General features: G+C 50.6%; 44 protein-coding genes and 3 tRNA genes (2 of these 47 only partly in view). 25 read left to right on the top strand and 22 right to left on the bottom strand.

Annotated elements, in window-relative coordinates; translation table 11 throughout:
• On the bottom strand, positions 1-274 hold the beginning of the coding sequence (locus N9C89_RS11285) for a hypothetical protein (protein ID WP_263953965.1). Its footprint begins 791 nt before the window's first position; the window shows 274 of its 1,065 coding nt (coding positions 1-274); the start codon lies at positions 272-274; the stop codon falls past the left edge of the window.
• Positions 275-1,919: 1,645 nt separating this feature from the next.
• Here N9C89_RS11285 and N9C89_RS11290 point away from each other — a divergent pair.
• Complete coding sequence (locus N9C89_RS11290) at positions 1,920-3,338, top strand: DUF6538 domain-containing protein (RefSeq protein WP_263953966.1); 1,419 nt, start codon at positions 1,920-1,922, stop codon at positions 3,336-3,338.
• 288 nt (positions 3,339-3,626) lie between these two features.
• On the opposite strand, the gene N9C89_RS11295 is transcribed toward N9C89_RS11290, so the two are convergent.
• Positions 3,627-3,815, bottom strand: coding sequence for a hypothetical protein (locus N9C89_RS11295; RefSeq protein WP_263953967.1), 189 nt, complete (start codon positions 3,813-3,815; stop codon positions 3,627-3,629).
• Between the two features lie 332 nt (positions 3,816-4,147).
• Here N9C89_RS11295 and N9C89_RS11300 point away from each other — a divergent pair, with 332 nt between their 5' ends.
• The 8 genes from N9C89_RS11300 to N9C89_RS11335 all read left to right on the top strand — a co-directional run bounded on the left by N9C89_RS11300 (position 4,148) and on the right by N9C89_RS11335 (position 10,801).
• Positions 4,148-5,821, top strand: coding sequence for a hypothetical protein (locus tag N9C89_RS11300; protein WP_263953969.1), 1,674 nt, complete (start codon positions 4,148-4,150; stop codon positions 5,819-5,821).
• A gap of 76 nt (positions 5,822-5,897) precedes the next feature.
• Entirely contained in the window at positions 5,898-6,062 is a 165-nt protein-coding gene (locus N9C89_RS11305; protein ID WP_263953971.1) for a hypothetical protein, read from the top strand.
• The gene (locus tag N9C89_RS11310) at positions 6,055-6,237 is read left to right on the top strand and encodes a hypothetical protein (protein WP_263953972.1); all 183 of its coding nucleotides are present in this window, start codon (positions 6,055-6,057) and stop codon (positions 6,235-6,237) included. Before N9C89_RS11305 ends, N9C89_RS11310 begins: the two co-directional genes overlap by 8 nt.
• A 365-nt stretch (positions 6,238-6,602) precedes the next feature.
• Complete coding sequence (locus N9C89_RS11315) at positions 6,603-6,962, top strand: hypothetical protein (protein WP_263953975.1); 360 nt, start codon at positions 6,603-6,605, stop codon at positions 6,960-6,962.
• Positions 6,955-8,217: a hypothetical protein gene (locus N9C89_RS11320; protein WP_263953976.1), complete on the top strand. Its 1,263-nt coding sequence runs from the start codon at positions 6,955-6,957 to the stop codon at positions 8,215-8,217. The genes N9C89_RS11315 and N9C89_RS11320 overlap by 8 nt, the downstream gene beginning before the upstream one ends.
• Positions 8,218-8,751: 534 nt before the next feature.
• Complete coding sequence (locus N9C89_RS11325) at positions 8,752-9,234, top strand: helix-turn-helix domain-containing protein (RefSeq protein ID WP_263953977.1); 483 nt, start codon at positions 8,752-8,754, stop codon at positions 9,232-9,234.
• 76 nt (positions 9,235-9,310) lie between these two features.
• The gene (locus tag N9C89_RS11330) at positions 9,311-9,787 is read left to right on the top strand and encodes an NYN domain-containing protein (RefSeq protein ID WP_263953979.1); all 477 of its coding nucleotides are present in this window, start codon (positions 9,311-9,313) and stop codon (positions 9,785-9,787) included.
• 537 nt (positions 9,788-10,324) lie between these two features.
• Positions 10,325-10,801: a recombinase family protein gene (locus N9C89_RS11335; protein ID WP_263954444.1), complete on the top strand. Its 477-nt coding sequence runs from the start codon at positions 10,325-10,327 to the stop codon at positions 10,799-10,801.
• A gap of 184 nt (positions 10,802-10,985) precedes the next feature.
• Here the strand turns inward: N9C89_RS11335 and N9C89_RS11340 are convergent, their stop codons facing one another.
• From N9C89_RS11340 to N9C89_RS11350, 3 genes are all read right to left on the bottom strand, one after another.
• A complete protein-coding gene (locus N9C89_RS11340) occupies positions 10,986-12,668 on the bottom strand; it encodes a DUF262 domain-containing protein (RefSeq protein ID WP_263953980.1) in 1,683 nt (560 codons plus the stop codon).
• A gap of 697 nt (positions 12,669-13,365) precedes the next feature.
• Positions 13,366-14,259 (bottom strand): hypothetical protein, encoded by an 894-nt coding sequence (locus N9C89_RS11345; RefSeq protein ID WP_263953981.1) that lies wholly within the window; start codon positions 14,257-14,259, stop codon positions 13,366-13,368.
• A gap of 25 nt (positions 14,260-14,284) precedes the next feature.
• Positions 14,285-16,486: a retron system putative HNH endonuclease gene (locus tag N9C89_RS11350; RefSeq protein ID WP_263953983.1), complete on the bottom strand. Its 2,202-nt coding sequence runs from the start codon at positions 16,484-16,486 to the stop codon at positions 14,285-14,287.
• Between the two features lie 124 nt (positions 16,487-16,610).
• Here N9C89_RS11350 and N9C89_RS11355 point away from each other — a divergent pair, with 124 nt between their 5' ends.
• From N9C89_RS11355 to N9C89_RS11375, 5 genes are all read left to right on the top strand, one after another.
• Complete coding sequence (locus N9C89_RS11355) at positions 16,611-17,873, top strand: tyrosine-type recombinase/integrase (protein WP_263953984.1); 1,263 nt, start codon at positions 16,611-16,613, stop codon at positions 17,871-17,873.
• On the top strand, positions 17,812-18,513 hold the full coding sequence (locus N9C89_RS11360; RefSeq protein WP_263953985.1) for a hypothetical protein: 702 nt from the start codon (positions 17,812-17,814) through the stop codon (positions 18,511-18,513). Before N9C89_RS11355 ends, N9C89_RS11360 begins: the two co-directional genes overlap by 62 nt.
• A 116-nt stretch (positions 18,514-18,629) precedes the next feature.
• Entirely contained in the window at positions 18,630-18,854 is a 225-nt protein-coding gene (locus tag N9C89_RS11365; RefSeq protein ID WP_263953986.1) for a helix-turn-helix transcriptional regulator, read from the top strand.
• A gap of 22 nt (positions 18,855-18,876) precedes the next feature.
• Entirely contained in the window at positions 18,877-20,649 is a 1,773-nt protein-coding gene (locus N9C89_RS11370) for a bifunctional DNA primase/polymerase (protein WP_263953987.1), read from the top strand.
• Between the two features lie 140 nt (positions 20,650-20,789).
• A complete protein-coding gene (locus tag N9C89_RS11375; protein ID WP_263953988.1) occupies positions 20,790-21,086 on the top strand; it encodes a hypothetical protein in 297 nt (98 codons plus the stop codon).
• A gap of 311 nt (positions 21,087-21,397) precedes the next feature.
• Here the strand turns inward: N9C89_RS11375 and N9C89_RS11380 are convergent, their stop codons facing one another.
• A complete protein-coding gene (locus N9C89_RS11380) occupies positions 21,398-21,628 on the bottom strand; it encodes a hypothetical protein (RefSeq protein ID WP_263953989.1) in 231 nt (76 codons plus the stop codon).
• Between the two features lie 772 nt (positions 21,629-22,400).
• On the opposite strand from N9C89_RS11380, the gene N9C89_RS11385 reads away from it, so the two are divergent.
• The 4 genes from N9C89_RS11385 (at position 22,401) to N9C89_RS11400 (ending at position 27,661) form a co-directional block, all read left to right on the top strand.
• Positions 22,401-22,601, top strand: a complete 201-nt coding sequence (locus N9C89_RS11385; RefSeq protein WP_263953991.1) for a hypothetical protein — start codon at positions 22,401-22,403, stop codon at positions 22,599-22,601.
• Positions 22,602-22,914: 313 nt separating this feature from the next.
• On the top strand, positions 22,915-24,756 hold the full coding sequence (locus N9C89_RS11390) for an SIR2 family protein (protein ID WP_263953992.1): 1,842 nt from the start codon (positions 22,915-22,917) through the stop codon (positions 24,754-24,756).
• A 2-nt stretch (positions 24,757-24,758) separates the two neighbouring features.
• Positions 24,759-26,207 (top strand): argonaute/piwi family protein, encoded by a 1,449-nt coding sequence (locus tag N9C89_RS11395; RefSeq protein WP_263953993.1) that lies wholly within the window; start codon positions 24,759-24,761, stop codon positions 26,205-26,207.
• A 44-nt stretch (positions 26,208-26,251) separates the two neighbouring features.
• Positions 26,252-27,661, top strand: a complete 1,410-nt coding sequence (locus tag N9C89_RS11400; RefSeq protein ID WP_263953994.1) for an FRG domain-containing protein — start codon at positions 26,252-26,254, stop codon at positions 27,659-27,661.
• Between the two features lie 117 nt (positions 27,662-27,778).
• Here N9C89_RS11400 and N9C89_RS11405 read toward each other — a convergent pair.
• The 11 genes from N9C89_RS11405 to N9C89_RS11455 form a co-directional block, all read right to left on the bottom strand.
• Positions 27,779-27,853, bottom strand: a tRNA-Phe gene (locus N9C89_RS11405).
• Between the two features lie 78 nt (positions 27,854-27,931).
• A complete protein-coding gene (locus tag N9C89_RS11410) occupies positions 27,932-28,114 on the bottom strand; it encodes a DNA gyrase inhibitor YacG (RefSeq protein ID WP_263953996.1) in 183 nt (60 codons plus the stop codon).
• A complete protein-coding gene (locus N9C89_RS11415; protein WP_263953998.1) occupies positions 28,111-29,142 on the bottom strand; it encodes a ribonuclease E/G in 1,032 nt (343 codons plus the stop codon). Before N9C89_RS11415 ends, N9C89_RS11410 begins: the two co-directional genes overlap by 4 nt.
• Positions 29,139-29,711 (bottom strand): Maf family protein, encoded by a 573-nt coding sequence (locus N9C89_RS11420; RefSeq protein ID WP_263953999.1) that lies wholly within the window; start codon positions 29,709-29,711, stop codon positions 29,139-29,141. The genes N9C89_RS11415 and N9C89_RS11420 overlap by 4 nt, the downstream gene beginning before the upstream one ends.
• Before the next feature lie 3 nt (positions 29,712-29,714).
• Positions 29,715-29,933 (bottom strand): translation initiation factor IF-1, encoded by a 219-nt coding sequence (gene infA / locus N9C89_RS11425; RefSeq protein ID WP_039004513.1) that lies wholly within the window; start codon positions 29,931-29,933, stop codon positions 29,715-29,717.
• A gap of 113 nt (positions 29,934-30,046) precedes the next feature.
• Positions 30,047-30,508: a low molecular weight phosphatase family protein gene (locus N9C89_RS11430; protein WP_263954002.1), complete on the bottom strand. Its 462-nt coding sequence runs from the start codon at positions 30,506-30,508 to the stop codon at positions 30,047-30,049.
• Positions 30,509-30,994 carry a UPF0262 family protein gene (locus tag N9C89_RS11435; RefSeq protein ID WP_263954003.1) on the bottom strand — a complete coding sequence of 162 codons (486 nt, stop codon included), beginning with the start codon at positions 30,992-30,994 and terminating at the stop codon, positions 30,509-30,511.
• 4 nt (positions 30,995-30,998) lie between these two features.
• Complete coding sequence (gene hisD, locus N9C89_RS11440; RefSeq protein ID WP_263954005.1) at positions 30,999-32,303, bottom strand: histidinol dehydrogenase; 1,305 nt, start codon at positions 32,301-32,303, stop codon at positions 30,999-31,001.
• A 3-nt stretch (positions 32,304-32,306) separates the two neighbouring features.
• Positions 32,307-32,786 carry a DUF2948 family protein gene (locus tag N9C89_RS11445; RefSeq protein ID WP_263954007.1) on the bottom strand — a complete coding sequence of 160 codons (480 nt, stop codon included), beginning with the start codon at positions 32,784-32,786 and terminating at the stop codon, positions 32,307-32,309.
• Positions 32,783-34,048 carry a UDP-N-acetylglucosamine 1-carboxyvinyltransferase gene (gene murA / locus N9C89_RS11450; RefSeq protein WP_263954008.1) on the bottom strand — a complete coding sequence of 422 codons (1,266 nt, stop codon included), beginning with the start codon at positions 34,046-34,048 and terminating at the stop codon, positions 32,783-32,785. Before murA ends, N9C89_RS11445 begins: the two co-directional genes overlap by 4 nt.
• A gap of 8 nt (positions 34,049-34,056) precedes the next feature.
• Positions 34,057-34,212 carry a hypothetical protein gene (locus N9C89_RS11455; protein WP_263954009.1) on the bottom strand — a complete coding sequence of 52 codons (156 nt, stop codon included), beginning with the start codon at positions 34,210-34,212 and terminating at the stop codon, positions 34,057-34,059.
• A 187-nt stretch (positions 34,213-34,399) separates the two neighbouring features.
• Between N9C89_RS11455 and N9C89_RS11460 the strand changes: the two genes are divergently transcribed.
• A tRNA-Thr gene (locus N9C89_RS11460) sits at positions 34,400-34,474 on the top strand.
• Between the two features lie 129 nt (positions 34,475-34,603).
• On the opposite strand, the gene N9C89_RS11465 is transcribed toward N9C89_RS11460, so the two are convergent.
• The 4 genes from N9C89_RS11465 to N9C89_RS11480 form a co-directional block, all read right to left on the bottom strand.
• On the bottom strand, positions 34,604-45,415 hold the full coding sequence (locus tag N9C89_RS11465) for an Ig-like domain-containing protein (RefSeq protein ID WP_263954010.1): 10,812 nt from the start codon (positions 45,413-45,415) through the stop codon (positions 34,604-34,606).
• Positions 45,416-45,499: 84 nt separating this feature from the next.
• Positions 45,500-46,819: an HlyD family type I secretion periplasmic adaptor subunit gene (locus tag N9C89_RS11470; protein WP_263954012.1), complete on the bottom strand. Its 1,320-nt coding sequence runs from the start codon at positions 46,817-46,819 to the stop codon at positions 45,500-45,502.
• Entirely contained in the window at positions 46,816-49,047 is a 2,232-nt protein-coding gene (locus N9C89_RS11475) for a type I secretion system permease/ATPase (RefSeq protein ID WP_263954013.1), read from the bottom strand. Before N9C89_RS11475 ends, N9C89_RS11470 begins: the two co-directional genes overlap by 4 nt.
• A 12-nt stretch (positions 49,048-49,059) precedes the next feature.
• Complete coding sequence (locus N9C89_RS11480) at positions 49,060-50,475, bottom strand: TolC family outer membrane protein (protein ID WP_263954014.1); 1,416 nt, start codon at positions 50,473-50,475, stop codon at positions 49,060-49,062.
• Positions 50,476-50,643: 168 nt separating this feature from the next.
• On the opposite strand from N9C89_RS11480, the gene N9C89_RS11485 reads away from it, so the two are divergent.
• Both N9C89_RS11485 and N9C89_RS11490 read left to right on the top strand, forming a co-directional pair.
• Entirely contained in the window at positions 50,644-51,330 is a 687-nt protein-coding gene (locus N9C89_RS11485; RefSeq protein WP_263954015.1) for an OmpA family protein, read from the top strand.
• A 639-nt stretch (positions 51,331-51,969) separates the two neighbouring features.
• Positions 51,970-53,331 (top strand): efflux transporter outer membrane subunit, encoded by a 1,362-nt coding sequence (locus N9C89_RS11490; RefSeq protein ID WP_263954016.1) that lies wholly within the window; start codon positions 51,970-51,972, stop codon positions 53,329-53,331.
• An 80-nt stretch (positions 53,332-53,411) separates the two neighbouring features.
• On the opposite strand, the gene N9C89_RS11495 is transcribed toward N9C89_RS11490, so the two are convergent.
• Positions 53,412-53,693 carry a DUF1330 domain-containing protein gene (locus N9C89_RS11495; protein WP_263954017.1) on the bottom strand — a complete coding sequence of 94 codons (282 nt, stop codon included), beginning with the start codon at positions 53,691-53,693 and terminating at the stop codon, positions 53,412-53,414.
• Positions 53,694-53,786: 93 nt separating this feature from the next.
• On the opposite strand from N9C89_RS11495, the gene N9C89_RS11500 reads away from it, so the two are divergent.
• From N9C89_RS11500 to N9C89_RS11515, 4 genes are all read left to right on the top strand, one after another.
• Complete coding sequence (locus tag N9C89_RS11500; RefSeq protein ID WP_263954018.1) at positions 53,787-54,659, top strand: LysR family transcriptional regulator; 873 nt, start codon at positions 53,787-53,789, stop codon at positions 54,657-54,659.
• A gap of 318 nt (positions 54,660-54,977) precedes the next feature.
• On the top strand, positions 54,978-56,744 hold the full coding sequence (locus N9C89_RS11505; RefSeq protein ID WP_263954019.1) for an SLC13 family permease: 1,767 nt from the start codon (positions 54,978-54,980) through the stop codon (positions 56,742-56,744).
• A 140-nt stretch (positions 56,745-56,884) separates the two neighbouring features.
• Positions 56,885-56,958: transfer RNA gene (locus N9C89_RS11510), tRNA-Gly, on the top strand.
• 167 nt (positions 56,959-57,125) lie between these two features.
• Positions 57,126-57,671, top strand: the 5' portion of a protein-coding gene (locus N9C89_RS11515; RefSeq protein ID WP_263954020.1) for an ABC transporter transmembrane domain-containing protein. It continues 1,236 nt past the right edge of the window; only the first 546 of its 1,782 coding nucleotides appear in the window; it begins with the start codon at positions 57,126-57,128; its stop codon lies beyond the right edge, outside the window.

The raw sequence follows: 57,671 nt of genomic DNA on the forward strand, positions 1-57,671 counted from the left end.
GCCCGATTGTGTATTCCGTCATTAACTTTTTTGGGGGTTCTCCCTTTCGGTGTGCTAACCCGTCAAGTTTCATGAAATTTTCAAGGTATTGCTCAGAGCCCTTGGGACGCGCTTTAACGAGAGAATAGTACGCTAGCTTTTCGGACCCAGAGATCATTGAAAGCGGCCAAATAATTGCATCAGAGCGCGGCCATACAACGGCATCAGAACTAAGGGCTGGTGCAGCAAATAGGCCTAAAGTAAGCACACAAAAAAGGAAGTTTTTGGGATTCAATTTCTTTCCGCCTATTAGAGGTAAACCATTAGAATTGCACCGGTTCGCCTCAGCACAATCTCGCTTGATTTCTAATCCCTACATTTAAACTCTGTTGCAACCTTAGTTGATAATTTCAAGCGTTGGCGAACACAAGTTTCACCGACCCAATAACCTGTTCGAAATTGGCTAGAATTTCGCCGCAACGACTAGTCTACTGCTGCGACCTTGAATATCTTTAGCGTTCACCCGATTTCGAAATACTTTCTAAACCTTTTCGGAAAAATTCTTGTTTCACTAGACCAATTCCTTTTCTTCATCAATTTCAGTGCTTAATTGCGCTATCGACCCGTCCAATCAGGACGCATTTCTCAGCTCAGCCAATTGGTTCACCGAGGTGGTAAACGGTTTCCTGAAGTCCAAATGTACAACCACAAAGACAAGCTTTTCATAAATGTCAAATTGTCTGACCATAGCGCCTACCGGACAAGGCTGAGGATTTGAATAAGGCGGTATTTCTGATTCATCTTAACGATTAGGAAATCTCGAAGACGAAGTAGCTAAGTACATTGAACGGCGCTTTGGACACGGTTGTCTAAAACATCTGTCACAAAGCCAACTAGATTATTTATCTGAAGAGTATACCCTCATTGTCTTGTCTGACGTGTTTATGTCCGCATTCCGCAGAGCGCCGAACTATTATGCCAACATTGGGCTGGCAACCATCACAACCGCCTGCATCCCAACCGGCAGTTAAGCCCAGCGTAGCTAGCGTTAGCACAATTTGCAGCGAATGCCGGCGAACCGGATGTGACAACGGACGCCTGCTAATGCTCGTTGGTTCTCGTCAAGTCCCCGGTCTCAAAAACACATGCAACAATTCTAAATGGGACCACAAATGGGGCTGTCGCGCTCAATGCCAACACAAATTCTTGATAAATAACAGTTAACTAAATTTAAATGGTGCCCCGGGGCGGCACTTTAGAATTGGCGTTACAAATGCTCGCGGTCTAACGAGCCGCGGTCCATACGATGGAGGAGCGCAGGAGCGGCGATTGGCAGAAAGATACCGAGAACTCGCAACGAGGTCCGGAAACGCTCACCCTCGGGTTTCAGATATGCTTGTTGCCATATCCGAGAAATACGAGGACGACGCGCGACGAGAAGATGACCAAGCCGCAGTTGGCGAACGGTGGCACCCTTGATGGGGGCAGCGATGCCTGAAGGTGGTTTTCTGGCTCATCCAGCGTTGTGAAGGCCCGAGCATTAGCTTAGCGCGTCGGTTTCGCGCCTTGTGCGGGCAATTGCTTGCACAAACAGCGAGCGTCAGCTTAGCAACTACTCGTGGCTTCTGTTTCTTCGACGGGGCGACGCGGGCAAGGTTTGGGAAGCAGAAAAGCGCGTCCCGCCCCGGAACACCATCGCGGCGCATAGGGTGGGCATTAAGGTGGATAGAAATGGACACGCCCAAAGCATGCTGCAGATTTATATAGACAATTTTAGATTTAATGGTGCCCGGGGGCGGAACGCTAGAATTCGTTAACGAGTCCTTAACGATCCGCCAAAGCATTGATGATATTCACAAATCCAACAGCTGAAGATTTCCGGAACACGGTGGTCTTTAGCTCAATGTGATACAAATTGTGATACATCTGAAGGCTATTAAATGAAGAATATTGTAAAGCGCGGAAACATCTTTTGGTTTCGAATGAGATGCCCAAAGAAATACTTAGAGGTCTTCGGAAAACCATTCATTACTTGCTCATTGCGAACCGACAGTAGGATCAAAGCGGAGGCAGAAGCGACGCAAATCAAGTACAAAACCCTTCAAGATTTAGAAGTTTGCCTCCGTAGAGAAACCGATCCAGGTGACCATAACACCTTCAAGGAAACTATTGGCCTCGCAAGAGATAGCAACATAATGCCAGTGACAGCACGAGATCTCTCCGAAGGGCCTTTAGAGGAATTAGTAAGCAGGGTTGGCTCCCTTCTTAGCAGCGATCCAAGCGCTACTTCGGCGCTTTTTGCGGCTCAATTGGGTGGTTTCAACATTCCCGATACTACTATGACCGAACTAGCAAACAAAATGCGTATGCTTCAGTCAGATAAGCTGGAAGCAAAAAATGACCGCCAAATTAGGACATGGCACAATCGTTATTTGCGAGCAGCGAACGTCCTCGCGGAGGCAATAGGCACAGCAAAACCAATCAAGGATCTAACCCAAGAAGATGTAGGAAAGTTTAGAGCCCATTGGAAAAATCGTGTAAAGAACCGCCAATGTACAACCGCTTATGCTAATAAACACTTTGGCTATATTCGAACAATGATCGACGCGTTCTACAGTGACCTCGAAATAGAAACATATAGGAATCCATTCGCGGATGTGAGGTTAGAAGGTCTTTCAACTTGGGAACACAATCAAAAGCCGAACCGAAAACTAGAGTTTAGCCCCGAATGGATCAAAAAGAACATTATTGCTGAGGGCCCGCTGAAAGGTACAAATTCTGAAGCACGAGACATTCTGATTATTGCTGCTGAAACTGGCTGTAGACATACCGAGATTTATGACCTCCCTGCATCAGCAATTAATCTGTCCGCTCCAATCCCGCATTTCTTTGTTCGAGTGGAGGATGAAGGCGAAGATCGCCGTGAAATCAAGACAAAAGTTTCCCATCGTGCAGTCCCATTGGTTGGAGCCGCGCTGGATGCCTTCAGACGGCACCCTAGCGGTTTTCCCCGGTATCGGGGAAAAGGGAACTATAGCGCTACAATTAATAGCTATCTAAGAGAAAATGACTTGCTTCCAAGTGATGCTCATTGCGCAAGCTGTTTACGGCATAGCTATGAAACCCGAATGCGAAGAGCTGGCATTAGCAACGAAGAAAGAGCTTTTATGATGGGGCATTCTCAAAAATCGGTTCGTGGGCGAGAGTTTTACGGTGATGCAACATCACTTCAAATTCGCCATATCTATGCAGAAATGGTGGCGTTTCCGACGTCGTATTGGTCTCCGCGACCTAAACAAGAACTAAAGGATTTAGTGAATAGTATTTTGCAAGACGAAGGTTTTGTTGGGGAATACTAGCCTCAAGGAACTTTTGTGGCCAAGCGTAAAAGCGATCTCTCTACATAAATGGAAGGAGTTTGTATTATTTGAAGCTGGTCCAGCTGAGCAGAAAAACGCATTTATTTAATAAACGCGTTCGTTCTAGACATGCGCCATGATCCGACGCTTAGTTTGCAGGACTTTGCCGGCAATCTGCATAACGATGTCGGGGCGATTGCGCAGACAATTATCGATTTGTGCTACAAACAAGCCGAAAAAGCGATAAAATAGTTGATCCAAAAAAACTAGCGTTCATGACCATCTAAATCAGCATGAACTACGCTGGGCGGCAATACGGCTAACTTCTGCTCGAATCGAGTTTTTTGCCTTCAAACACGCAATCTCTTTTTTTATGCGTTCAAATATCGGTAGATAATGGTCGCCATCAGATCGGCTTTCAATCGCCTGCGCTATATAAATCAATAGAGTTTCCAAGCTTTGTTCCGTGATTTTCATTTCCTCAACCTCGTTTTTTTCACCTTTCTGCCATCGGTAGGTTTCGCTGAAATTAAAATTAAGACATGTTTAGAAAACTCGGCCGCTCATAGCCCCATAAGATAATTGTGCCGCAGAAAGACGGGTGGTGAAAACTGTCAATGTCAGCAAATCACTCTCGATTGAAATCTACTTGGACAATGTTCGTACTCTTCGAAGCGTCAGTGCTTTTTTGAAGCGCCCGCCCGTGTTGTGCGCTGCATTTAAATCTCAGTTTAACCGCCGTGATGGATCTCATTAGCAAGAAGGGAACCTGGAGCGACCAGTTCCCAGAAATGAACTGGTAAGAGATTTTGAGTGAATTTGAGGATTTAAGTGAGGCCCCTGAGGCGTCAGAAAGCGCTGCAAATCATGCTTCACAGAGGGCAGGTGAGCATGAAGAAGACGTAAGCCCGCTCGCTAAAGTTGGCGAAGTGGCCCACTTCAACGGAACAGTCAAATCGTTTCTCGGGCTTAATCAAAATCTCGAAGACAGTCTGAAAGTTGCAGCCTTCGCTGCAAGCCTTGGTATAGACCTTTATCGAAAAGATCGATCAACTATGAGCAGATTACTCGGTGGGTTGTCGAACAATGCTTGGATTGCGGCAACTTGGCCCGAACTTAAACATTCTAAGCATCTGCCCAGTGAATATTTCCAAGACAGCAGGCGAGTTGCAGGTGAACTTACCTACTATGCGAGCACCACACAGAAGCGCCGATTCGCGATGCTGACCTATCCAGCCCTGAACAAAGTGGCCCCAGCGGATGGTTTTGACGCCGCGCTTAAAGGCGCGAAAGCGAAAGCAAAGAAGGTTCGGCAGCTTATTGATAGTTTTGAAGGGAGTAATGCCTCGGTCATTTTTGAGCGCCTCGAGGGCGTTTACCGCCCCAAAGAACGGGCCATATTCTGGCACTTTCATGTGATTGTTGAGATCGACGATGATGAGGATGATGTCGAAAATCTACGCAGGTTCTTGGGAGAAAACTCAAAGATACTTTCGAGCAACTGGGCTGCGGTTAATCTAAAGCAGATAGATAAGCGCAAGTTCTCCAGGGTGGCATTTTACATTGCGAAGCCTTGTAGACTTGCCGTCGAAATCGCTGAGGCTGAGCATGGAAAAGAATTCGCTGACTTATTCACAACCATGAGAAACCGGCGGATGACAGGCCGCTGGAATGGCTTCCAGCAGATGTGTCGCAAGCACAAGGCCGAAGGAGTACGCGTTGCATTTGAGCGTGACGACGAGGGCCGCGAAATACCGCAGCTGGTGGAAAAGACGGAGGGTGCGAGCAGGAAACAAAAAGACGCTAAGGGGGGCAAGAGTACGGATGCCCCTAGTGGTGCCAAAGAAACTATTGCTGAACGTAATTCCGCAATTGAAGGGTCGCACGATAACTCTGACAACTGCCAACAGCATAATACTAAAGGAGGCGCAGGAAACGGGACTAATACCTCTGTAGCAAAAAACACAAAGAAAATTCCGGCCCCTGAGTATCTAGGATTGCATGGGCCAATTTCAGGCCCAGGAAACCGCCTATATGGATATATACGAGTTCGTGATTTCTCTGAAGCTGGAATGAAAACTGCTACAGCCGCACACTGCTGGTGGAATATTAAAGAAGATCAAGAAGCACTGGTTTACTGTTGGGAAGAAAACACAGGTGAGACTTATGATCTCCGAAAATTTCTGGAGCCATTTGCACAAGAACTGTGGGAATTACTAGGGGAAAACAAAAGTTCCCTAAGTAATATATACAGGCCCACGATAACTGCGTCTGCCGATGTTATACGAGCTCTTGAAGAAATCTTGTTTGGCCTGAAGCCGATAAAAAAATCCGGTAAAAGAACACCGAAACTTACCCTTCTGGAAGGAAACCAAGAGATTGGTTGTTGGCATTACCGGGGGAAAAACTGTTGTTCGGCTTGGCAACATGGGCTTATTCGCGCCAGCTATCCGATTGAAGCTCCAAAGATGGCTTGGATTTAAGTTTGGGCATTGAATTTGTTCTTTGCTTACTGCGCGTCATCTCGTCTCTAACAACAACAATCGGGAGCGAGAGATTATGTCTGACTTTGAAAAACAAATGCTGAGAAATCAGAAGGCATTCACATTAGAAATGCTGAAATACATGAAGCAACATGGCAAGCGACTGCAAAAAATTGAGCAGTATAATCTTCAGCTTGTTGCGATCTTTGATCAAGCAGCGGGGTGCATAAAAGATGTTTAAGCTCTCTAATCTCTTTGCTCTCGGTGCTGTGCTCGTCTCTGAATGCAAAGAAGCTGTCGGCACAGGTGTGCGATTTGGTCGGATGCGTCGGCCAAATAAATCGGCTCTGTTGCTGTTGCGGGCATATGCAATGCTCTATCAATCGCAAAAGCTTATCCGTTCATTAGATCGATAGAAGCATACCCTTTGTCGAATGCTATTTCTTCGGATCTTGTACGTGCTTTAAATGATACTTGGAGCGCAGCGCGGTCTGTTTATAGGGAGGCCCCGTAAACTGGAGCTTCCCTTTATTTGTTAATGGAAGTGTCACCAGATCACCCTTCATCATTATGCGAAGCAACGCTCAAAATCACCCATCGGCATTCGAGAATTAGGTTGGGTTTGTATTTTGCATGGGAAGAACAATTTGTAGGAAAGGATTGAAAACAGGGATCAGCAAGTGGGAGGAACCTGCCCTTAACGGGCATCTTCCACATTCCCAAGGGGAGTAACCTCCCCGTTGGATCCCCATTTAAACCTCAAATGAAGGGAGGTAGGAATATGCGAACACGACACTTTAAAATGATGCTGACGGAAGCTGAATACGCACAAATAAGAGCCTTGGCTGGGGACCAGAGGATCAATTCGTCTGATTTGGTTCGCCGCCTAGTCTTAGGGCCAAATGCCGCTCGCAGAATGCCATCTGGTGCTAATCTAAGGGATATTGCCTTTAAGCTGTCTAGCATTTCCTCAAATCTGAACCGGTGCATGAAAGAAATCCACTCAGCCAAAATTTCTGGCACGTTAAATGAGGCGCAGTTTGCGGCTATGTATGAAGCCATTAGGATCGGATTGAAAAACTGGCAAGAACCCAGAGAAACTCTGCGAAAAGAAATGCTTCGCTTCAAAGGCAATGGATGAGGTGATCATTAAGAACCATGGCATACGTTCAGGCACCGCCCAGCGCGTTACAGCCTATGTGTTGGCACATGGTGACAATGACACTGTTGAAGTGCTTGAAGGCGCTCCAGATGGTATTCTGGACGCGGATGCGTTCGCTCAGTCCGCAGGTCATAAGAATAGTATTCTACACATCACGATTAGCCCAGATCAAGAAATCACCGAAGACGAGTTGGGCCAGGTCGTAGCTGAGATCAACGAAGAGTTTGGGTTCGATTGTGAAGATCCAAACTTGCTGGTGCGCCATGTTTGCATTCGGAGCAACGGGGAAAAACTCGCGCACTATCATTTGTTAAGGCCCGCAGCAGATGCTGATGGGCGCGTCTATGATACATATCGCTCTAAGAAAAAAGATGAGACTGTCAGCAGGCTTATGGAAATCAAGCTCGGTCACAAGATTATTGCAGGCAAACATAGCGACTTCGTTCATGACCGTTTCATGGAGCGAGGGTTGACGAAATACGCCGAGCAACTTTCTGGATTGGTAAATCAAAAGCCCGTTGCTGCTATTGGGTCAAAACAGCACCAAAGATCTAAGCGAGTTGGTGTTGATGCAGCGGCGCTTGCGAGTGGCTTGAAGGAAGTAGCGACCTTGCCTAAGGGCGATCAGGCGAGGGCATTTTCCACTCTCTTAGCTCAGCACGATAACTGCACGATTGAGCAGGGCAGACGAAAATCCAGGTTGCTGGTCAAGAAAGAAGGCGAAGTTATCTGTAATGCAAACAGAATATTGAAAATACCAGCTACTGACGTTGGGAAGTTTATAGATCAAACAAAAGAGGAAATTGAAAGTGCGGGCTCCAAACAAACCACAAAAAACGACGACAACAGCGGAAAGCCAACCTCAAACAAACTACGAGGCCACGATACAGGATTTGCTGGAAACGATAATACTCAATCAACAAGCAATTATCGAGGACAATCAAATACTCAAGAACAACACGGACGCGATTGCGCGGATATTCGAAGACCTCAAGGCGGGTTAGTCATAGGTCAGCTTGCCAAAGCGGCAAGAAATGTTATCCCGATGGCGGATGATCTAAAAGCTGCCGCAAAAAACTACAATGAAGCGTCTGCCGAGCCGATACCAGATTTGGATGATCCATTTCTGATGATGAAACTATCAAGAGCGTTGAAGAAAAGCTTGGGCAATAAATTGGTATCTAAAGGATCAGAGTTGCCTTTTCCAACTGACCTTGGCCTTTTGTGCAGCTAACGGCAAAAACGAGCCCAAATCACCAATGCTGCAAGCTGCACCAAGGTCGGCTTTGGGTAAATCGTGATGTATCAAGTTAGCGGTCGTTTACCTGTTACACTTAGGGAAAATCTGGTGAAACCATATGAACTCCAGAGTAGGTTTTGGCATGGCTGAGCCAATGATCGCCCTCCTTTCTATTGAACGTGACGGAATGACCATTTGGTGCGCGAGCCGACGCCATGCCTGTCTTTTTTGACCTACAGGTAAGTACAGGGCTTTATCAGCGGTGATTTTAGAGTTTTTGACATTGATGGGGTGACAGTAGTGTCAGGGACCAAATTCGTATGTTCGTCATACTGAATTCATAGCTATTCGGTTCGTGTGATTATGATTGGTATACTTCGGGTGACACTTGTAACGGGGGCTGAATGACACTGATGTCATGGGGTGGATGGCAACAGTGTCATGCGAGGGCGCCATTAACGTCACCCCTCAAAGTCTTGTTATATTGATTAAAATTGCGATATCTAATTGTAACGAAGGGAACTGGTTATGGCTACATTTAAAGTTGGGAAAGCAGACGCAGAAAATCTGCATGTGAACGAAAAGAAATGGACGAAACCTCTAATGGAGGCGGGATGGAGTGCTGTCCCTAGCATTTTAATCGAGAAGCAACAGGCGCTTGGCCTAGATCCAGTGGATATGAATATCATTATCCACTTGATCCAGTACTGGTGGCATCCTGAAAACTTGCCGCATCCTTCGGTAGAGACGATTGCAGATGCAATCGGGCGTTCACCGAGAACGGTACAACGTCGGATTACGGCTCTTGCTGATCTTGGTTTTCTTGAGCGCACAGAGCGTAGGACATCGCGTAATGGTAGTGATACGAACCTGTATAGCTTCAGGGGATTGATTGCGAAGTTGCAACCGTATGCCGCTGAGAAGATCGAAGAGAAAAACACGGCAATAGCGGTGAAAAAAGCAAGGGTTGCGCGTAAGAAGCCAAAGTTAGTGGTGGATAACCCTAAATAGTTTTGAAAGTTTGTGGCCAGATATTTGGCCACCGGCTGGTGCAATGAATAATCGAGCAAGAATAAGAAGAACCAATATGACAACGTATGCATTTATAGACAGCCAGAATTTGAAAAAATCCGTCGAAGCAATCAGAAGTGACATTGACTACCGGCGTTTTCGCCTTTGGTTGAAGAACAAGAAGGGCGTTGATCGAGCGTTCATGTACTTTGGGTTCATGCGAAGCCATCAACGGCTTTACGACTACCTTGAACGGTGTGGTTTTGAGCTGGTGTTTCGTGATGTTGATTTTGCCCAAGGTCGGCACAAGGCAAATATTGATATCTGCCTGACAATCTCAGTTCTTGATCAGATCGACGACTTTGACGATGCCTACTTGATCACGTCCGATGGAGATTTCTTTGATCTGACCGAGCGGTTGAAGGCAGTAGATAAGTTAGGCGGGGTAATCAGTCCTCAATCTGCCAAACGATGCTCGCGGCTGCTCAAGAAGAGCTGTCAGGGTAAGATCAGCTTTATCCCGGAGCTTATCCAAAAATTTGAGAAGGTATGAAGACAAAAGCCACCTCGCAGTGTCGAAACAACTTTTGAGATGGCTTTTGCTGTGTGTTGAAGGAGCGCCGCAGCGTCGAAACAACTTTTGGCACGATCCCTTCGTTGGAATACATATTACACTTAGCGAACAGATTTGCAAGGTCCGTGTATGACAGTACGCAACGTGCGGTAAACAAGCCGTAAATTAGCACAGTTTTGCTTACGCCTTTCGTTTCAGGAGCAAAAGCGGACAACTACATAAATTCCGGCAACGGCAGGTTGGTCCCGCGTAGCGGCCCCCGGTTTATATGTAGTCAACGTCCACAATCGAAGTAGATTGCTGCGTAGATGCATTTGCGATGATCAATTGGCTATACCCTAGTGATCGACATAAAAAGTCTATCAGTTAAATCGGTTATAATAGCGATAGGTTAACTTATCAAAAAGGCTTAGACCCGCTTGAGAAAGGAACTCGATATATGAAATATGGTTATCGGCGCGTTAGTACCATGAGCAATCGTTCGCGAGACAAGAGCTGCCATCTGATTGCAACAAAATCTTCGAAGAGAAGGTTTCTGCGAAAAATACGGACAGACTACAATTGAGTATACTTCGGGATATAATCCAGCCAGGCGACGAAATAGTAGTTCATTCTCTCGACCGTCTTGCCCGCTCCTTGAAAGATCTCGAGACGATTGTGAAGGAGGTTGTTGATAAAGGGGCTGTCATTAGCTTTCTCAAGGAGAACCTAACTTTCGGGCCCACAACAAATCTGCTGTCGGTTATGATGTTGCAAGTCTTGGGGGCAATTGGTCAGTTTGAGCGAGCTCTCATTTTGGATCGGCAACGTGAAGGGATTGCAAAGGCCAAAGAGGCTGGAAAATACAAGGGGCGACCTACAACTATCAATCGGAGGGTAGCGGAAAAAATGTTTAGTTCTGGATCAACTCCAGCAGAGGTTGCCGATGTTATGAAGATAGGTATTGCTTCAGCATATCGATTGAGAAAGGAAATTGGCGCTCAGAATTGTTAGGTGCAATTGCAGGACGAGATCGATTTAATGGCATAAAGGGCGAGAACCGAACATTAGCCGCTGTTCGCACCAATGGCCGCAACTCACAGGATGCGGACTTAGCAAAAAATTGGTTGCTTTGAACAATAAGGGGAAATCAAACGTCCCCCACTGGGGTCGCTTCGAAGCATGATAGCAGCTCCAGTTATGACGAGGGCCAGGTTCTAAGTGCTAGTTTCGCCAGTTTTTTCTGACGATTTTCCACCTCAATTGGCTCCCAGCTTTCAGTTTTGCTCAATTCGTAGGTTAGTGTCAGACTACTCTTCTCAAAAAACGGTTTTTTGCCTTCAAAGCTTTCGTTTGACATTCCGTTGTTTTCGCTTCGTTTAAGCAAGCAAAGGTTCCCTAGGCGGTTCTTGAATTCTGAATGGGAATCTGCATTAAAGCTATCCCAACCTATGCCTCTAATACTTTTGGGCAATATGTGTTCAAGAGTGACTTGTTGAGGGTCAGAATTCACCCACTCCTTTTCCCCTTTGTTAGGCGAGCATGTGTGCTCCAATTCTCTCAGCAAGTACCGCGCCAATGCTGTCTTCGTAACACGAGCATTTGCAAAGATTTCCTCAAAATCCTTATCCGAAACTGAAATCTTCTTTAAGGCCTCAGTGAGCTCAATGTAGTTTGAAATGTCACCGCTAGTAACTTTGATGGCAGCGTCTGCAAAGGCCTGTTCATTTGCTCCGCTTCGTGTCCGAGCCGATACTACCAACCGCAAACTAAAAGACGTTAAAAATTTGATCGTTTTTTCGAACTCACTCTTCTCAAACTTAGTCGATGTAGCCAGTATAAGCGGCCTGATCGGCTTCAAATTGAAAAAATTGAAATCCTCAAGATACTTGCGGGTTATTGGAGAATAGTCATCCCAGAATTCGTTTTCTGCGTTAAAGGTCGCAGTGTAGATACGGGACGTGTCCGCCAAAGAGGTTAAGAAAGAAACCGCTGTTCCTTCGGTCTTGTACTTCGTCTGGATAGCATCATAAACACCATCGGCGCGCACGAAACCTGAGAAGGCGATCAGATAATGACGTAAGAAGGATACTTGCGGGTCATCGTCCCCAAGCTCCTGCAAGTTTTCAAGCATATTGGACCATTTAGATTGTGCCAGGCCCACTTGCCCATCAGAATGGCCGAATAAGTAGCTCTTAACCAGGTCAGCCTGAGAAGTCCGAAGCCCGCGGTCGTTCAAAGTTTCAAACATTTTGAAAGCGCGGGCTTGATCGTGTGCTCTAAGCAAAATCACTTGCGCCGAACGCTCAAGATAGTCGATCCAATTATTTAGAGTATCTGGCGCATCCACACCCGAAACTGAATTCGCAATCGCTTCAACACGCGCAACGGCGAGGAAATATGCTTCCCTCAGCAATTTGTGGGAAGTCCTGCTCTCGTTAGGCGGCCAATATTCCTCGGTGCTCTTTGAAGTGAGTTGCTTAAAGTAATGCCTGTCGTCTGTGTTGAGAGAGAGGCGTTGTTTGAAACCTTCTCGTCGGTCGCTATTAAAAAGATAAGTGTTTTGAAGCGATGTGGAGATTTCTTTTCCAGTGTCATTCTTTTGTAGAAAGTCTCTAATTGCAGTCAAAAGCAAATAGGTGGTCGTTAGCCTTTGCTGCCCATCTACAACACTGAGCTCTCCTGTCTTCTCATTCTCAATCGCAACAATAGTGCCAAGAAAATACTCGGAAGATTTACGATAAGCGGCTTCGAGATCTGAATACAGTTGAACAACTTCTTCCTCAGTCCATGCATAATCACGTTGGTGCGGTGGAATGGTCAAAGAATAGTCGGTGAAAATCTTCGCAATTCCAATATCGTCAAAACTGAAAGTTTTCATTGGTTCTCCAGATCAATTTTTCAACAACCTAAGCTTGGTAAAACTGTCGCACAAGTTGTGATTTTGATGGCTCCGGCACAAATTTCCAAAACTTTATAACTGCGCGCCCCACGTTTCTTGAAGCAACATTAGCAATCTCTATCGATGGCCGTTTTAGACAAAGAGCCGCCGTTAGACGCAGATTGCACCAATAGCAGGAATGGGCCGCAATACTAGGCAAAGCGAGACTGTTCGACAGAGGGTTTATTGACACCGCTGCTAGTACAAAATGAGCAAGATATTGAACAATGCTACAAAAGCCTTTTACGAACCACGCCTGAAAAAGTGAAAAAAGTCTTAAAGCCTAGTTCTTGCGAAAATAAAAAATGTGATACAGTTTGTGATACACAATCCCAAGCAATTATTGTACAAAGCAACTGGAAACTTGTGAATATTGACGTATTGAGTGCGAACTCAATCGTTAAATGGTGCCCGGGGGCGGAATCGAACCACCGACACGAGGATTTTCAATTAGCCTTTTGGTCGAAACACGCTGTTTCAGGATCACTCAACCCGCAACGTAGCAAGTTGATAAGCTTAAGTTTTGCGCTTGGCAGACCGTCTCAGCTCATCTCACATTAGAGCATTCAAGCCCATCGCTCCTGCTACCCCAGTGATACCCTAAGTTAGGTCTGTGGTGACATTCTTGACAAACCAACTAAGCAATTGGTTCAAGTCCTTCTTGAGCCAGCCACTGCTCTATCTCGGCTTGAAACGCCTCTATAAAAGCAGTGGCCATCCCGATATACGGTTGGTCAGGGTGAACAAAACTCTGAAGGCCCTGTATTTCTCGTGTTAGTGTTTCGAGAATGGATTCATCGCCTTCCCAACTCTCCAACATTTCTAATACTCGCGTGCGAATTGCTCGTAACTGCCTTCTTACCGAGATTCTGTCCAAAACTAGCTCAGCTCGATTTAAGGCACATGTCTGGATTGTATAAGCGCCATATGCGCTCGGGCCGTTTTCCTTTAGTCGTGGCAAAACGATTGGAAGTTCTGCTGATAGATCCCAGCAAAGCTCCAGTGCAGGATCCGTTTCACAAGGGTTGATAAGTAAAGGGTCTTCGTCTTCTAAGTTGCATGCTGGCGTGAGAGCTCTTGCACCAACGATGTCAAACTGGCTTGCCTTGCCAAAGCTCTGCTTTGGATACTGTGCAAGCAATTCCTCTACTTCTTCTCGCGTCATGTCCGCTGTGACAATATGTTGCCTGAGGCTCTTGTTGCAATCACGGCACGTTGGCAACAGATTATCCCACTCCGAGGCGAGCCACCAATAACCCGGATGATCTGCAATACCTTCGACACGTCCTTTGGGACGATAATGCTCGACTTCGCGCGCACCACTTCCGCCAATTCTACTTTCGCAGTACGCGCAATTGCCGCCAGCAAGTTGCCGCAAACCCAATTTGACATCGCGAGATCTGTAGATGGAAAATGTAAAAGAAGTGTGCGCCTCAGACCATGGCTCTCGGGCTGCATAGTATGTTGAGGCTTCATCTCTTTCATTTCGTACAGCTAGGTTAGGCCCAGCCAATGATGCCGGAACGCTCACGCCCCCTCGATTCAGCTTTCGCAACTTAAGTTTCTCCGAGTGTCGAGCGTAGCGCTTGAGAAACCGCCAAGACGGCCTCGGAGCGTGCATTGCGTGACAACCCTCCGATAGGCTTTTCCCTCTCAAGCAAGTACTTTTGAAGCGCTTCCTGAATGATTTGCGCGGTTGCGCTGTCACCAACTGTAAGCCGGGATATGAGCTCATCAGTCTCTTTCCCAAGCAAACGACTGGTTTCCGTGCCGTCAGGTTCAGAGATCCGGGCAATTTCTAAATGAACGTCAGCATCAAGGGTACTAGCCAATCCAAAATACTCCGATGTTAGCAATTGTTCGGCTTGCATTCCTGAGACGTCGGGCAGGTCCTCCATTTGTCTAACCCGGCCGTTTGGATCTCTATAAAGAACAACTACTTCTCCATCTTCCATTCCTCGCAGACATAGAGGGTCGTGGCTGGTTACGATGAACTGCACCTTTGGGAACGCTCTTCTAAGAGAAGACATTACTTGCATCTTCCAGCGAGGATGAAGGTGAGTATCAATCTCATCGATCAAAACTACACCCCGGGCATCTTCGAGGTTTGGTGAAGCCTCCAATAACGTCCGACAGATATCTGCGATCATCGCAAATACAGACCGGTAGCCTTCGCTCAACTTCGAAACAGGTGTCAGCTGACCGTCTGCACGAACACAGATACCAAATTCGGGATCGTTGACCAGATCATCGCTATCACCAATTGGTAGAATCGTTCGAATTGTGGCTGCGACGGCTCCGAACTCAGACCCACTAATTCTTTCGAGCCAATCTGTGGGATCCGGTAGTGGTCTTGCTGGGTCAATTAGACTTCTTAGCCTCTCAGCCGAACTGCGAAAACGTCTTTTTTTCGTGGGAGAAAAGTAGCGGTGAGGGCCATACCCCAAAACAATCTGTGATTGGCGTTGAGATCCTCCCAGTTTCCCAGAGACAGGATCGTATGAGAAAACTGCGGGCTCCGACTTGCCGTGAAACTCCACCGCAACCCTGATTTCGTTTTGGCCCCATTGGTCCCACGTTTCGCGTCCAACGCTCCTCGCCAAACTACTGTATGAGAGACCTAAAGCGTCAATCTCTTCGGAGCCCAAGAGGGCAAGCCCAATTCCCAATAGAAAAGATGATTTTCCAACAGCATTCTCACCCAACAATAGCAAGCAAGGTGCTCCTGCTCTTTCTTCGCGCTGAGAAGGTAGCTCCAACGAGAGTTCTTCAATCCCTTTAAAATTGGATATGCGAATTGATGAAATATTGCTTCGAGCAAAAAATGGGCCAATCAATCTATCTACGTCGCGAACAGGAGTTGGTGCGATCCCAACATAATACTGCTCTCTTACTCTATCAGGTCCACCTTCAAATGTATCCTTGAACTCCTCATTTTTCCTTAAGTCATCCGCCTTGAGCCCTTCTATGTCTTGAAGGATCCGGGAACGATCTTCCTCACTAGAAATTTCAAGAAACTTCCTAAGTTCGTTCTCAAGGTTTGGACCGGTTACTTTAGCTGTCGGGAGCTTTTTGTAATTCGCAATGGATTGAGCAATGCTCCATTGCTGGCAACCCAAAAAAGGTCCTCTTGTAAGAAAATCACTCGGCAGATCAGTTCGCTTTTCAAGTGCGTATGCCCATGTTTCCAGTGATTTCGAACAAGCGTTTTTACGCTCGTCAACAAGCTCACTCTCGTTAAGCTGAAATGCCAAAATTGTCTCTCGCCCCTTTCTTGAGTTATTGCGGGGAATGATAAGTCCGGTGGAAAGAAAACTAAGGTATTTGCCTGGATGCTCGAATGTGGGATCTATCAGTAGAGGTTTCTCCACCAATCGGACGTCATCAAATGTTGCCAAAAAGGGTGAAGGTCGCCCAGATAATGGAAAAGCATTAGATTTTGATTGGTTGCAACTACTGCAGGCGTACATGAAATTCAGCCACTCGAACGCAAGCCACGGATAAAGGCTTTTGGGTCGAAAATGGTCGATCTCACCAGCCATTTCCAAGGGCCGTTCGCAATATGCACATTTCTGCTCAAAATCGAATGCAACAAGCGACCGCAGTTCTTTTTGATGAAAGATATCTGAGTTAAACGGAGCACGCCTTTGCTCGCGTTCAGCTGCGGGTCTTCGAGCCCATTCGAAAAGGTCATCTTTAGAACGACCAACCAACTCAAAAAACTGCTTTGAAGGTTCATTACGATTAATTTTGAGCATCAGAATTGTTCCGTCGTGAAAATTGGGAATGGTACTTCGTCGGACTGCATAACTTCACCTGAGAACTAGTCCAATAACAATCCCTTCCTCGCAAACCTAGCACTTCTGCGACCGGTTCACATTGATGCAAGGCGTCACATGGGTTCTAGGGTTGTCCCTGACGGCGGGCCTCCATGTATCTTATTTTGACCTCATGATACAGAAACTGACCACTAAGTTCATCGAGACCAGAAAGCCAAACCCAGCCAAGCGGGAAGACTTCCGTGACACAGTGGTTCCGGGCTTAGTCCTTCGGGTGAACAAATCCGGCACCAAGACGTTTAGCTTTCACAAGCGCATAAACGGAAAAATGAAGCGCTTGACCATCGGCCATTTCGGACCATTTTCTCTTAACGACGCCCGGGAACGAGCACGGCAAATCCTCTATGAAGTGGAAACAGGCAAGTTCGAACAAAGTACCGGCATAGAGGTCGAAGTGAAACCGACGCTGGGCGACGTGATCCCTGACTATATTGAGAAGTATGCCAAGATTCACAACCGTGACCATGAACGCAAAGAAGCTCAGTTGGCTAAGTTCACGACCCTGCACGGAAAACGGATCAACGAGATCAAACGCGCAGATGTCGTGAAAGCATGCGACACAATTCAGAAATCTGCACCAATCGGCGTGAACCGCGCACTGGCTCATCTTAAGCATCTGATGAGCTGGAGTGTCGAGCGCGGCATTATCGACGCCTCCCCCATTGCCGGAATGAAACCTCGGGCCCAAGAAAAACCGCGTGAGCGTGTCCTGACCGGTAACGAACTGGGCGCGCTGTGGGAGGTCTGTGGCGACGAGGGCTATCCGTTTGGGGATTGCATGAAGCTGTTGATCCTAAGCGGCCAGAGACGCGCCGAAGTCGCCGAGATGCGCTGGTCAGAACTCGACATCGAAAATCGCCTTTGGACCCTACCTTCGCAGCGCGCCAAGAACGGCAGGCAGCACACCATACCGCTCACCGACGCAATGCTGGACGTGCTGCGCAGGGTGCCAAAGTTTATCGGTTCCGATTTCGTGTTCACTACGACGGGCACGACACCAATTTCTGGATTTGGTCGATTGAAAAAGCGTCTCGACAAATCGCTTCCCAAGGACGCCGAACCTTGGACTCCCCATGATCTGCGCCGCACGATGTCCACCAACATGGCCCAACTTGGCGTTCCACAACCAGTGACTGAAGCGCTGCTAAACCATAAGACGGGTGTAGTCTCTGGCGTTGCTGCTATCTACAATGTCTATTCATACGCGGATGAAAAGCGCGAAGCGCTTGAGCAATGGAATAGCCATGTCGGAAAACTCACCAAACCAGCGCTACTACCTGCAATACCTCGAATTGGGTTGGCTTGAACGGCAACTACCCGAAATGCCAGATTTCTTCTCTGAAAAACTCATAAAGCGAATTTGCCGAGAATCTGGCGCTGGCGACGAAACAGATCAAGAGGGTTTTGCGAAAGAGTTGAGGGAAATCGCGCAAGCATATTGGGTGGCGGCAATGTCATCGCCGCTAAAAATTGGCAATGGACCAGCTTTACAGAGTCCAGACGAACGGATTAGAAAATTGAACAGCACCATTCTGAACCCGGCGAAAAAGCTGATCGACGCTCTGGCTGACCACAATTTACCCTTGCTTTCCGAATGGCCCGACAAACTGCCTTCACAGTCGCCCGACCGGGAACACTTACTCAAAGAACTCAGTTTACTGATTGGTCGTGTTCGGGACCTCACCGAGGTGCTGGATGACCGAAAGCGTAAGGGCTCGCCTCTTTCACACGAATTCAAGATCGATTTGGCAAATGCATTGACCGATGTTTTAGAGCGCCACATTCCTTCGGTTGTAGCCGCACGCGGCGGTTATGACCGCACCAAGGACCCAAGCAGTGCATACAGACGATTTATGACTGAGTGCGGTTCAGAAATTTTCGGTTCTGATTTCTCTTTCTCAGGAAACGTCCTTGATGAAGTCGCTCTGTCACGAGGCAACTTGTAGAACCTACGCATACCCTGCGTAGCTTTGGCTACACCTCTGATATCAAACAGTTTCCCTCTGCCATATGCTGTCGTCACTTGGGGTCGACCCCTTCATTTAACAAATGGAGGCCCACTATGAATATCGAAAAGAAACATCCGCGACTTGCGACCCGTGATGACCTGAAGCGCATGGGCATTAAAGTCTCAAACACCACAAAATTGCGTTGGGAAGCCCAAGGTAGGTTCCCAAGACGGATCCGTATGGGTGGCACAACCGTTGCTTGGTTCATGTCCGAGATTGAGGACTGGCTAGCGGAGCGTGATGCTGAACGCGCTCGAACATTTTACGCAGACTATTGATCATCCAGAAAAGGAGACAGAAATGCAAAAGGCATTTCGCTTTGAGGATGGCATGAATTCGCCTTCAATCACCAAAGCTGCGCTCGCATGGGCGCGGCAGGGTGCAAAAATTATTGCACTACACGGTATCGATGAAAACGGAACATGCTCCTGCGGTAAGCGCCAGTGCGGTAGCCCCGGCAAGCATCCAATCGCCGAACTATTCCCAAAGGGCCAGCATAGCGCCACGAGCAAGGTCGCTAAGATTCGTCGCGCATTCAAAATTCACCCAGACGCAAATCTGGGTGTGATCCTTCCACAAGGGTTAGTGGCGCTTGATGTCGATGGGCCTGAAGGCGTTAAGACTTTCGAGGCTCTAAACCTTAAAGAGACTTTGGCGGTCCAAACTGGCAGAGGTGCGCATCACTACTTTCGGGTCTCTGAAGCGCTCCCCAAGAAAAAAATAACCCTTGATGGCATCGATATCAAAGATGCTGAGAGCGGGTACATAGTGGTGCCTCCGAGCAATCATCATAGCGGGAAATCGTATCGATGGCGCGGCAACAGAAGGCCCATCGCGAAACTGCCCTCGTCGTTTGTAGGTTCGCTTGAACGCAAAGGCAGACGAACGGCAAACTTTCAAAATGAAGGGACATTTAAAGCCGGAGGCCGGAACAACGAGCTAACCAAGATAGCTGGTTCATTGAGATATCGGGGATTGGGCGACACGGCTATCGCTACCGCATTGCAAGCGATCAATAGCACAGCGTGCAGCCCACCTCTTGGTGCAGATGAAGTTGACCGTATTGCCGAAAGCGTTGGCAAGTATGACACAGGCAGCGACGAAGCCTTTGGATGGCTCGGGGATGTTGTAGAATCCGAGCCGCAGTTTCTTGCCTACCCGTACATTATCAAGGGGGCGATCACCGTTCTCGACGGGAACATGGGCCAGGGTAAATCCACCTTTACGTGCGCAATCGCCGCTGCCGTTTCAACAGGCAAGCCACCACCCTTTATTGATGAGATTGAGCAAGGGTCTGTGCTGTTCATGTCAGCGGAGGATGATCCGTCGAGGGTTCTCAAACCAAGATTGATGAAAGCCGGGGCCGATGTTTCGAAGGTGCGATATCAAGATGAGCCGTTCACGCTTGATGAGCGCGGCCTAGCGCTGGTGCGGCAAGAGCTAGCCTCAAATACACCCGCATTGGTTATCATCGACCCAATCATTGCGTTCATGCAGGAAGGCTCGAACGGCAACAACGCCACAGAGACTATGCACTTCATGATTCAGCTGGATCAACTGGCGCGGGATTTTGATACGGCGATCCTCATTGTTCGGCACCTCCGCAAGTCGCGGGCGGATCACGCGATGCACCAAGGTATCGGATCAATCTCGATCTCTGCACGGGTTAGGTCAGGGCTGATACTTGCGCCACATCCAGATAACCCAAAAAAACGGGCAATTGTGCACGCGAAGTCAAACTATTCAGAAGCAGGTCCTGCCATAGTCTTCGAAATGGAGAGCGATGGACCGCGTTCCCATCCAAAAATCGTTTGGCATGAATGCGATCCAGATATGACCGCTGATGATCTTCTAGCTCCGCCCGAAGCCGAGCGCGGACGCCCACCAAAAGCCAGAGATACCGCAACTGCGTGGTTGGAAAGCGTGCTGCGCCGTGGTCCTATCAAGAAAAAAGCGCTGGACGGTATGGCGGACGCAAACGGCATCACGTTGGCCACTCTACGCCGCGCAGGTGACACACTCGGCGTCATTAAGTCGAAAGACGGAAAGGAGTCCGTCTGGGCTCTGCCATGAGACCGCAGGCAACATTCCATTCACTTGCTCAGAATTCGCACACGTATGTGATTTTTGAGCAAGTGATCACTCCCCTCAAAAAACTTCGCTCGCGTGCCTGAGCAGCTACCACGCGCCAAAAATGTAAAGGAACACAATAAATGACTAAACATATTGAAATGCAATACCGCCTAAAAACCGCAATCCAAGCAGCGATCCTGCACGAGGGCAAAATTGATGGCACTGATGATGTAGCGCTGACGAACACCGACGTTGTCGAAGCGTTGCTAGAAGTCGTCGGATATTATGCGTCGTTTCACGGCTTCGAAAGCTACACTCCGACTGATCTTGCCTTTAAGAATGCCACAACAATCCAGAGGCACATCGACAGCTTCCGGGCGTTGAGGCGAGATGGAGGACTGAAGATGAATGTCGTCCCTCGCAACAAGGTGAACTGATTCAACAGTCAATGGGGGTGGTGTTAGGCAGCGGCTAGAGGCCGAAAATCTTGAAAGGATGCATGACGACCTGTCTGCTCACGAGGCAATCGCCCATAAAAAAACACCTACCCCCACACCTTGCGTCAGCACTCAATTGGGTGTCCGGCAGACCTGTCTTAGGCGACACGAGGACTATGTATCAGACTGTCGGATACGAGCTGGAGCCAAATAGCTGAATCTTTTCAGGTGGTCCGCAATCGCGCTGGACTTGAAAGTGATGCTCTGGGTTCCACACGGGTAGCAATCTGCTTGGTTGGACGCTCTGTCCTTCATTCTTGGACCCAACCCTTCTTGTGGAAATGACGAGTAACGATGACGCGATTGTAGAGCGGGAAGCCAATCCACAAGCCGTTGGCTGTGATCAGCGACAAGATCGACCACAGGAACATGCCCTTGAATAGGTAATACAGCGGCCCGAACAGCAGGCACCACAGTCTATGCCAGTTGCCGAGTATGACTTTCTCCTGCCCGTTAAATTTCCATGTTGCTCGAATGACCATTGTGGTCTCCTTTGCTGATTGCAGTCGCAACAGCGCAATAAGGTCGAGCGGTGGTGGGCGTCAGGGTATTTCCTAGGTTGATGGGTATCTGCGCCGCGCACAGGGGCCAGCACTGCCGTCTGCGGCGCTTAGCTCGCAACACGACGTTCGATCCGGTCACGACGCCTTCTGGCTCAATACAACGCGGCCACGCGCGCTCAACGCCGTATGCTCTAGGGCTTATAGTTGGCTTGCTTGAATTCACCTTGGGGTAGGCACATATTATCACTAGCAGCTTCTCCGGCTCTGGTCGAAGACCAATTATCAGGGCGTGTCGGGAAAAACGGGAGTGGCTGTCGCCCGCTCGGCATTTGGCCAACGGCTAACCTGAATCCGCAACCTGTAGAGGAGATACACTCCGCCCGCAGGAGCGAATTCGTGAGGAGAAGTACTGAACGCAATTTGCTATGGGCAGTAGCTGTCGGAGGAAACATTGACAGCGTCTTGAGCCTTACGGAGAGGATCATTCAGGTCCTTTCTGCCCTAATGTAAATGCACAAATGGTCGCCGGTCCTCTTTGGGGTCCGGCGATTATTTTGATGTGGGACACAAGCAGATCGCGCAAACGAAACCTTCAATCCCCATTTTCAAGCTATTGCGGGGTCACGACCAGTCCTCAATTCGAGAAGCCAACGGGTAACGCCCTCTGCTCTAGGGATTTATTGTGGGGTTGTCCCTGACATGCCTGCTGATCACGTCTTATCGATCTGCATCAGAAACCAAGGAGATCACCATGCCCGTTATCATCACACTGAAAGCCCTTTGCGAAGAACTCAAGATCGACCCGCGCGAGGCCCGCGAACGTCTGCGCGCCGCTGCCAGTGATGCCAAAGCAAACCCCGAATTGGCGAAGGCAAGGAAGCCGCGCACGCCGTGGCAGTGGGTTAAGGGGTCAAAGGCTGAGAAGGAAGCGCTTTCAGTATTGACCAACTGAGGTCGGCTTCTGGGCGTGCTATTCCGCGCGTGACCAAATTTTCGGGTTGCGAAAACTATGCCTTGGCTTGCGACGTGGCGTTACAGCGAGCCTGTAGCGTCACCTCAAATTAAGCGGGAAGCGAAAAGCAGCCAATGAACGCTTGAGTTGTGTCTCTATTCCAGCCATCCTTCCTATCAGGTTGACTAGTTCACCCGAATGTGGACGTAGGCTTCGAATAGCTCTCCAAGGGACGTAAAAGAAAAGCTAGCGTCCCAAATCGTACGAGTGACGGGCCAATTTGGCAGTAGTAGCAGTGTTTGGGTGGGATAATTTGGATTTAGAAGACGACATTAAGATTACTTCCACAACAAAATTCCTCCCTAAGTTTTGTTTAAACCCTGCTGGATTTTCTTGGTTCTTGGGCGCGGGCGCGTCAGCATCCTCGGGAATCCCCACTGGGTACGACATGATTGTGGATTTTAAGAAACAACTATTTTGTCAATTCAGTGGGACGAGCCGCAAACAAGTGGATTCTAATGATCCTTTGTGGGTCGAGCGAATTGAACTCTATTTGTCCAGTAGATCAATTTTACCCCCGAAAGACGATCCTACCGAATACGCTGCAGCTTTCGAAGCCGTATATTCCACACCGGAAGAACGCCGAGCCTACATCGAACAGGCTGTCACAAAAGGCACGCCGTCCTTTGCCCATCGGGGTCTCGCAGCACTGATTTCGAATGGAAGAGTTCCGTGCCTCTTCACCACAAACTTTGACTCTATGATTGAGACTGCAGCGACAGTAACAGATCAGCTGTTAGAGGCAACAGACAGAGCAAATTTGACCGTTGCAGGAATCGACAACGCTGACAGAGCCGATCGATGCTTGCGCGAATCCGACTGGCCCCTGCTTGCCAAGGTTCACGGGGATTTTCAGTCAGTCGACCTGAAGAACACGTCGGATGAGCTAGCGACTCAAGACCTCAAAATGCGAAATGTACTGACTGGCGCGTGTGGTCGGTTCGGACTGATTGTCGTCGGATACAGTGGCAGAGACCAGTCGGTTATGGACGCGTTGACTCATGCCTTGAAGGAACCAAATGCGTTTCCATCAGGGATCGTCTGGACTTGCAGATCCGCGAGCCGATTACTGCCTGCAGTTGTCGATTTCTTGAATGCAGCCCATTCTGCTGGTGTTACGACTTCGGTTCTTGAGTGTCACACATTCGACGAGTTAATTGCAGATTTGCTGGATGGCATTGCGTTGCCCGACGAACTGGAAAAGCACGTGCTGCAAGAGCGACCTCCCGAGATCAATAAACCGGCACCGTTACCCACTGGAGATCACCTAAATTTCCCAGTATTGCAAAGTTCGGCTCTCCCTCTGGTGCAGCTACCTAAACTCGCTAGAAAAATCAAACTCGGGTCTCCGTTAGACACCCGGCAAGCTCAGGAAATACTTAGAGCCTCTCAAAAAATGGGAGCGGTTGCCGGCATTGGCAATGAACTAGCTGCATTCGGCGCGGACGCAGACCTATTGACTGCGTTTGCTGAACAGGATGCCGAACTTGCCGGTACAATTGAACTTAACATTGCCGAAGATAGCTGGGCGATGGGACTAGTCTATGACGCTTTGGTACGTGCGATTTGTCGAGACCAACCTCTCGCACCGCGCTTGAGACGCAGTGGACACTTAGTTGTCTTCAGTCATGCCAAACGCGACGAAGATGAGGCTACGCAAAGAGAACGAAAATCTCGGCAATCCGGGCCGCAGGCCGCCTATAGCGCACCTCTCACTGGCATTATCCCGAACCACAAAGGTTTCTTGTTCAATGAAGGCGCGCGCATCAAGTTTGATCGAGTACTGGACGGCTGGTGGTGTGTTTTTGAGCCAACCACAGTCGTCAGGCCACCTCGAACTGAAGACCCTGAAATGCAGAAACGAAATAGGGGGATCGTTGCAGATTGGACGCGCGAAAGATGGGCAAGAAGATACAATAACGTTTGGGCGAAGATAATCGCCGCATGGATACCGCTGATTGCGGGCAATGATGACGGGAAACTACAAGCCTTTGGGGTAGGCGAGCATAAAGGAATTGACGCCACGTTCGTCGTTTCGACTGTCCCGGCATGGTCTAGGCCATCACATGATCACCCTTATTTTCGAAGGGCTTAGACATGACATTAGATTATGAGAATTCCAAGTTACCGCCCTTCTTACTTCTTGATGAGCCAAAACTCTCATTTAATGAAGATGGAACTAAGCAAGATGTAAGTCCACTCCGAGGTTTGGATCGCTTTGGCCCCCACTCTGGAGAAGTGTTCCCGAACTATACTCCACAGGTTCGACTAGCCACGATGGGGCCACGTAGCGGTTGGCCTCGTATGAGGGAATTGGTCAATACTCTTCGATCACACCACGCACCCGCAGACAGAAAAGACTACGTGCCGTCCTTCAGGGGATTTGAAGCAGTGTTTGGCGTGCCGTTAGTTGCCGCTTCAAAAAGTGCTCATATCAAATGGGATGACGATCTGAATGTGATCGCTCCGGGTCAGCCCCCACGTCAGCAACTTCATAAAGCACTACGGGAAGGGTTGGACAGGTTAAGCCTCGTAAGAGATCAATTTGATGTCGTGCTTGTTCACTTGCCCGAAATGTGGAGGGCCGCCTCCAGAGCCGAAGGTTTCGACGCCCACGATGAGCTGAAGGCTCTGGGAGCGGCGAAAGGTATTCCAACGCAGGTGATCAATGATCGTACTTTTTCGTTTAGTTATAAGGCATCTCTAGCATGGCGGTTGTCGATTGCACTTTATGTCAAGGCGGGCGGCGTGCCATGGAAGCTAGGGCCGTTACCCGGTGTACCCGACCAAACTGCCTACATCGGTCTCGCTTATTCCCTTCGAAAGACCACCGAGGGAACTAAGTTTGTTACTTGTTGCTCACAGGTGTTCGATGCCGATGGCGGGGGGATGCAGTTTGTCGCTTATGAAGCACGAGATCCCCACGAAGACACTCTCGAAATGCGCAGGAACCCATATTTATCCCGCAGCGATATGCGTGCAGTTATGGCGCGTAGCCTAAGCCTCTATCGATCAAGAAACGGTGGTGCTTCGCCGCGTAGGCTAGTTGTTCACAAGACAACGGCCTACAAACAAGCGGAAATCGAAGGAGTACTGGATGCAACTTCTGCAATTCCTGAGGTCGAGTGCATAGAAGTTAGCCAATCGTCGGCGTGGCGGTCTGTTTGGTTAACTGAGAACAAGGGGAAAGGAGGTCCAAGCAAGCCAGATGGGTTCCCTGTACCGAGGGGAACGACGCTGGTTCACTCAGGATGTTCGGCTCTGGTCTGGGTCGCAGGCAACGCACCAGAAGCGTCACTACAGCGTAATTATTACCAAGGTAAAAAGAGTATTCCCCAGCCTCTAAAGCTGGTCAGGCATACCGGCTCGGGTCCTCTGGAATGCACGGCACTTGAGGCGCTCGCGCTTACGAAGATGGATTGGAACAACGACGCACTTTATGATCCTGTTCCGGTAACAATCAGATACTCCCAAACTCTGGCAAAAACCATTGCCAGCGTGCCCAGCCTCCCCGGGAGAGAATACCCATATCGTCTGTTTATGTAGGACTTACTTACGTTTAGACGAATATTTGATAAGGAATTGGATGAATGGTCGAGTGGCATTGCCAAAGTGCTTCGGAGTTGAATGACACCATTGACTCTTTGCCGCCGGGTCTCTTGTTTCGCGGTCAGACCAAGGAATATCTAAGGGCCGATGGAGGTCCCGATCTTCGCTCATCTATTGACCGGCACGGCTGTGTCCCGGACCGAATGCTCAAATGGTGGCAATACTCTCGGTTTATTCTCGGAACCTTTGTCAAGTCCTTCGACATGGCAAGCGACCTAGCGACTGATCAGGCCATCTTACAGCACTATGGTTGGCGGTCATTTTTCTTGGATGCCTCCTCGTCCGCCCAAGTGGCTGCTTGGTTCGCGGGTCACAAATACAAATCCAAACGAGAAATTGAGTTAGTAGAAGACTGCTGGGAAGATCCCGTTTTCGCCATTCGCGAAGAGGCGTTCTACGAGCCTGCAGGAGACCAAGTCGCATGTTTGTATGCCATCGGAGGAAAAGGGCTGCGACGGAACGATATTGACGCAGTGGATTTGGTTGAAATCGCGACAGAGGCGGGCAGCCACAGATGTAGCGCTCAATCCGCCTTCATGGTTGGCCCACTTAATGGAAACCTGCCCGATGACTGTATCGTGGCAAAGATTTTCGCGCCAACTAGCGTCTTTAGGGAATTCGCGGCCCAAGACAGCTCGTTGACCCAAGAAGGCCTGTTTCCCCCGTCATCTTCCGATCCATTTTTAGCCGCACTTAGCTCGGTGCCGTGGGTGAAAAGATATATTGACGAAGAAAAAGTGGGTATCGACTTTTTTGATAGAGGCCTTGGATTGCCCGAGTACAACGTGAGATCCATGAAACGAAACGGACCAGCGGTTTGCTTCTATCGCAGATTTTGGATTGCCGACACTCTTCCTGAAGATTCAGTCTTCTCTGAAACCCATTTCTACCTGAGTGGAGAGACCCTATTTCATGGCGCAGCTGGGAGTCTCTCAGAATTCCCCAAGATAACTGAGTTGTTGACTGACGTCGTCTCAGTAGCCGTAGAATTGGACGGGCTTGTAGCCTACCCCTATGCGCAAGGAGGATCGTTTGCAAAAGGCATATATCTTGAGCGCCAAGAGGACGGAAGTATCCTACTTACCGAACTGGCCGTAGAACAACATGGGCTTAGACCAGCAGGGTTTGGTATTACGCGCGGCGTCTACTACATGCCAAGCGAAGAAGGGGATTGGAAACAAATCTCTCACCCGGAAGAATGTGATTGCGGACACGAAACCCATCACAGACATCATCTTGTAGTTGCCTCGCACTTCGAGAATGCGTTGGCGAGTGGCGAGTTTACCAATGTGAGAAAACGCATATTTGCATCTGAAGGAGTTACTGTAACGAGTGATCCTGCTGTGATTGAAATCATGAAGCTTGAGGACATGGTAACCTCAGAAAAGTGAACAGCGACGCATGAACAGTCCATGCGCTCTTGATACCCCAGTGATACCCGAGGTGATATTCACATCGATTAGATCACCAGAGACTTGTGATAAGGCATTGTTCTTGCTTGATTTAAATGGTGCCCGGGGGCGGAATCGAACCACCGACACGAGGATTTTCAATCCACTGCTCTACCCCTGAGCTACCCGGGCACGGGGAACGTTTTCACGTTCGGGTCGCGGTGTTCTAGACGCGCTAAAAGGTGGTGTCTAGAGGCAAATCGCAAAAAATCAGTGTGGTTTGCGATTTGTTTTTTCTAACTCATCTCGAAGTGCGCTCAAATCGTCTTCTTCTTCGGAGGGTGCAGTGTAGGTTCCGTTGAACCAACGGCCCAAATCGATGTCTGCACAGTTCTTTGAACAGAAGGGACGATATTTCTTATCAGAATCCTTTGAACAAATCGGACAACTCATTCTACGCAATCCTTAAGCGGCAACCGTTCGCGTTTTCGTTGCAGTTCATAGTGGCCAAGCGGCGTAAAGCCCACAAGCGCAGTGTCAATCGAATCGGCCTTAAAGGCCGCGCGCAACACGCTTTCAAAGGTCTGCCGGTCTTTCTTGGTCATTGGAGCGAGATCGAGAGTTATCTGCCCGCCGAGACCACGAATGCGCATTTGCCGCGGAAGGTCGCGAGCAGCGGCGATATTTGCCTTAAGGCCCGCTGCAACGGATGTATCTCCGCCCGTATTGATATCAACCGCTACAAGCGCGCGTGTCGGCTCGACATACATGCTGGCCCCGCCGCTCAATGGCACGTAGTCATCAAGCGTTTCAGAAACCATGCTATCGATTTCGTAATCAGCAAAACTTCCTTCATTCGCCGCCATCACATCCGGCGCGGGCCAATCACGCCACGCAAGCAATTGAGCATCGGGGCCATCAAGCAAAAGCTCCGCTCCGTTGTCGTCAGCATCAAGGACGCCATCGGCCTGCCCCAACATGAGCGCTATGTCATCGGCGATTTCTTCATGGTCTGAATGCTCACAGATCGAGCGGAGGATGAGGCCGTGTGGCACACCCTCCATCATAGACTTGGCCAACTCCATCAATTCGTCGCGGATGTCGTCATCGCGGATCGCGCGGCTGATATTCACGCCGGGTGCATTTGGCGTCACAATCGCGTAGCGACTTTTGAATAGAATTTTCTGAGTAACAGGAACGGCTTTCCCTTCTTCGGCAAAGCCTGTGACTTGCACGAAAATAGACTGCCCGGGCGCGAGCCCCTTACCTTGGCGCAGAAATGCGGTGCCGTCAGGTATCCGCAGCATCATACCGCCCTGCCCTTTCAGCGGACGATCACAGATGGCACGGTAAATCGTTCCCGGCACGGGCATTTCCTGCGCAGCGGGATCAATCAGAAGATCGGTTAACTTCCCATCAACCAACATCGCAGCCGCACCACGGCCCTTCCATTGATCTAATGCAACAACACTGCCCTTCATGCGCCCTCCAGCGGGTAACCCGCGCTTTCTAACAGTTGCGCGGTTTCTGTGAGCGGCAAACCAACAACGCCCGTATAGGAACCATTAATCCACGGGATGAACCGCGCCGCATAGCCCTGAATACCATAGGCTCCTGCTTTGCCCTGCCATTCACCTGTGACGATGTAAGCGTTGATATCAGCTTCTGTCAGTTGCTTCATCCGCAAGATGGTAACAGTTTCTTTCTCGGCAATCTTATCGCCTACGCGCAGCGCGACAGCAGTAACAACACGATGGCGGCGCCCCGAAAGGCGGCGAAGATAATCGCGCGCCTCGGCTTCATCAGTTGGCTTGCCGAGGATACGACGGCCAATCGCCACAATCGTATCCGCGCTCAAAACAATCTCGTCCGGCGCAGCCTGAACCGCTTTCGCCTTTTCACGCGCAAGCCTTTGGCAATACGGGCGCGGATATTCGCCCACTTGGGGCGTCTCATCTATATCCGCAGGGCGCACAGCGTCAGGCACCACGCCAATCTGTTTGAGGAGTTCGGCGCGGCGTGGGCTTGCAGACCCTAAGATCAAACGCATCGCCTACTTGAAGCGATAGTTGATGCGACCTTTGGTGAGGTCATAAGGCGTCATGGCGACTTGGACTTTGTCACCGGCAAGAACGCGGATACGGTTCTTGCGCATTTTGCCTGCCATATGCGCGATGATCTCATGGCCGTTTTCCAGCTCGACCCGAAACGTCGCGTTTGGCAGAAGCTCCCTGACGACACCTGGAAATTCGAGCTCTTCTTCCTTGGCCATGGTCTCTCCTATTCGTTACCTTTCTCGTGCCAGTGCACGAGCGCCTCTTAAATGCGCGTCATTTTCGCATTTTTCAAGGACAACTTGGCGTGAAACACAGGAATTTGCGCGAATTAGAGCGGATTCTCGGGCGTTCCGAACCGTTCTAGCAACTGCTTTTTGATTTGGTCGCGCGTTTGCCGGTATGACTGCAGCCGATCTTCGCGCGTTTCTCCGAGTCCAGTCGGGTCCAGAACAGGCCAGTACTCAACCGAAAGATGGAACAAACGCGTCAAATCCAAAGCGCGGCGCTGGCTCGCTGGCGACAACGCAATCACGAGATCAAAACTAGATAAATCGTCGCCCCAATCCTGCATGTCGTCGAAAGAGCGGCTCTTGTGTCGAGAAAGCTCGACACCTAACTCGCTGCACACCGCAATCGCAAATCCATCAATTTCAAGATCGTTGTGAACGCCAACCGATTGAATATAAATCGATTTGCCGTACATGGCCTTCATGATCCCCTCTGCCATTGGCGAACGTACAGAGTTGTGATCACAGCAAAAAAGGACAGAGGTCGGGCGGTCGGGGTTCATTTATCCCCCGAAATGCAAGACGCAAATAAGCGTAAACAGGCGGCGCGCGGTTGGGTGATCGACTTTGGCCTTTCCTTCGAGCCGCTCCTGAAGAACGCGGGCACCTTCGTCGTGAATGCCGCGCCGCGCCATATCAATTGCTTCGATTTGACTTGGGGGCAGCTTCTTTACCGCGTCAAAGTAACTCTCGCAAATCTGGAAATAGTCTCGAACGACCTGTCGAAACGGCCCAAGTGCGAGGTGAAACTCAGCAAGAGGCGCCTCGTCTTCGCTGCGAATATCAAACACAAGTCGGCGCTCGCGAATGGCCAAAGTTACGTTGAATGGCCCTTCTTCTGGATCGTGCCCTTCTCTAACAGGCAAAGCAAAGCTGTTGTCTTCAAGCAGATCGAATATGGCAACGCGGCGCTCCTGTTCGATCTCTGCTGTCGCAGGAGCGCGGCCTTCATCGTCAATCTCGATTGCAACGATGCGATTTGTTGCCATGTCGTTACCCTTCGTTGATACGGTCCAACCTTGCTCGGATCGAGAGGCCGTGCGCCTCTAGGCTTTCAGATTTAGCCAGCCGTTCAGCCGATGGGCCAATCGCGGCCAAGGCTTCTGGTGTCATACGCGAAAGCGTGGTTCGCTTGACGAAATCCATAACAGACAGCCCCGAGGAGAACCGTGCGGAACGCGCTGTCGGCAGAACATGGTTCGGCCCGCCGATATAATCGCCGATTGCTTCGGGCGTGTACTGACCGATGAAAATCGCACCTGCATGCCTTATCTTGGCAGCCAAAGCATCAGCATCGTCAACACAAATCTCAAGGTGCTCCGGCGCGATCCGATCAGAAAGCGCTATCGCACACTCCAGATCAGGAACGGTGATCACCGCACCAAAGTCACGCCAGCTGGGAGCGGCTATAGCAGCCCGCTCCAACGTTTCGAGCCGTTTTTCAACGGCTTGCGCAACGGCGCGGCCAAATTCTGCGTCATCCGTTATCAGAATACTTTGTGCGCTCTCGTCATGCTCAGCCTGACTCAAAAGATCAACGGCTATCCAGTCTGGGTCATTGTTCTTGTCTGCAATCACCAAAATCTCGCTCGGGCCGGCGATCATATCGATTCCGACCTTGCCAAAAACGCGACGCTTGGCAGCCGCGACAAAAGCATTGCCCGGGCCAGTGATCTTATCAACAGGTGCAATAGTTTCAGTGCCATAAGCAAGCGCAGCAATCGCCTGTGCGCCACCTATGCGATAGATCTCATCCACACCAGCAAGGCGCGCCGCAAATAGTACAAGCGGGTTTACTGCACCATCTGGCGTTGGAACGCAGATCGCGAGACGTTCAACGCCCGCCACCTTTGCGGGAATTGCATTCATCAGAACCGAACTAGGGTAACTTGCGAGCCCGCCCGGAACGTAAAGCCCCGCCGCGGCAACAGCTGTCCATCGCCAGCCAAGCATTGCGCCGGTATCATCTGTCCAGCTTGCATCTTCTGGAAGCTGCTTCTCGTGATAGGCGCGGATACGGGAAGCGGCCAATTCAAGCGCAGCGGCATCTTCGGCGTCAACTTTCGCACATTCTGCTTCAATTTCCTCTGGCGAGAACCGCAGCGTCTCGGGCGTGAGCGCGAGTCGGTCGAATTTATTGGTTAGGTCCACAACCGCCGCATCGCCGCGCTTGCGCACATCTGCAATAATATCGGCAACGACCACATCCACATCGGGGCTGTCTTCACGTTTGGTGCCTAGAAACGCTTGAAACTCGGCATCAAAACCGGTGTCAGAGGCGTTTAGAAATAGAGGCATAGATCACTCCGGGTGCTGAGGCATAGATTTGGACGGAGCGATATAGGGGCGGGTCACGTCTTGCAATGTGACATTGAGACATTCCACATCCACGCCAATCAGCCCATCCCCTGCCAGAACCACGAGTATGCGCCCTGTGCCATCTTCACCCGGCTCAAAGCCAATCGACAGGATCGAGAAAACAAGGTCTTTGTCGTTCTGATCAATTCCCTGGCTTACAACCCCTGTTGCATCCTCAAAAGTCAGAACGGAACGCACGCGTTCGTAGGGACGATTACGAGCCTCTGCGTTCGGCGCGTCTTCCCATCTGAACCGGTTAAGAAGAATTGCAAAGCGCCGCTCTTGCGGACGCCAAGCAACTTCGGAAATCGGGAAAACAGCGTCTTGGGCAACGCTAGAAATAACCTGCAAGTCTTCTTCATCTGCTGCAACAAGTTGCAGCGGTTTCTCTGCGCCGTCTTCAAATGTGGCGTCGTTACTCATTCTTTCACCCGTTCAATTTGTGCGCCCACGCCCGCAAATTTTGCAACGACATGCTCATAACCGCGATCAACGTGATAAACGCGGGACACAACTGTTTCACCTTCAGCGGCCAAACCGGCAAGAATAAGCGATACTGATGCTCGCAAATCCGTTGCCATGACCGGTGCACCTTTGAGGCGCTTTACGCCCGTTACTTTGGCGACACCACCATGCACATCAATCTGCGCCCCCATGCGAATAAGCTCTGGGGCGTGCATGAACCTGTTTTCAAAAATCCGTTCTTCAAGCACGCTGGTGCCCTCGGCGGTACACATCAGCGCCATCATCTGGGCCTGTAGATCTGTTGGGAAACCAGGATAAACTTCAGTGACTACATCAACAGCTTTGATCGCATCACCACGGCGCGCGACCATCAGACCGTTTTCCGTCTCGCGAACATCGATCCCTGCGGCATCAAGCTTCTCACAAAAGGCGCCCAGCAAATCCATACGACCACCAAGAAGCTCGACTTCCCCCCCCGCGATTGCTGGCGCAAGCATATAAGTGCCAAGTTCAATCCGGTCCGTTACAACTGGATGCGTGGCCCCGTGAAGGCGGTCAACACCTTCGATCGTAACTGTGGAGGTGCCTTCACCTTCGATTTGCGCACCCATTTTCCGAAGACATTCAACCAGATCAACAATCTCTGGCTCTCTCGCAGCGTTCTTGAGAACAGTTGTCCCTTTCGCAAGCGTCGCAGCCATGATTGTGTTTTCTGTGGCGCCAACCGAAGCAAAGCGCAACTCATGCACAGCGCCCTTTAGCCCTTTTGGGGCCTTTGCGTGCAAGTACCCTTCCTTAAGCTCGATCTCCGCACCAAGCGCCTCAAGCGCTTCGATGTGCAAATCCATTGGCCGCGCTCCAATCGCACAGCCTCCTGGCAGCGAAACAATCGCATGGCCAAGCCGCGCCAGCAGGGGCCCAAGAACAAGGTTTGACGCGCGCATTTTCCGCACGATCTCATAGTCAGCCACGTGATTGTCGATATTGTGCGATGACATCGCCAGCACTTTGCCGTCCTGAAGGCTTGAGACTTCCGCCCCAAACGAAGCCAACAATGCGCTCATCGTTTTGATATCCGAGAGTCTTGGTGCGTTGGTCAAGGTCAGCGGTTCTTCTGACAACAGCGTCGCAGGCATCAAGGTAAGACAGGCATTTTTGGCGCCCGCAATCGGAATTTGGCCTTTAAGTGGGCCATTGCCCGTAACGACGATTGAATCCATTTTCTGCCCTACTCTGCCTTGTTATCTATATCTTTGCGCGCACGAACCTGCTGCTTGCGTTTCGCCATATTCGCCTTCAATGCCGCCTTGAGACGTTTTTCACGCTCCTCAGCCGCCTGTTTGCGCCCCGGTTTTACGGATTTATCATTGGTTCCCGAACTCATGTCGAATATCTAACGCAGGGCAGCGTGAGCGTCCAGCAAATGCACACGTGCATGCCTGAACAGCCCGAAAATAAGCTGACCTAGGCCAAAATAAGCTCTCCCCAATGAAGCGGCGGATATTCCTCAAAAGACGCTTGCGTCGCCAACCGAATACGTCTAATCACGCGCCACGGACTTTATCCCGTTGGCTGCCGTAGCTCAGTGGTAGAGCACTCCCTTGGTAAGGGAGAGGTCGAGAGTTCAATTCTCTCCGGCAGCACCATTAAAGCCTCCCTCCAAGTTCATTTATCTGCCGTTGCAACAAGCGCGGTTTCTCAGTCATCCCGTGCCAAACGTGATTCGAGCCAAGAGTGGCCGCGATTTGTTGCGGCACACATTTATTCAAGAAGTTCTAAAGAACCGCCGTTTGCTGCGCCCCTTGCGCGTCAAGGAAAATCACTTCGACTTGGTCAGAGAAGCCAGCAGCAGCGCCGACGGCAGCAACGCTGACGCCGTCAACCTGCAAGTCTCCAGATCCGCTATTGTATGAAATTCGGTCGGTCGGAATTTCGCTGCCTGAAAGCTTTACCAAAGCCGTTAGATCAATTTGATCACTTTCTGTAGCCGAGGCCGTTGGTGAAACATAATCAGTTATGACATCCGCAATTTGTAAATCTGTCAGTTCGAAAATGTCGGAACCACCGCCACCTGTTAGCGTATCGCTGCCGGTACCTCCGGAAAGGATATCGCTTTGGTTCGATCCTATGAGGACATCATCCCCACCGCCGCCATAGACTTCAAATCCTGTTGTTGCGGCCGATAAATCAACGAAATCATCACCGCCGAGCATAGAGAACGCTTCGACGTCGGCGTATGTGCGGGTTGCAGAATAAATCACAGCATCGTCGAACTCTGTTGCAAGCGCCGTGTCATTGCTGCCTGTCCCGCCGATCACATCCGACATGAGCTGCTGACCGCCGGGCGCCACGCCATCGACCGTCATCTGCATGGTGTTGAAGTCCAGATTTGCGGTTGCTTCTGTGCTTGCATTCGGGGTTCCGTCGTCCTGAATTGTATAGGTCAGCACAGGCGTACCGATGTAGCCGTTAGGAACCGTGATTTGAACACTATTGGCAAGCAACGTGACTGTTACGTCCGGATCATTGGTGCTCGCGCTGACGATGGTCATCCCGTTTCCTTCCGGGTCCGTCGCGTTGGCGAGGAGATCAGTAAACGTCAGGTCAAGCGTTGTGGTGATGGAATCGAAATCCAAAGGCGCACTCACGACTGGTGCCTGATTGAGTTCGACAACATATGGCAATGCGGGTGCTGAACCGTGGTTCGTCGTTACTGTTATATCCCCGTTTATTGGCATAGCAACCGCCACGGGGAACGTGAGTGTCAACGCGGCGACAGCCGCAGTAAACAACGCAACATCCATTGTTCCGCGTGTGATTGTCAGTGTGGTCCGTGACGCATCAAAGGTTCCGATTGAAACGGATGCAGCCGCAGGGATCGGGGCGTTGAAAGTTATCACAACCTCTTCCAACGTTTCCGATGGCGTCGCTTGCGTGTCTGTTACCGTCGCGATGATTTCAAACTCGACAACAACATCGCTACCGCTTTCGGCCAGAGCAATTGGGGTTGTGTTGGTGGCATCAAGGTCGAGCTCGCCCGCAACTTCGATATTAAAGTTTCCGCTCTCGTTGCCGCCTTCGTTGGTTGTGACCTGAATACTTCCTGTCAGGTCTGTTCCATTGGTGGCAAAATCGGTTGGGAACTGAATGGAAAGTCCGTTGAACTCGGCCAGACTTCCGGTAAAGACGAGCGTCCCGCTGACAGGCACAGGTGTGCCGCCACTGACCGAATAGGTTGTCCCACTCGGAACACCGTTGATTGTGTACGTAACGGTATCAACGACTTCGGAGCCATCTGTATCTGTGACAGAGATGTCAAAATCAGCAGCCGGGGTATAATCAACCGGCGCATCGGTTTCCTGCAGAACAACGTCAGGTGTCAGAACGGTTAGATTAAGGTCTGGTGCTGGCGTGACGGTTAAGTCCAGATCAGCAGGTGTCGAGCGCTCCTCGTCCGTGTAGCTTCCTGAACTATCAACGGTCACAGCAACAACTTCGAGCGCTACATTCCCGCCGAAATCCTGCCCCGGTACGAATGTGACGGTATCTGTCGGAACAAACGTGCCGCCAGACAATTGACCCGGAATGGTGTAAACGCCTAGGCTGGAAGTTAGTGCATTAGGGCCCAAGAAAATTTGGCCATTCCCAGGATCTGTGATCTCGAAATAAATAGTCTCATGAGGATCAGGCGTCGTTGCTTCAAGCGTTAGGGTATATGGTTGCGGCTGATCTTCTGTACCCGTTGTCGGATCGATACTCGCGGTCAGTGTTGGGATATCGGCATCAGGCAGCACCACCACGGAAAAATCGACCGTTGTTGATGCTGTATCCGAGTTTGATAGCTCGATCGTCGAAACCTCAAGCGTGAGGGGAATTGACGCCGGAATACTTGGGTCCAATGGATCAGGAGTGCGTGCATGCTCGTCTTTCAACTGGAGCGTGACTGACGAAAATGCTGATCTTGAAATTGTATAGCTGCCGTCGCCATTATCGATAAAGCCACTACCGCTTGGACCAGAAACTTTCAAATAATCCGGCACACCTGAAAGAACGATAGAGATCGTTTCTGAACCGTCCTGATCGGGTGTATCCGCAGTCACAACATCCGAGAGCAAGAAGGCATTGTCCTCGATAATTGTAACTACGGCTTGGCCGCCTGAGTTGTCGACGTAAGGTTGCCCTGTTTCAGGGTCGATAATTGTGTCGTCGAATTTGATTTCTGGCGTGTCAGCAACGGCGGTGATTTCGATTGTTTTCGATGCATCTACTGTTTTCTGATCGCCGTTAATATCTTCCGAAGTCGCCGAAACCGTGATCGTTAGGGTGCCGCTATAGTGTTCGGTCGGTCGAAGCGTAAGGCCCGCGACGTCGTCTTTTGGAACAGAATACGTCCCTGACGGGTTCGGCAGAAGAACCGCTCCGCTTGAATCTTTTAGGACGACCCCTGCACTCCCGCCACCAGAGATGGTTATTTCAACGTTACCAACGAGCCGCTCACCGCCGTCAGGGCCTGTGACGTCAAGTCCGAGTGCGTAGTCGGTATCTTCGTCAAACTTGTTTGCACCTGTGAAATTGATTTCGGGACCGTCAACAACCGGGTGAATCACAATCGGGAAGGACTGTGGGCCAGAGTCAGTCTGCATGTTGCAGCTGAAATTCTCGAGCGTCATCGAGTAGTCGAGGCTGTTCAAATTGTCATAAGGGTCATCCGGTCCGAACGTTTCGCCAGGCGCGAAGGGGTTTACCGGACTTGATTGGTGCGGCGGCGGCGTAAACAAGATACTGCCAGCCGTTAACGTTGGATCAGATGGATCTATCCCAAGCTGCGCAACATCAACAACATACCCACCCGTTGATGGATCAAGCAAAACCGCTCCTGGCGGATTGCTGGAAATCATTGCGCCCGGTGGCAAATCGATTTCCAAGGTGAAGTTTCCATTCACACCGTTAGGCAGGTTCGTAAGGTCACTAATCGAAGTGTATGTGCCGTCAGGATTGAGCTGGAGTTGGAATGCAATCTCTGTGTCTTCGTCTCCGCTCCCAACAAGGGAAAGCGTCGGCAATCCGATCATTTTGTCGGGGTCGCATGGGTTACCACCACCGGATTGGGGCAATACAACAATAGCGAAGTCTTCTGTGGTTACCGAGCCGCCGGGAAGGCTATTCAGATAGTTCAGATTATCTTCAACCGACGTGTTCGGCAGACCGCTGGTATCTTGATCATCCTCCAGAACGATCGCATGGATTTTCAGATCGTAGTATGTAACCTCCGACACACTCGTTGGTACAAATTCAAGCGCCGCGAGTTCACTTGCCGAAACGATATAGCTATCCAGACCACCTGCGGATGGCGTATTTGAAAGGAAGCCGCCAGAAAACGAAGTGCTCGGATCAACGCCAGTAATCACATAGTACAGCGTTTCAGAGCCATCAAAATTGCCAGCGTTGGTTATCTCGGTCATGGTCCCCTGCAATGGGGTTGCCGCCTCAAACATAGCGCCGGAATAATTCAGACCATTTTCCAATGCCAAGTCGGTTAGGCGCATATCCAGCAGAAACGGCTGATCATCGTTTCCAGCATACCCATAAACATTGTCGTATTCGGTCCCCGGACGGAAATCGCTATCGACATCGCTTTGCTGAATACCACCAGTAACTTGGCTTGGATCTTCCTGTTGTGCCGTCAAGATTACAGGATCTGCAATACCTTGCACAGAAATGGTGACCGTACCTGTTGCTGCGGTAAATTCAGTCAAATCAATGGTTTCATAGTATTCAACGCTAACGTCGAAAACGACATCTTCGTTGCTGTCCTGCCCTGGCAAGACCCAAAGGTTTTGGGCCTGCGCGGGTGTCAATATCACCTGACCACCCGATAGGAAAATCTCTGTTCCACCTGCAGCAGGGTCGCCGTCAAAGAAACGGGGGTGGCGTCCGAATGAATCTGCTTGAACATTCTCGAGCTTAACAACACCCAGAATTGCTTCAGGCGAACCAGGTGAGTTTGTCAGATTATCGATGATGTTTCCATCGATCGAAATCTGTACCGCGGTATCTTCTTGGGTATTGGCTGTCTCTGAAGGGTCGCCGCCATCCGCAACGGGATCGATATAGATTGGTACACCAATATTTGTTACGCGCGTACCACCGTCATCCTCGGTTGAAACAACTTGCAGTGCGAGTACAAAATCGCCGGCCCAATGCTTTGGAATGCCGTGGAACTCAAGGTTCTCCCACTGATAAATTCCAAGCGCCGCATTCCCTTCCAAGCTCCAGCTGTTAAAGCCAGTCGGAACTCCGACTTCAGTTATCAGCGCAGGAACTTTCGGTCCCGTTGGGTTATTAATGTCTGTAACATAAACCGTTACAACTTCGGGCACACCACGCAATACAATCGCGGTAATCTGCTCCGATCCGTCCATATCTGGAATATGCGGCAAAAGCGAAACGCCCCATATCCCGCCTGCGTCATCGATGACCTGCTCATTACCGTTTGGAAGGTTGTTGATTGTCGCGAAGTTGTTAACCGGATCTGTGTCGACATCAAATATTGCGGCCGCTTTTCGGGAAGCGTTTGTTGCGGTGTTGGTATCAATCGTCTTGAGCGAAACGTTCAGGTCCGCTCCAAAGAAACTCCCCGCAGAGGTAAAGTCATCAGTGTCTGAACGATCAATATCGTAATCTTCGTAAAGGGTCGGCGTAAGTTGAATTGACGCTTCAAACGTTGTTACGCCTGCCGCGAATGTTATCTCGACTTTACCCGTGCCAGAATTGTAAGTGGCCGAACTGATTTTCGCGTATTCAGAAGCCGGGATTGGCCCAGTTCCGCTCGGATCAAAGAACGCTGCTTGGTCAATATTGCCGCCAGATACGTATTGGGCAATCCAATCCTCCGGCACATTTTCAATGACGATTTTATCAAGTTGTTCTGATCCATCGAGGTCTGGCGTAGAGCCTTCGAGCGAGACGAACACTTCGACCTGCCCCGGTCCGGAACCATCATCAGTACTCTCCAAGAGCGTTAGAATATCGGTAACAGTGAAGGTGCCGCCTTTGCGGTTTACCGCTTCAATCGCCGTTGGGGAACCGGTCGCAACTTCTGCGGAACTCAGAACAAAAACGCTGGTACTAAACAGCACCTCAGACAGCGGGTTTATCGTCTGTGTGAACTGGAACGTTTGCAGAGTGGAGAAGTTATCACTTGTGTCGATCTCGACATCATTGGTTGTGGTCTCGTTCCAATACCCCTCTCCGTCGATCGTTGTGATACCGCTGTAATGTTGAGGGTAGCCAACCTCAATCGCTTCGAGCGCATCCATAAATTGAGTGTTGGACGCGCCAAACGTTGGAGTGAATTTGTAGCTGACGCTATTTGCGGTGCTGCCTGTTTCGACGATCGTGATGTTGCCCTGATGAACGGCCGGTACGGTTAGCGAGAACTGAGCAGGATCAGACGGGTCAAAGTTCGTTGACGCCGTTTCAAATGTAAACGTGAGATCAAGTTCACTGATCGTTTCAGACCCATCGTTATCGACGAGAGCAAGATTTGAGATGCCGAGATTTAGCTTCAATGGGCCGGTTTTGTTTTCATCGGCTACAACGTCCGTCGTAGAAACTGAGGCGCCATCAACAACCGCGTCAACATCAACATCAATTGCATCAACAGCCGTCGCGGTATCCGTAGGCAGGCCCGCAGCGCTGTCTTCTGATGTTACCGTACCAACAAGGTCAGCACCGACTATGGTTGCGACATCACGGTCATCATTCTCTAGAGGGGCAACTTGAACGGTCGCGTCGAACGCAGTTGTCCCTGGCACAAGGTTAATCGTAAGCGTTGTACCGGCCATTTGAGCGGAATCGATGCTCGCCACATCCGGCCCAGAGAATAGCGTTAGATCGACAGTCCCTGCAGGAATCCAGCCAGTGGGCACATTCTCGATAACGATTGTAGTGAGTTGCTCCGAGCCGTCTTGGTCAGGAGTATTGGCGTTGATCACAAGGCCAAAAGTCGTGTCCTCTTTTACCACAAACTGATCTTGCGCCGGTGACGTAACGCTTGAAGGGCTGGTATCAACTGATAGCGTAATCTCAGGCTCTGCAACTGGCGTTATGTTAACCTTGAAGTCAGTCGACGTTCCGGCCGTATTTCCCTCGTCGGTGACAACGGTGACGTTTACATCAATTATTCCCGAGAAGTGTTCTGGAAACGACGTGATAGAAAGTGCCTGAAGCTGCGAAAGCGACAAGTTTAATGTAGCGACCGGACCTGATACCGAGATTGGCGTCGCAGTTCCGTCAGACAGGATGGTAGGTCCATTTGTTGGCAAGCCATCAAACGTTACGACGATATCGGTTATACTCTCGGAGCCATCTATATCCGTAACCGTCGCGTCTATATTCAGCGGAATAGGCAAGCCGAAATCTTCGATCCGTGTCAGGTCCGCCACGTCGATATCGACGTCAGCCTCGGACGCAATATTGACCGTGAAGTCCTTGGTTTCGATACCATCGGTGGCATCGACATCAATCTCGCCGTTAAGAATTGCCTCGTCGGTGGTGAAGGTAACGCTGCCGGCAATTGGAGTCGCGGTCGAGAAGTCGTCCGGCAATTGGAAGACCAGATTATTGTATTCCGCTAACGTAAGTGGAGGAAGCCCACCGGCAGCGAACGCAGCAAAACTGGTACCGCCATTCAACGAATAGAGGGCGCCTGCCGGAAGCCCTGTGATCGTCACGTCGACTTGTGCAATCGATTCAGAACCGTCGGCATCACTTGCATTGCCTTGGACAGCGTCCACCAGTTTAAACTCTAGAGGAGCGTGTGAAGTTGTATCTTCGTCCGTGTCTCCAGGGGCGTCATTCTCTGTTATGTCAATCAGTCCAGGTCCCGTGACTTCAACATCACCTTCAGCAGAAATCCGGATCTCGAGAATTCCAGAGTCTATTCCGCCTTCATCTGTCAGCGCAGTAATTTGCGCGGAAAGAGTCGTAGCTGGATTTTCTGTTGAAAAGTCAGCAGGGAAACGAAGGACCAATGCTTCGTATTCTGCCAGCGTTCCGGTAAATGAGAAGTTCCCCGAGGCTGGCTGATATGGCCCTCCTGCAACCGAGTATTCGGCACCTGCGGGCATGCCGCTAAAGTACGCGGTAACATTCGTAACGGATTCCGACCCATCGATATCTGTTGCAATTGGATCAATGTAATCGGCGGGTTTGAGTGTAAGAGCAGCGTCCGTTTCGCTGAGGACGGCAACTGCGTCTGGAACGTCTACATCGCCTTCTACGTAAATGGTAATAGGTGAAGTTACAGTTTCGCGTGTCGTAACGCCGGACTCAGTAACATCCAGTTCAATGGCGATCTCAGGCTGAGGCTGCCCAACAGGGCTTTCCGTAGAATAGTCCTTCGGAAACACCATAGTTAAATTGTTAAGATCAGTCAGATTTGGCGGAACCCATGTGAATGTACCGCCGACGATTGTCCCGACATTCGCGCCACCAACTGTAGCGTAAAATCCCGCCGGCACATTGGTCATTTCAAATGAAACAAACGTAATTACTTCGTCCGGGTCGGGGTCATCGATGACGCTATAGTCGCCAAACCGAAGCGGAAGCTCTGCGTCTGTTTCGGTCGCCACAATGTCGACCGTAACATTGTCATCGGGCACTGGCTTGATTTCGATGATTTGTTGTGTTGCCTCAACGCCTTCCCGTGTTTCAACGCGTATGTCAGCAATGAGATTTCCTGAATAGTTCTCCGGCAAGAAAAGCTGCAAATTGTTAAGTTCGGCAATGCTCCCGCTCCAGACATTGCCAGTTAGAGCACCCCCGCCAACGGGTGCCGCACCTGCGGGAAGGCCTGTAAACGTAACCGTCACAGTAGGGGCAAAGAGCGGATCATTCGGGTCTTCGGTCTCGGAGTCGTCGATATCGCCGATTGACGCCACAATTTCCAGATCAACGGTAACGCCAGCTGTCGTGTTGTTGTTGTCTTCGAGAGCCGTCACTTTTGCAGGAGCGGCAAGATCGATATCCTCTTCAAATCCAATATCAACAACCCGAACAGACGTCGCTTGCCCGTCGACAGATGTATCTATCAACGGAATCGCATCTTCGTCTGTTGTAACCTTAAGCGTAAATGTGAGCGGCAGCTGGGTTTGGTTGCCCGCCAAGTCAGAGCGGTTGGCAGTGGAAAAATCAGCTGCGAGTTCAAAACCAATTGCATTGAACGCCGTTACAACATCAGTGCCGCCAGCGTTCGTAAGTGTGAGCGTCATCGTGACCGAGCCGTCAGCAGCCTTCGAGAATGCTGCTGTGGCACCTGGCGCGTTCAAGTTAATGTCTGAACCCGAAGTCACATTTCCAGGCAGCCCTGCAACGATAAGGATAAGCTCTTCAATGCTCTCCGAACCGTCGATGTCCGTCGCCATCGGCGCAAAAAGCGACGATGGTGAAACGGGGGTCACGCTGTCAGTTTCGTCTGGGATAGTATCTGGCAGGGAGTCGTCGATCGTCACGTCACCTTCGGGTGTGATCCTGATATTCACAGCCACTGACTGCCCCGTCGGATCTTCAGTAGAGGTCGCGGTCAACACGCCTTCGAGGTCGCCTGACGCTCCTGTTAATGGGCTTTCGGTAGAATAGTCTTTGGGGAAAACAAGGCGGAGCGCCTTGTATTGAAGGCCAGTGCCGCTAAACACCAATGTACCGCCCGTTGCATCATTGTAGCTGATCGTAGACGCAGGAACGCCATTGAAAACCATTCCCGGGGGCAGGTCATTTAGCGTTAGAGTGACTGTATCAAGTGTTTCAGGCGGCACTCCTGGGTCGTTGTCGCTTATGGATACTTTCCAATATTCCGCTGGCCGCACAACAACTGGCGCATCTGTTTCCATTGTCGTGATCGGCGTAATATCAAAATCAATATCGCCGGTTGGGGCAATCACAATTGCTTGGTTCGTTTGAAGCGACCCTTCCGGACTATTCGCATAGATGATCGAAGAGATGGAGCCAGAGAAGTCTCCCGGGAAGGTAAGGGTCAAGCTGTTGGCTTGGGCCATCGTGCCGTGCCAAACGCCGTTGTTTGATCCATAGAAGCCAGTAGAAAATACCGTTCCACTTGGAACGCCCGTAAATTCAATCCTGACGGTCGTATTGTCTTCGGAGCCGTCGAGATCAGTTGCCACGACGTCGATACCGAGATCGATCGTAACACCAGAACCGTCTGTGCCGTTACCGTCCTCGACACCGTTCAAAACAGCCGGAGCTGTGAGCGTGAGGTCCAGCTCATAATCAACGTTTAGCGCAAAGCTTCTAGTCGATACGCCGCCTTCGTTGGTTGTGGCAATGACAACCCCCGTCAAATTCATATTGGGGTTTTCAGTCGAAAAATCGGTTGGAAGCCGAACGACAATATCCATGTATTCCGCAAGCGTACCGGTGAAACCGTATGTCGCCGGCAAAGCTTGGAACGTAGCGCCATTATCGAGCGAAATAAGTGTATTTGCAGGAAGGCCCGGCATTGCGAAAGCGACATTGGTGATGCTTTCCGAGCCGTCGATATCCGTGGCGCGCGGTATCAGGGCATCAGAAGGCTTCCAATCAACCTCTGCATCAGTTTCGACTGTGTTGATAACACCGGGCCCGTCCATCGTGACGTCCCCTTCGTACAATACAGTTATGTCGAAAGGTACTTCGGAGACCTCATTGAAAACCGATTCAATCTTCAGCGTACCCATCAATGGGCCCGGAGCGAAATCAAGTCTGCTTACTGTTGAAAAGTCGGTCGGAAATACGAGCGTCAGATTTTCATACTGGCTTTCACTGCCCGTAAAGTTCAGGGTCAGAGTCCCATTACCAGCATCAGTCAGTGTTCCATAGTTGACAGTTGAACCCACCGGAATGCCGGTGACATTCAAGGTTGCGGTGAACAGCGTAAGATCATTACCGACATTCGGCGCAGTGATCGAAAAATGGTCCGCAAAATTGACAGTCACCGTGGCATCTGTTTCACGCAAAATAAATGGTGATGTCTGTACCACCAAGAGCCCCGAAGCGCCGGTTCCATTGTCGCCCGCGGCCCAAAGGTCATCCCTCTCCTGAAACACATACTCGGTTGGAGGCAAAAGCGGGTTAATCGGCAAACCGATCAGAGGATCAAGTACGCTTGTTGCATCTGGCTCGCCGCTGCCAGGCTTAGAAACCTGTGTAACCTTATTTGCACCAAGCAGATCGACTGCCTGAATACCTTCAATGCTCTCCCAATCGGAATTGATATCGGCAAGCTCGGCAAGCTTGCTGGACAAAATTGAAAAGTTCTCGGCAAATATGGTCAAACCATCTCGGTTTGCACCAACCAATACAATGATCGCGCCGTCGGGCTGCACAAGCACGAGATCACTGCCCACAACTGTCACATGCGAAAACAGCGCGCCGTCGTCGAGCGTAAGTGTACTTTGGGATTGGGTTTCGACAATAGTGAGCCGCTCAACGGTTTCGCCGTTTTTCGCAGCAGCAATCAACGCCGACATCTCTTCTTTTGTCGTCGCGGGCGTTACACTAGCTTCCAAAACTTCAATCTCGGATGTCACTACGCACCTCCATGATTTAGTTAACTCTAGCTTAAGAATAGTTTAGGTTGAAGAGACACGCGAAAATGTGACCTTCGCCCCGATCTATCGTTCCCGCAGAGCCTCAAATCTCGCTTTCTGAAATGGTTTAAGAAGATACTCCAGAACAGTTCGCTCGCCGGTAATAATATCAACCGAAGCGACCATTCCTGGCCGAATATCAAAGGCTTGACCTTCATGTTCCAACGTTGTCTCGTCGGTCACAACAATAACCGGAAAATAGACTTCTCCAGTTGTTTCGTCCTTTTCTGCGTCCGCTCCGACACGCTCAACTTTTGCGTCAAGAGCGCCATAAATCGTGAAATCAAACGACGTCAGCTTCACACGCGCAGGCAACCCCGGTCGCATAAATGCAATGTCCTCGGGCCTAGCCCGCGCTTCAACTTGTAGAAAATCATCGAGCGGAACCACACGCAAAACTTCCTCGCCAGGTGCGATAACAGAGCCCAACGTATTAACGTTAAGAGAGGAAATGATGCCATCAACCGGCGCCCTGAGATTTGCCCGCGACACGATATCACTTGCTTTGATCAAGGATTCATTGATCACGCTTAGCTGGTTCATCGTATCGGACCGTTCGGTACTAATCTCCGCTTTACGATTGAGCTCCAACTCAACAAGGCGCGCCTCCGCCTCGTTCACAGCGACCTTTGCGCTTGCGAGACGACTCGCGGAACTATCGCGTTCTTGGCGCTTCGCAATGCGTTCGCGCTCGGTCGGAATGATTTGCGCACGCGAGACAACACCACTATCTGCACGCAATTCGATCTCTTCATCCAGCAAGGCAAGCGTTTCGTCTGCCCTTTGGATATTTAAGCTGATCTCATGAATGTCTTGTTGGCGTTGTGCAACCTGCGCCTCGACCACGGCACGCTGTCCGAAATATGATGCAAGGCGACTGTTAAAGAGCGCGATCTCTCGCAAAGCCAAGGGTGAGTCTGGGGCAATCGTGGTCCCCGAAAAATCCAACTCCTCGCTTCCGATCGCCTCCGCTTCAAGCCGGATACTGCGCGCGGTGAGCGCCTGCTTTTGCGCCTGAAGCTCACCAAGGTTTGCTGCTGATCCTGTATCGTCGATCCGAACAAGAACATCGCCTGCGCTGACAACGTCGCCCTCGCGCACGTTGATTTCCCGCACGATGCCACCCTCTAGGCTCTCTACTGTTCGCGCGCGCCCTGACGGTACAACCTGCCCCCCTGCTCGCGCGACTTCTTCAACAACAGCCCAAGATGCCCAAAGCACCCCGCCGACAAACATCGCGAGCAATACAGCGAGAAAAATTGTTAACCGCGATGAGGTGCGGCCAATTCGGCTTGCCGCCGCGCCATCCGCAAACTCCTTTAGATCCCAATCAGTGTCCTTCATGGCGCATCTCTTTTGGAAGATTGCTCAAGCGCCTTGAGAACCTCAGCCTTTGGGCCATCCTGAATAACCTTCCCGTCATTCAGAAGCACCAACCGATCAACAAGCTCCAAAAGCCCCATGCGATGCGTCGAGACGATCAGCGTCATGGGGCGCTCTTTCATAGCTGCCGAAAGACGTGTGATGAACTGCCGCTCATTCTGAACGTCCATCGCGCTTGTCGGTTCATCAAGGATCAGTACCCGAGGACGGGCAAGTAAGGCCCGCGCAAGCGCCACCATTTGCCGCTGCCCACCAGAGAGGTTGCGGCCACGCTCTGATATCGGCATGGAGAACCCCATTGGGTGGCGCGCCGCGAGCTTGTCGACACCGGAAAGCCGCGCCACGTTCATGATATCCTTACCCGAAGCCGCAGGAACGCCGAATGCTATATTCTCTGCAAGCGTTCCAGAAAAAAGCACGGCCTCTTGTGGCAAGACCTGAACCGCGCTCCGCAACCTTGCAGGACTAAGCTGGTTCATGTTCAAACCATCCAGAAGGATCATTCCCTCATCTGGCGCATAAAGACCCGACAACAACCGCACGAGTGATGTTTTCCCCGCACCAACGGGGCCAATCACCCCTATTCGCTCCAAGCCTCGGATATCCATATTGACGCCCGAGAGTGCAGACAGATTGCTCTCGCCATAACTCAACCCAACATCGCTTAGTTGGAAGCGGCCTTCGTCAATTTCTGTATTGAGTTGTTTGGAATTCGGTGCGCTGTCTGAGGGCATCTGCATGATCATGTTCAGACTCCGCAGTGTCGAAAAAGCAAAACTGCCTCTCACGAACAAGCTTGCAAGAGTGGCCGTCGGCGCCAAAGCGCGCCCTGAAAGGATCATCGCCGCAATGACAGCGCCCATAGTTATTGTACCTTCGAGCGCCAGATAGACCCCGATCACAACGATACCGACCGATGACAATTGCTGGAGTAACCCAGTGAAGGTTGTCGCAAAGGTTGCGAGGCCCTTGCTTCGGTCTTGGGACTTGGCGCTTTCCGCCACTTGCTGCTCCCATCTGCGCTGCATACGGCCCTGCCCCGAAATCGCTTTGAGCGTCTCAAGATCAGAGATCGCCTCGACGGCAACAGAGTTCTTCGCTCCTTGGGTTTCGCGCGCCTGCGAGGAAGCCTTGCGTAGCGGCACCAATATGATCAGCCCCATGATCAGCACCGCGGCGAGCGCAATCGCCGGAGGGATCGCCAAAGGTCCACCAATATAAGCGATGACCGCGATAAACAGAACAGCGAAACAAAGATCTGTCAGCGTCGCCAAAGTTTGCGAGGAAAAGAAATCCCGCACCTGCTCATAATCCTTGAGCGTGTTCATCAGGTTTCCCGTTGGCATCGATTGACTAGCAAGTTTGATGTCTGAAATATGACGGAACAACCAAGCAGATACGGCGATATCAACCCTGCGGCCAACGCGGTCAATAATGCTCGTGCGCAACCACTTCAGAACTGCGTCAAACACCAACGCAATTCCCACCCCCGCGACAAGCGACCAAAGAGTCGTAACCGCAGCGTTAGGAAATACGCGATCATACACGTTCATTGTAAATATCGGCGTCACCAGCGCCAAAACGTTCACAAGCGCCGACGCGATGATTACCTGCGTGTAATCTGGCCAGAACCTAGCAAACACGCTCCAATACCAGTGTCGCCCTTGGGGCTTGGCGGCATCAGTTTGCTCTTTCTTTGACACGGTTTCAGGTCGCAACAAAAGCGCATGGCCCTTGTATTTCTGCGTCAGTTCCTGCCAGGAAATCTCGAGCTTATCGCTTGACCGCGTTGGCCAGATCACGATGGCTTGGTCACCTACCCGCTCACACAAAACACAAGCGTCGCGCCCTTCCATAAACAAAACAGCAGGAAGAACGGCTTCTGGCAAACTGTCTAGCTTGCGGCGCGTTAAATGCGCGCGAAATCCCTGAGCTTCAACAGCCGCAAGACCAAGTTGCGGTGTTAGGCGGCCGTCATCCGGAAGTGGAATGCCCGCAAGTATTGCTTCAAGCCCAACATCACGCCCCAACTCTCGCATACAGTCCGAGATGGCGGATGCCAAAGGGTCTCGCGAAGTTTCCGCAAAGCCCCAGTCACTCTCCGGCGCTTTTGCAACTTGAGATACGGTAACACTTGCCCGCGCGCTGACGCCCGTCGCCTGACCTGGAGTTTTACTTGGGACGCCCACTGCTAATCTCCCTTACTTATCGAGAGATTTTCGCCATTCCGTCAGCGATCTGGCGTCGCTCCGGCCTTCGACCTCTGAAATCTCGCTGTCAGGAATGTTTTTTGCGTCCTGTGCATAGACTTTGGAATCCTTTGGCGGCTCGATCTTGAGGGTTGGAAGCAGCACACCCATTGTCGCCAACAGCTTAAACCCGATATAACGCTGCAATGAACGCTGGTTTACCAATCGCGCCTCTGCTTGGAACAGCGCGCTTTGCGTGTTGAGAATATCGAGGAGCGAGCGCACACCGACTTGATATTCCTCTTCGTATGTCGCCCGAAGCTCTCTGGAAAGGCGCGCTTGCTGAGAAACGGCTGTTACACGCTCTTGCAATGTCTCAAGATTACGCCATGCCTGACGAACTTCGCGTTCAACTCTCCGACTTTGACGCAGAAGATTTGATCGAGCCTCGCTAACACGTCTTATTTGCTCTTGCTCTCGCGCGGATTTGCGGTTGCCTTGAAATTCATACCGGAGCATCAAGCCAAGTCGCGCATCTTCGGTGCGGCCTTCAAAGCCGTTCAGGTTTTCACCATGGATCAGATCAGCTTCGAGGTTCAGTTTCGGCATCCGAGACGAGCGCGCAACCTGCGCCAATGACTCCGCCGCAGCGACATCGGCTTGCGAAAACTTGATTGTTGGATTCTTTTGTCGTGCGACAGAAAGCGCTTGATCCAGGCTTGAAGGCCGTGCGCCGGAATATGGGCCCATCGGCTGCAAATTAGTTGGGGCAACGCCCACAACTTCGATGAAAAACGCTTCTATATCGTTGGCGCCAAGCTCGAACTCAAACAATGTGTCTTCTGCTTGGAATACCCGTTCTTGCGCTTGCTGCAGGTCGCCAATCGGAACAACACCTGATGCATGTGCATTTTCCAAACGGGCGTAAACTTCACGGTGATAATCAAGGTTTTCGCGGGCCAGCCGAACCAATTCTTGGCTCCGCAAAACATCGGCATAAAGCCTGATTGCCTCAAGCGACAAAACCTCTGCCCGCTCCATTACACGAAGTGCGGCAGCGTCAATGCGCAGCGCTTGACGTGCAACTTCGGCACGGCGTTCGCCTCCATCCCACAGCGTCTGCGAAATGCGGCCCGTCACGCTATATCCAGACAGAGCGGAGTCAGAGGACGTAATATCCGACAGCGTTGTACCGTTATTCAGGCTCGACCCTGCCCATGCCTCAAGCTCGAAACGGGGGTAGTAAAAACTCTCGGCCTGATCCAGCTCAAACTCAATCGCTTGTTTGTTGGCTTCGGCGGCGGTTATTTCTGGGTTGGTCTCAAGAACATAAAGAATTGTATCCTCAAGCGAGAGCGCGTGCGAAATCTGAGCAAAAGCTACAAAAGTCGCAGCCAATCCGAATTTTGCCTTCAATTTAACAGGCATCGTGTCTCCAATTGAGTTAGCACTAACAATATTTGTTCAAACTTGATTAAGAGAAACAGAAAATGCAAGGAAAGTATATGCTTCCAGTACAGATCGCCAAGATCACATTGCAACGTTTGCAAATTGAGTGCTAGCATTCTCCCATTCAAGTTCACGGGGTATTATACAATGGTTACGCGCTTTCGGTTCCTGATATTTTTGTTATGTGCGATTTTTCCACTCGCTGTTAAGGCCCAAGATATTGGAACGGTCAATTTTGAGTTCGACTCTTTTGCGCTCGATGCCAATTCGCAGGCACAGATCGCGGAGATTGCCGAAAAGTTGAAAGCACAACAGAGCTATAAACAAACCGTGGTTGTTGGATACACAGACGCTGTTGGGTCCAACTCCTACAACCAAAGCCTTGGTCAGAAACGTGCCACAGCAGTTGCGCAAGCTCTGGTCGCGCTAGGAGTGCCTGTTGCGCGGATCGGAAGCGTAAAAAGTCGCGGAGAAAACGATCTTGTTGTGAAGGTTGCAACGGCGGAGCGTGCAAACCGCCGTGTAACCGTGACCCTTGATGATATTTTGGCAGCATGCCGAAGCTATCGATCGATCAATATTTCTCAGTCGTCGGTGGGCGATGAACTTCAAGCAGACCTAACCGCAAGGCTGCAGAAAGCTGCAGGTTATTTGAAGTCTCTAGAGAAATCAGGGCGCAACGGATCTGCTTATCAGATGGCCGGAGCTGCCGGCGAAGACTGTAACGTTGCTGTTGGCCTTAAAGCGGATTCCGAGCGAAAAGTTGAATATGCAAAGCGCTGTTTCTGTAGCTCCGCACGAATGGAAGTCGCGCTTGGATTGATTTCAAACTAAGCAGCCAATGAGCACAATAGCGTAGCGTGGAACTGAGAGAGGTTACGTCGATGTGCAAGTGGATCATAAGAGGTTTCATCGCGGCCTATCTCGCTGCCGTATTCTTGATGCTTGTCGGGACATTTGGGTGGTTCGGGCAACCAACAGATCCCCTCTCCGGAGTTTTCGTTGTCATATTGGGGTTTCCATGGACCCTGCTTGTTGATTTGGCTCCGGAGCGTTTCTGGCCAATCCTTGCAGCGCTTACGCCAATTGCAAACATCTTGATCCTACGCGGATTTTGCAGGGCAATTTCCAGAACCTGATCCCGTATTGTCCGACTGGCTGTTCGGCCCACGATCTAGCGCGCTAGCTTGCAAGTGCCTATCTTGCTGCGTCCAGCGCTTGTTCAGGTCGAACAAAAATCGCCACCAAAACGCGGTATGGTCATTCGTAAACCGTGTTTTCCCTGAACTAAGAGATCTGTTTGAGCATAACAGCAAGTCACAGGTCCCCCGAAAAATCTGGTATCAACCAGAAAAGGTTTATTGTTGGGCAAAATGTGCCCTACAATTAAAATAAGTTGTTCGAATGGGTGACCTAATCTCACTCCAATCAGAAATGACAATTAGATTCGAGATGGGCAGTCGCGACACAAACATGGACAGAAGAACCGCTCTGGTCGGCCTTGGGTCGCTATTGTTAACCGGCTGTGCCGCTGGCGAAGATTTTACTCCGCCAACGATGAAGTTATCAGATAGTTTCACTGGAAAATCGGCAGAACCTGTTCGAAAGAATGATGCCAAATGGTGGCAGGCATTCAACGACCCCGTTATCAATCGGCTCGTTGAACAGGGTCTTCAGCAAAACCTAGACGTAAAACGCTACGCAGCACGAATTCAGCAATCCCAAGGGGTCGTTGATGGTGCGGGCTATCCTATTTCGGGAAATGCAAGAGTAGCGGAGTCCAAGATCGACGCCGGAGGAGGAAACCCCACTGTACGCACCGGTTTTGTAAGAACTGAAGCATCTTGGAAGATTGATTTATTTGGGAGATTGAAACGTGAGCGCGAGGCGGCATTCGCACGTTTGGACGCCGCATATGCTGAACTTGATGTTTGGAAGCTCTTGTTCGTCGAAGAGGTTGTCGCAGCATATATCGACCTTCGCTATGCACAAGAGCTACTGCGCATACAGATCAGGGTCTTGGACACTCGCCAATCAACATTAGATACCACTTTGAAGCTCGCTGACGAAGGGAATGCAACTGACCTCGAAGTCGCGCAGTCAAGGTCTCTCGTGCTTTCGACCCAATCTAACATTCCTGAAGCACGAATTGAGTTCGTAAAGAGAATAAATCGAATTGTTGCGTTGGTTGGCACGACCGAACTTGCGAACAGAAAAGACCTTGATGTCAAAGCCCCACAGCCAGTCGCCAAATCGCATATCGTCTCGACTGGTGTTCCCGCGGACCTATTGCGAAATAGACCGGATATCGTTCGCGCGGAGCAGCGTTTAGCTGAATCTGTTGCGCTTCTTGGCGTTTCGAAAGCAGACCTTTATCCGCAACTGGTATTGACTGGAAACGTCAATGTGAATGTCAGCGGTGCGGAAGTTTTGCCGGGCGCTGGTTTTTTGAGGTTGGGGCTTGATCTCCCTATTTTTGACTTGCCTGTCCGGAAGGCAAGAATTGAAACAGCCAAAGGTCTAATTGCGGAACGGCAGGCGGATTGGGAAAAGGAGGTTGTCCTTGCGGTCGAAGAGGTGCGAAATGCGATTTTCGGCCTTTCACAACACCAGATCGCGGTCGAGGCGTCCAAGGAAGCCGTTATTGCCTCCAGAGAAGTTCTTAGCATTGCCCAAAGACGCTTTGCAGAAGGTTCGGTTTCGTTTCTTCAAGTGCTGGATGCAGAGCGTTCGCTTCTCAACAACGAGAACGCATACGCGCTTGATGTTCGAAATCAAGCGCGTGATTTTGTAGACCTAAATGTTGGCCTTGGCGGAAGTTTTGCTCAGACTTGATTCCGCTTCCCAAGTCAGTTTGGAAATGGCGCTGCTTGCATTATTCGCACCGTAAACCGCGCCAATTAAGTTAGACAGACTTAGCCAAGCAGGACGATTTCCGAAACACCTGCGCCACGACGAAGCTCGTGCACATGCGCCAATTCCGGATCTTCCGCCCACGCAATTGCCGCGTCTCGATCGGGAAAGCTCAATAGGACAGCGACATCGGGGAGCTCTGGGTATCCATCAAGCTTGGTGAACTGATTTGCAGAGCTTTCGACCTTGCCGCCATGCTTGGCAAGCGCCTCCCCTGCGAGATCGCGGTACTTCAAAAGCGACTCTTTGTTTGTGACCCTTAGGTTTGCATAAGCATAAATCATAACGAAATCCTTTCTATTGTGCGTTAAGATTACGCTTTGACCGGACGCGAGAAAACGCGTGCCTATGCATGATATATATGCGAAAACGCATACATGAAGCTGAACTGGGACGATTATCAAACTGTTTTAATGTTGGTGCGCCATCAGTCGCTTTCGCGTGCTGGGCAGGAACTCGGCGTGAACTACACAACCATTGCGCGGCGCATCAAACGCATCGAAGAAACACTCGGCACACTTCTGTTTGAGAAGACACCGGACGGCTATGTCCCTACGGCCGCAGCAGGGATTATTGCCGAAGGCGCTACAGAGATGGAACAGGTAAGCCTTAAACTTCAACGCAATCTTCTCGGCGCTGATCCAAAGCTAAGCGGTCCCCTGACAATTACGGCACCGCAACTGCTAATTGCTCATTTCCTTGCACCATTGCTTGCCCAGTTTAGCGAAGCCTATCCTTTGATCGAGCTGCGCATTCTGGCAACGAACAAGATTCTGGACATGACCCGGCTTGAAGCTGATCTCGCTATCCGCATTAGCAACAGCCCAGGCGACACGCTCAAAGGGCGCCGGCTTCTCATTCAACAAACGGCGAGCTTTGCCAGTAGAAAATGGGCCGATAGAATCCGACATGCCCCAAGCGAAATGATCGACTGGATTGCCTATACCAAACACTCTGGGCTTCCGAACGACATTGAGCCAGAGTTCCCAAACAATCGAATAAAATTCCGCTTTAACGACATGGTCGCGATGGTCGGCGCGGCCCAGGCAGGATTGGGTGTCGTTCGACTGCCACTGTTCCTGGGGCGAGGAAGCGCGGAATTGGTACAAGTTCCGGTTCTGCCTCCGCGGCCCTACACTGATGTCTGGGTCGTCGGGCATGATGATGTCTGGAAAGCGTCAAAGCTGCGTGCGTTTCGGGATATGTTGGTCACCTATTGCAAAGAACATCGCGCTCTGTTCGTTGAGTAAAACGCGCGGTATTGAGAACGTCAGAAAATCGGCGAGATGAACTGGCAGTTTAAACCAGAGGCAGAAGCCCGTCTCCTTTCTTCGCACCACAAAAGGAGGTGGCATCAAACCTTGTTCCGTTCGGGGAAAACCAAGCTCTCTATCTTTCGCCGCTAGGCCCAATTGTCATTTGCTGCATATTTGTGAAAGTCTTCAGCGTGGATTGCTCGCTATTCACAAAACACAGAATCCATGTGACTATTGGGTCAGATAATACATATTTGAGCTAATTTTATTTGCCACCAACTCTTGTACTTGAGCAATTTGGAGAACTTGAATTTGACCTACGAACAGATCGCTTTATTCACTCTGTTCTTCTGTCTTTTCGGATTTCTCGTCTGGGGACGGTTTCGATACGATCTTGTTGCGTTCACCGCTCTTATGATCGCAGCAATAAGCGGGCTCGTGGAGCCTTCGCATGCATTCGAGGGGTTTGGGCATCCCGCCGTTGTTATTGTTGCGCTTGTTCTGATCGTTTCGCGCGGCATGATCAATTCGGGCGCGGTGGAACTCATCGCCCGTTTGGTGATGAAACCGGACCGTTCTTTACCGCAGCATATTTCGATCATGGCGCTTGTGGGCGCTGCACTGTCTGCGGTCATCAACAACGTCGCAGCGCTCGCGCTCCTTATGTCGCTCGACATTGACGCGGCGCGCAAGGCAAAGCGCGCTGTTTCCTTGAGTTTGATGCCCCTATCCTTCGGCACAATCCTTGGCGGTATGATTACTCTGATCGGCACCCCGCCGAACATTGTGATCGCACAATACCGCGCCGACGCTCTGGGCGAAGCCTTTGGCATGTTTGATTTCACACCCGTTGGTCTTGTTGTTGCGATTGTCGGTATTGCCTATGTCGCGCTCATCGGTTGGCGTTTTATTCCTGAGCGTCCGGATGTGCTTTCGAAGCAAGGTGACGGCGGATTATACGTCGCAGAGGCACGCGTAAAAGAAGGTTCAAAATCAATCGGCTTAACCGTCGCGGAGCTTTATCCCAAAGCACAGGACAGTGATGTAACTATTCTCGGGCTTGTACGTGGGGGCAAGCGCTTGCCCGGCTTCTCAAGAACAAGGGAGCTTCGCAAAGGTGATTTCCTCGTCATTGAGGGCGATCCGAAGAAATTCGAGACCTTTCTTGGTGCCGCTGACCTTGATGTCGTTGGCACCGAGAAGCACGTGGGCCTAAGCAGTGGTTCACTAAGCCTTGTCGAAGCGATTGTGCCAGACGGGGCCAAGATTGTTGGGCGAAACACAATGGATCTCCGCCTCATGGGGCGGCAAGGCGTAACGCTTGTTGGCGTTTCGCGCGAGGGGAAACGATTTCGCGATCGCGTACGGAAGCTGGAAATAAAAGCAGGCGATCTGCTTTTGCTGATTGGGCCGGATGAGCGATTAAACTCCGCGTGCAATTGGCTTGGTGTCCTCCCGCTTGAGAACCGCAAAACAGAAGTCATTCAGCGCTCAAAAGCAATCGCAGCAATAACCATATTCGGCTTGGCGATTGCGCTCTCTGTCTTTGGCGTCACGTCGCTCGCTGTCACACTCGGCATTTGTGTGATTGCCTATATCGGCCTTGATCTAGTCGGGGGCGAGGATTTCTATGAATTGGTAGAGTGGAAAGTCATTGTGTTACTTGCCTCTCTTATTCCCTTAAGCGCCGCGTTAGAAGAGTCAGGCGGCAGCCAACTCATTGCCGATCAGATCGTCGGCCAGATGCAAGTCTTCCCATCATGGGCAATCCTCGCCGTTTTGATGATCGTAACAATGACCCTTTCCGACTTCCTGAACAACGTTGCAACCGCGTTGATCGCAGCCCCAATCGCGGTTTCTGTTGCGCAATCTATTAACGCAAGCCCAGACCCGTTCCTGATGGGGGTTGCGGTGGCCTCTTCCTGCGCATTCCTTACGCCGATCGGGCACAAGAACAACACGATTATTCTTGGACCCGGCAACTATAGGTTCGGTGATTACTGGCGGATGGGCTTGTTGCTTGAGGTAATCGTTATTCTCGTTGCGGTTCCGGCGATCATGTTCTTCTGGCCACTTTAGAAATTTGGCCCAAAGTTCATTACGCCTTGTTTTCTAGTTTACCGCGCCGGTTCAAACGCAAAATTTCCCTCAAACTTACTTTCAATTTGCGCATTTGCCTTGACGGCCAAAATCCAATGAAATAGTTGATCACTTGTTACGCGGGCATTGTGTAATGGTAAGACCTCAGCCTTCCAAGCTGATGATGCGGGTTCGATTCCCGCTGCCCGCTCCAACCTCCCCACCCTGTAAATTTACCCTGTATTGCGCGCCGTTTGCACAACGTTGATTGCGCTGTAAGGTGACTGTTCGCGCCAAACTTATGACCGTGACGACATAGCGCTTGTTGCGCTCGCGCTGGCGGATTATGTGAGGGGAACGCCAGACTATCGGAGAACACGCATGGCTCAAGTTGAAGAAGAGCGCGCAAAGTCCAAAAAGATAAAGGCACTCACTGGCCTTTTGCCCTTTGTTCGCCCTTACTATGGGCTCGTAACGCTTGCCGCGCTTGCGCTTGTCCTTACTGCCGCAACCTCACTTGTTTTGCCAGCAGCAGTGGGGCGCGTCATTGACGAGTTCGAACGAGACAACGGCGCACTCGTTGATAGCTACTTTGCGGCTGCTCTCGCAGTTGCGTGGATTCTCGCGATTGGTACGGGCTTGCGCTATTACCTCGTAACGCGCCTTGGCGAACGCATTGTGACCGACATTCGTAAAGCTGTTTTTGCGCGCGTGATTGGCATGAGCCCGCAGTTCTACGAGAAGATTATGACCGGCGAAGTCCTAAGCCGGATCACGACCGACACAACGCTTATTCTCTCGGTCATTGGCAGTTCGGTTTCTGTTGCGCTTCGAAACTTCCTAATCCTGATCGGCGGTATGGTCCTGATGATCCTTGCGAGCCCGAAGCTTGCCGGTTTTGTTTTGTTGAGCGTACCGCTCGTGATT

Origin of the sequence: Halocynthiibacter sp. SDUM655004 (assembly GCF_026015885.1) — a bacterium.
Classification (GTDB): domain Bacteria; phylum Pseudomonadota; class Alphaproteobacteria; order Rhodobacterales; family Rhodobacteraceae; genus Falsihalocynthiibacter; species Falsihalocynthiibacter halioticoli.

Coding starts and splice junctions, on each gene's coding strand:
- N9C89_RS11290 (WP_263953966.1), top strand. CDS start 1,920: ATGAAGAATATTGTAAAGCGCGGAAACATCTTTTGGTTTCGAATGAGA.
- N9C89_RS11295 (WP_263953967.1), bottom strand. CDS start 3,815: ATGAAAATCACGGAACAAAGCTTGGAAACTCTATTGATTTATATAGCG.
- N9C89_RS11305 (WP_263953971.1), top strand. CDS start 5,898: ATGTCTGACTTTGAAAAACAAATGCTGAGAAATCAGAAGGCATTCACA.
- N9C89_RS11310 (WP_263953972.1), top strand. CDS start 6,055: ATGTTTAAGCTCTCTAATCTCTTTGCTCTCGGTGCTGTGCTCGTCTCT.
- N9C89_RS11315 (WP_263953975.1), top strand. CDS start 6,603: ATGCGAACACGACACTTTAAAATGATGCTGACGGAAGCTGAATACGCA.
- N9C89_RS11320 (WP_263953976.1), top strand. CDS start 6,955: ATGGATGAGGTGATCATTAAGAACCATGGCATACGTTCAGGCACCGCC.
- N9C89_RS11325 (WP_263953977.1), top strand. CDS start 8,752: ATGGCTACATTTAAAGTTGGGAAAGCAGACGCAGAAAATCTGCATGTG.
- N9C89_RS11330 (WP_263953979.1), top strand. CDS start 9,311: ATGACAACGTATGCATTTATAGACAGCCAGAATTTGAAAAAATCCGTC.
- N9C89_RS11340 (WP_263953980.1), bottom strand. CDS start 12,668: ATGAAAACTTTCAGTTTTGACGATATTGGAATTGCGAAGATTTTCACC.
- N9C89_RS11350 (WP_263953983.1), bottom strand. CDS start 16,486: ATGCTCAAAATTAATCGTAATGAACCTTCAAAGCAGTTTTTTGAGTTG.
- N9C89_RS11355 (WP_263953984.1), top strand. CDS start 16,611: ATGCAAGGCGTCACATGGGTTCTAGGGTTGTCCCTGACGGCGGGCCTC.
- N9C89_RS11360 (WP_263953985.1), top strand. CDS start 17,812: ATGTCGGAAAACTCACCAAACCAGCGCTACTACCTGCAATACCTCGAA.
- N9C89_RS11365 (WP_263953986.1), top strand. CDS start 18,630: ATGAATATCGAAAAGAAACATCCGCGACTTGCGACCCGTGATGACCTG.
- N9C89_RS11370 (WP_263953987.1), top strand. CDS start 18,877: ATGCAAAAGGCATTTCGCTTTGAGGATGGCATGAATTCGCCTTCAATC.
- N9C89_RS11375 (WP_263953988.1), top strand. CDS start 20,790: ATGACTAAACATATTGAAATGCAATACCGCCTAAAAACCGCAATCCAA.
- N9C89_RS11380 (WP_263953989.1), bottom strand. CDS start 21,628: ATGGTCATTCGAGCAACATGGAAATTTAACGGGCAGGAGAAAGTCATA.
- N9C89_RS11385 (WP_263953991.1), top strand. CDS start 22,401: ATGCCCGTTATCATCACACTGAAAGCCCTTTGCGAAGAACTCAAGATC.
- N9C89_RS11395 (WP_263953993.1), top strand. CDS start 24,759: ATGACATTAGATTATGAGAATTCCAAGTTACCGCCCTTCTTACTTCTT.
- N9C89_RS11400 (WP_263953994.1), top strand. CDS start 26,252: ATGGTCGAGTGGCATTGCCAAAGTGCTTCGGAGTTGAATGACACCATT.
- N9C89_RS11410 (WP_263953996.1), bottom strand. CDS start 28,114: ATGAGTTGTCCGATTTGTTCAAAGGATTCTGATAAGAAATATCGTCCC.
- N9C89_RS11415 (WP_263953998.1), bottom strand. CDS start 29,142: ATGAAGGGCAGTGTTGTTGCATTAGATCAATGGAAGGGCCGTGGTGCG.
- N9C89_RS11420 (WP_263953999.1), bottom strand. CDS start 29,711: ATGCGTTTGATCTTAGGGTCTGCAAGCCCACGCCGCGCCGAACTCCTC.
- infA (WP_039004513.1), bottom strand. CDS start 29,933: ATGGCCAAGGAAGAAGAGCTCGAATTTCCAGGTGTCGTCAGGGAGCTT.
- N9C89_RS11430 (WP_263954002.1), bottom strand. CDS start 30,508: ATGAACCCCGACCGCCCGACCTCTGTCCTTTTTTGCTGTGATCACAAC.
- N9C89_RS11435 (WP_263954003.1), bottom strand. CDS start 30,994: ATGGCAACAAATCGCATCGTTGCAATCGAGATTGACGATGAAGGCCGC.
- hisD (WP_263954005.1), bottom strand. CDS start 32,303: ATGCCTCTATTTCTAAACGCCTCTGACACCGGTTTTGATGCCGAGTTT.
- N9C89_RS11445 (WP_263954007.1), bottom strand. CDS start 32,786: ATGAGTAACGACGCCACATTTGAAGACGGCGCAGAGAAACCGCTGCAA.
- murA (WP_263954008.1), bottom strand. CDS start 34,048: ATGGATTCAATCGTCGTTACGGGCAATGGCCCACTTAAAGGCCAAATT.
- N9C89_RS11455 (WP_263954009.1), bottom strand. CDS start 34,212: ATGAGTTCGGGAACCAATGATAAATCCGTAAAACCGGGGCGCAAACAG.
- N9C89_RS11470 (WP_263954012.1), bottom strand. CDS start 46,819: ATGAAGGACACTGATTGGGATCTAAAGGAGTTTGCGGATGGCGCGGCG.
- N9C89_RS11480 (WP_263954014.1), bottom strand. CDS start 50,475: ATGCCTGTTAAATTGAAGGCAAAATTCGGATTGGCTGCGACTTTTGTA.
- N9C89_RS11485 (WP_263954015.1), top strand. CDS start 50,644: ATGGTTACGCGCTTTCGGTTCCTGATATTTTTGTTATGTGCGATTTTT.
- N9C89_RS11490 (WP_263954016.1), top strand. CDS start 51,970: ATGGACAGAAGAACCGCTCTGGTCGGCCTTGGGTCGCTATTGTTAACC.
- N9C89_RS11495 (WP_263954017.1), bottom strand. CDS start 53,693: ATGATTTATGCTTATGCAAACCTAAGGGTCACAAACAAAGAGTCGCTT.
- N9C89_RS11500 (WP_263954018.1), top strand. CDS start 53,787: ATGAAGCTGAACTGGGACGATTATCAAACTGTTTTAATGTTGGTGCGC.